Origin of the sequence: Halorubrum sp. CGM5_25_10-8B (assembly GCF_005435095.1) — an archaeon.
GTDB lineage: Archaea > Halobacteriota > Halobacteria > Halobacteriales > Haloferacaceae > Halorubrum > Halorubrum ezzemoulense.
Genome location: NZ_SGTY01000009.1, coordinates 101,187 through 155,346 on the forward strand (window position 1 = coordinate 101,187; position 54,160 = coordinate 155,346).

At 71.5% G+C, this 54,160-nt stretch carries 56 protein-coding genes, 3 tRNA genes and 2 pseudogenes (1 of these 61 running past the window's edge); 32 read left to right on the plus strand and 29 right to left on the minus strand.

Features of this window, described 5'->3' with window-relative positions; all coding sequences use genetic code 11:
- From EXE51_RS10200 to EXE51_RS10215, 4 genes and pseudogenes are all read right to left on the minus strand, one after another.
- Window positions 1-653, minus strand: a pseudogene (locus EXE51_RS10200) (adenosylcobinamide-GDP ribazoletransferase); the annotation flags it as partial.
- Window positions 644-1,765 (minus strand): CobD/CbiB family cobalamin biosynthesis protein, encoded by a 1,122-nt coding sequence (locus tag EXE51_RS10205; protein ID WP_094553290.1) that lies wholly within the window; start codon window positions 1,763-1,765, stop codon window positions 644-646. The gene EXE51_RS10205 and the pseudogene EXE51_RS10200, both read right to left, overlap by 10 nt.
- Window positions 1,762-3,105 carry a cobyrinic acid a,c-diamide synthase gene (locus tag EXE51_RS10210; RefSeq protein WP_099288924.1) on the minus strand — a complete coding sequence of 448 codons (1,344 nt, stop codon included), beginning with the start codon at window positions 3,103-3,105 and terminating at the stop codon, window positions 1,762-1,764. Before EXE51_RS10210 ends, EXE51_RS10205 begins: the two co-directional genes overlap by 4 nt.
- Window positions 3,102-4,208, minus strand: coding sequence for a nicotinate-nucleotide--dimethylbenzimidazole phosphoribosyltransferase (locus EXE51_RS10215; RefSeq protein WP_137692633.1), 1,107 nt, complete (start codon window positions 4,206-4,208; stop codon window positions 3,102-3,104). The genes EXE51_RS10210 and EXE51_RS10215 overlap by 4 nt, the downstream gene beginning before the upstream one ends.
- 385 nt (window positions 4,209-4,593) lie before the next feature.
- Between EXE51_RS10215 and EXE51_RS10220 the strand changes: the two genes are divergently transcribed.
- The 3 genes from EXE51_RS10220 (at window position 4,594) to EXE51_RS10230 (ending at window position 7,682) form a co-directional block, all read left to right on the plus strand.
- Window positions 4,594-5,184, plus strand: a complete 591-nt coding sequence (locus EXE51_RS10220; protein ID WP_049931415.1) for a 50S ribosomal protein L15e — start codon at window positions 4,594-4,596, stop codon at window positions 5,182-5,184.
- A 193-nt stretch (window positions 5,185-5,377) separates the two neighbouring features.
- Complete coding sequence (locus tag EXE51_RS10225) at window positions 5,378-6,760, plus strand: hypothetical protein (protein ID WP_094579615.1); 1,383 nt, start codon at window positions 5,378-5,380, stop codon at window positions 6,758-6,760.
- A 109-nt stretch (window positions 6,761-6,869) separates the two neighbouring features.
- Window positions 6,870-7,682 carry a molybdopterin-synthase adenylyltransferase MoeB gene (locus tag EXE51_RS10230; RefSeq protein ID WP_086216838.1) on the plus strand — a complete coding sequence of 271 codons (813 nt, stop codon included), beginning with the start codon at window positions 6,870-6,872 and terminating at the stop codon, window positions 7,680-7,682.
- 75 nt (window positions 7,683-7,757) lie between these two features.
- Here the strand turns inward: EXE51_RS10230 and EXE51_RS10235 are convergent, their stop codons facing one another.
- Window positions 7,758-8,153, minus strand: coding sequence for a zinc ribbon domain-containing protein (locus EXE51_RS10235; RefSeq protein ID WP_086219669.1), 396 nt, complete (start codon window positions 8,151-8,153; stop codon window positions 7,758-7,760).
- 123 nt (window positions 8,154-8,276) lie between these two features.
- Here EXE51_RS10235 and EXE51_RS10240 point away from each other — a divergent pair, with 123 nt between their 5' ends.
- The 6 genes from EXE51_RS10240 to EXE51_RS10260 all read left to right on the plus strand — a co-directional run bounded on the left by EXE51_RS10240 (window position 8,277) and on the right by EXE51_RS10260 (window position 14,109).
- Window positions 8,277-8,657, plus strand: coding sequence for a Rid family detoxifying hydrolase (locus EXE51_RS10240; RefSeq protein ID WP_086216840.1), 381 nt, complete (start codon window positions 8,277-8,279; stop codon window positions 8,655-8,657).
- Complete coding sequence (locus EXE51_RS10245) at window positions 8,658-8,963, plus strand: hypothetical protein (RefSeq protein ID WP_086216841.1); 306 nt, start codon at window positions 8,658-8,660, stop codon at window positions 8,961-8,963.
- Window positions 8,964-8,990: 27 nt separating this feature from the next.
- Window positions 8,991-9,072 (plus strand) — tRNA-Ser (locus EXE51_RS10250).
- Window positions 9,073-9,633: 561 nt separating this feature from the next.
- A complete protein-coding gene (locus EXE51_RS17760; protein WP_167373069.1) occupies window positions 9,634-9,801 on the plus strand; it encodes a hypothetical protein in 168 nt (55 codons plus the stop codon).
- Window positions 9,802-9,904: 103 nt separating this feature from the next.
- A complete protein-coding gene (locus EXE51_RS10255) occupies window positions 9,905-12,502 on the plus strand; it encodes a DNA topoisomerase (protein WP_089308035.1) in 2,598 nt (865 codons plus the stop codon).
- 86 nt (window positions 12,503-12,588) lie between these two features.
- Window positions 12,589-14,109, plus strand: coding sequence for a PAS domain S-box protein (locus EXE51_RS10260; RefSeq protein ID WP_049931422.1), 1,521 nt, complete (start codon window positions 12,589-12,591; stop codon window positions 14,107-14,109).
- A 79-nt stretch (window positions 14,110-14,188) separates the two neighbouring features.
- Here EXE51_RS10260 and EXE51_RS10265 read toward each other — a convergent pair whose 3' ends face one another.
- From EXE51_RS10265 to EXE51_RS10285, 5 genes and pseudogenes are all read right to left on the minus strand, one after another.
- A complete protein-coding gene (locus EXE51_RS10265) occupies window positions 14,189-14,557 on the minus strand; it encodes a DUF192 domain-containing protein (RefSeq protein ID WP_049931423.1) in 369 nt (122 codons plus the stop codon).
- 62 nt (window positions 14,558-14,619) lie between these two features.
- Entirely contained in the window at window positions 14,620-14,874 is a 255-nt protein-coding gene (locus tag EXE51_RS10270) for a glutathione S-transferase N-terminal domain-containing protein (RefSeq protein ID WP_049931424.1), read from the minus strand.
- 207 nt (window positions 14,875-15,081) lie between these two features.
- Window positions 15,082-16,728, minus strand: coding sequence for a thermosome subunit beta (gene thsB, locus EXE51_RS10275; protein WP_137692655.1), 1,647 nt, complete (start codon window positions 16,726-16,728; stop codon window positions 15,082-15,084).
- A gap of 242 nt (window positions 16,729-16,970) precedes the next feature.
- A pseudogene (locus EXE51_RS10280) lies at window positions 16,971-17,108 on the minus strand (copper resistance protein CopD); the annotation flags it as partial.
- 63 nt (window positions 17,109-17,171) lie between these two features.
- Window positions 17,172-17,507: a hypothetical protein gene (locus EXE51_RS10285; protein WP_137692634.1), complete on the minus strand. Its 336-nt coding sequence runs from the start codon at window positions 17,505-17,507 to the stop codon at window positions 17,172-17,174.
- Window positions 17,508-17,691: 184 nt separating this feature from the next.
- Here EXE51_RS10285 and EXE51_RS10290 point away from each other — a divergent pair, with 184 nt between their 5' ends.
- The 5 genes from EXE51_RS10290 to pheA all read left to right on the plus strand — a co-directional run bounded on the left by EXE51_RS10290 (window position 17,692) and on the right by pheA (window position 23,125).
- The gene (locus tag EXE51_RS10290; RefSeq protein WP_137692635.1) at window positions 17,692-19,308 is read left to right on the plus strand and encodes a BCCT family transporter; all 1,617 of its coding nucleotides are present in this window, start codon (window positions 17,692-17,694) and stop codon (window positions 19,306-19,308) included.
- A 96-nt stretch (window positions 19,309-19,404) separates the two neighbouring features.
- Entirely contained in the window at window positions 19,405-19,932 is a 528-nt protein-coding gene (locus EXE51_RS10295; RefSeq protein ID WP_094519983.1) for a hypothetical protein, read from the plus strand.
- A gap of 195 nt (window positions 19,933-20,127) precedes the next feature.
- Complete coding sequence (locus EXE51_RS10300) at window positions 20,128-20,997, plus strand: CbiX/SirB N-terminal domain-containing protein (protein ID WP_049931428.1); 870 nt, start codon at window positions 20,128-20,130, stop codon at window positions 20,995-20,997.
- A gap of 2 nt (window positions 20,998-20,999) precedes the next feature.
- The gene (locus EXE51_RS10305) at window positions 21,000-22,229 is read left to right on the plus strand and encodes a DR2241 family protein (protein WP_094494771.1); all 1,230 of its coding nucleotides are present in this window, start codon (window positions 21,000-21,002) and stop codon (window positions 22,227-22,229) included.
- Window positions 22,230-22,318: 89 nt separating this feature from the next.
- On the plus strand, window positions 22,319-23,125 hold the full coding sequence (pheA, locus tag EXE51_RS10310; RefSeq protein ID WP_089308031.1) for a prephenate dehydratase: 807 nt from the start codon (window positions 22,319-22,321) through the stop codon (window positions 23,123-23,125).
- 553 nt (window positions 23,126-23,678) lie between these two features.
- Here the strand turns inward: pheA and cysS are convergent.
- The 3 genes from cysS to EXE51_RS10325 all read right to left on the minus strand — a co-directional run bounded on the left by cysS (window position 23,679) and on the right by EXE51_RS10325 (window position 28,335).
- Window positions 23,679-25,196 carry a cysteine--tRNA ligase gene (cysS, locus tag EXE51_RS10315; protein WP_137692636.1) on the minus strand — a complete coding sequence of 506 codons (1,518 nt, stop codon included), beginning with the start codon at window positions 25,194-25,196 and terminating at the stop codon, window positions 23,679-23,681.
- A gap of 395 nt (window positions 25,197-25,591) precedes the next feature.
- Window positions 25,592-26,854: a threonine ammonia-lyase gene (gene ilvA / locus EXE51_RS10320; protein WP_049931432.1), complete on the minus strand. Its 1,263-nt coding sequence runs from the start codon at window positions 26,852-26,854 to the stop codon at window positions 25,592-25,594.
- Between the two features lie 95 nt (window positions 26,855-26,949).
- Complete coding sequence (locus EXE51_RS10325) at window positions 26,950-28,335, minus strand: deoxyribodipyrimidine photo-lyase (protein ID WP_094553281.1); 1,386 nt, start codon at window positions 28,333-28,335, stop codon at window positions 26,950-26,952.
- Between the two features lie 110 nt (window positions 28,336-28,445).
- Between EXE51_RS10325 and EXE51_RS10330 the strand changes: the two genes are divergently transcribed.
- From EXE51_RS10330 to EXE51_RS10345, 4 genes are all read left to right on the plus strand, one after another.
- The gene (locus EXE51_RS10330) at window positions 28,446-28,949 is read left to right on the plus strand and encodes an Hsp20 family protein (protein ID WP_137692637.1); all 504 of its coding nucleotides are present in this window, start codon (window positions 28,446-28,448) and stop codon (window positions 28,947-28,949) included.
- 123 nt (window positions 28,950-29,072) lie between these two features.
- On the plus strand, window positions 29,073-29,486 hold the full coding sequence (locus EXE51_RS10335) for an Hsp20/alpha crystallin family protein (protein ID WP_137692638.1): 414 nt from the start codon (window positions 29,073-29,075) through the stop codon (window positions 29,484-29,486).
- 66 nt (window positions 29,487-29,552) lie between these two features.
- Window positions 29,553-30,185, plus strand: coding sequence for a protein-L-isoaspartate(D-aspartate) O-methyltransferase (locus EXE51_RS10340; RefSeq protein ID WP_049931436.1), 633 nt, complete (start codon window positions 29,553-29,555; stop codon window positions 30,183-30,185).
- Between the two features lie 49 nt (window positions 30,186-30,234).
- A complete protein-coding gene (locus EXE51_RS10345; RefSeq protein WP_094519976.1) occupies window positions 30,235-31,035 on the plus strand; it encodes a protein-L-isoaspartate O-methyltransferase in 801 nt (266 codons plus the stop codon).
- Between the two features lie 26 nt (window positions 31,036-31,061).
- Here the strand turns inward: EXE51_RS10345 and EXE51_RS10350 are convergent, their stop codons facing one another.
- Window positions 31,062-31,538 (minus strand): hypothetical protein, encoded by a 477-nt coding sequence (locus EXE51_RS10350; protein WP_049931438.1) that lies wholly within the window; start codon window positions 31,536-31,538, stop codon window positions 31,062-31,064.
- A gap of 143 nt (window positions 31,539-31,681) precedes the next feature.
- Between EXE51_RS10350 and EXE51_RS10355 the strand changes: the two genes are divergently transcribed.
- The 4 genes from EXE51_RS10355 (at window position 31,682) to EXE51_RS10370 (ending at window position 34,045) form a co-directional block, all read left to right on the plus strand.
- Entirely contained in the window at window positions 31,682-32,851 is a 1,170-nt protein-coding gene (locus tag EXE51_RS10355; protein ID WP_394296312.1) for an ATP-binding protein, read from the plus strand.
- Between the two features lie 42 nt (window positions 32,852-32,893).
- Window positions 32,894-33,295, plus strand: coding sequence for a CrcB family protein (locus EXE51_RS10360; RefSeq protein ID WP_089308024.1), 402 nt, complete (start codon window positions 32,894-32,896; stop codon window positions 33,293-33,295).
- Window positions 33,292-33,654, plus strand: coding sequence for a CrcB family protein (locus EXE51_RS10365; protein ID WP_049931441.1), 363 nt, complete (start codon window positions 33,292-33,294; stop codon window positions 33,652-33,654). The genes EXE51_RS10360 and EXE51_RS10365 overlap by 4 nt, the downstream gene beginning before the upstream one ends.
- Window positions 33,655-33,730: 76 nt before the next feature.
- Window positions 33,731-34,045 carry a hypothetical protein gene (locus tag EXE51_RS10370; protein ID WP_049931442.1) on the plus strand — a complete coding sequence of 105 codons (315 nt, stop codon included), beginning with the start codon at window positions 33,731-33,733 and terminating at the stop codon, window positions 34,043-34,045.
- A gap of 61 nt (window positions 34,046-34,106) precedes the next feature.
- On the opposite strand, the gene cca is transcribed toward EXE51_RS10370, so the two are convergent.
- The gene (gene cca / locus EXE51_RS10375; protein WP_086216291.1) at window positions 34,107-35,555 is read right to left on the minus strand and encodes a CCA tRNA nucleotidyltransferase; all 1,449 of its coding nucleotides are present in this window, start codon (window positions 35,553-35,555) and stop codon (window positions 34,107-34,109) included.
- Between the two features lie 160 nt (window positions 35,556-35,715).
- Here cca and EXE51_RS10380 point away from each other — a divergent pair.
- Both EXE51_RS10380 and EXE51_RS10385 read left to right on the plus strand, forming a co-directional pair.
- A tRNA-Asn gene (locus tag EXE51_RS10380) sits at window positions 35,716-35,788 on the plus strand.
- A 328-nt stretch (window positions 35,789-36,116) separates the two neighbouring features.
- Window positions 36,117-36,191: transfer RNA gene (locus EXE51_RS10385), tRNA-Ile, on the plus strand.
- A gap of 205 nt (window positions 36,192-36,396) precedes the next feature.
- Here the strand turns inward: EXE51_RS10385 and EXE51_RS10390 are convergent.
- Window positions 36,397-37,260 (minus strand): TIGR01548 family HAD-type hydrolase, encoded by an 864-nt coding sequence (locus EXE51_RS10390; protein ID WP_089308022.1) that lies wholly within the window; start codon window positions 37,258-37,260, stop codon window positions 36,397-36,399.
- 96 nt (window positions 37,261-37,356) lie between these two features.
- Complete coding sequence (locus EXE51_RS10395; RefSeq protein WP_137692639.1) at window positions 37,357-37,857, minus strand: UPF0146 family protein; 501 nt, start codon at window positions 37,855-37,857, stop codon at window positions 37,357-37,359.
- A 39-nt stretch (window positions 37,858-37,896) separates the two neighbouring features.
- Between EXE51_RS10395 and EXE51_RS10400 the strand changes: the two genes are divergently transcribed.
- From EXE51_RS10400 to EXE51_RS10410, 3 genes are all read left to right on the plus strand, one after another.
- Window positions 37,897-38,418 carry an archaemetzincin family Zn-dependent metalloprotease gene (locus tag EXE51_RS10400; protein ID WP_049931446.1) on the plus strand — a complete coding sequence of 174 codons (522 nt, stop codon included), beginning with the start codon at window positions 37,897-37,899 and terminating at the stop codon, window positions 38,416-38,418.
- 112 nt (window positions 38,419-38,530) lie between these two features.
- Window positions 38,531-38,830, plus strand: coding sequence for a DUF6432 family protein (locus tag EXE51_RS10405; RefSeq protein ID WP_049931447.1), 300 nt, complete (start codon window positions 38,531-38,533; stop codon window positions 38,828-38,830).
- 47 nt (window positions 38,831-38,877) lie between these two features.
- Window positions 38,878-40,035, plus strand: coding sequence for an aminomethyltransferase family protein (locus tag EXE51_RS10410; protein WP_049931448.1), 1,158 nt, complete (start codon window positions 38,878-38,880; stop codon window positions 40,033-40,035).
- A gap of 25 nt (window positions 40,036-40,060) precedes the next feature.
- Here the strand turns inward: EXE51_RS10410 and EXE51_RS10415 are convergent, their stop codons facing one another.
- The 9 genes from EXE51_RS10415 to EXE51_RS10450 all read right to left on the minus strand — a co-directional run bounded on the left by EXE51_RS10415 (window position 40,061) and on the right by EXE51_RS10450 (window position 48,119).
- Window positions 40,061-41,236 carry an inorganic phosphate transporter gene (locus EXE51_RS10415; RefSeq protein ID WP_049931449.1) on the minus strand — a complete coding sequence of 392 codons (1,176 nt, stop codon included), beginning with the start codon at window positions 41,234-41,236 and terminating at the stop codon, window positions 40,061-40,063.
- On the minus strand, window positions 41,236-41,364 hold the full coding sequence (locus EXE51_RS18135) for a hypothetical protein (protein ID WP_254921732.1): 129 nt from the start codon (window positions 41,362-41,364) through the stop codon (window positions 41,236-41,238). The genes EXE51_RS10415 and EXE51_RS18135 overlap by 1 nt, the downstream gene beginning before the upstream one ends.
- A 411-nt stretch (window positions 41,365-41,775) precedes the next feature.
- Entirely contained in the window at window positions 41,776-42,309 is a 534-nt protein-coding gene (locus EXE51_RS10420) for a metallophosphoesterase (RefSeq protein WP_049931450.1), read from the minus strand.
- Between the two features lie 312 nt (window positions 42,310-42,621).
- Window positions 42,622-43,605 (minus strand): replication factor C small subunit, encoded by a 984-nt coding sequence (locus tag EXE51_RS10425; RefSeq protein WP_086219969.1) that lies wholly within the window; start codon window positions 43,603-43,605, stop codon window positions 42,622-42,624.
- 49 nt (window positions 43,606-43,654) lie between these two features.
- The gene (locus EXE51_RS10430; protein ID WP_176450635.1) at window positions 43,655-43,909 is read right to left on the minus strand and encodes a hypothetical protein; all 255 of its coding nucleotides are present in this window, start codon (window positions 43,907-43,909) and stop codon (window positions 43,655-43,657) included.
- Between the two features lie 44 nt (window positions 43,910-43,953).
- A complete protein-coding gene (locus tag EXE51_RS10435) occupies window positions 43,954-44,877 on the minus strand; it encodes a DUF5995 family protein (RefSeq protein ID WP_094579600.1) in 924 nt (307 codons plus the stop codon).
- 81 nt (window positions 44,878-44,958) lie between these two features.
- Window positions 44,959-45,903 (minus strand): electron transfer flavoprotein subunit alpha/FixB family protein, encoded by a 945-nt coding sequence (locus EXE51_RS10440; RefSeq protein ID WP_086215921.1) that lies wholly within the window; start codon window positions 45,901-45,903, stop codon window positions 44,959-44,961.
- On the minus strand, window positions 45,903-46,691 hold the full coding sequence (locus EXE51_RS10445; RefSeq protein WP_049931454.1) for an electron transfer flavoprotein subunit beta/FixA family protein: 789 nt from the start codon (window positions 46,689-46,691) through the stop codon (window positions 45,903-45,905). The genes EXE51_RS10440 and EXE51_RS10445 overlap by 1 nt, the downstream gene beginning before the upstream one ends.
- 147 nt (window positions 46,692-46,838) lie before the next feature.
- Window positions 46,839-48,119, minus strand: a complete 1,281-nt coding sequence (locus EXE51_RS10450; protein WP_137692640.1) for a hypothetical protein — start codon at window positions 48,117-48,119, stop codon at window positions 46,839-46,841.
- 186 nt (window positions 48,120-48,305) lie between these two features.
- On the opposite strand from EXE51_RS10450, the gene EXE51_RS10455 reads away from it, so the two are divergent.
- Both EXE51_RS10455 and EXE51_RS10460 read left to right on the plus strand, forming a co-directional pair.
- Complete coding sequence (locus tag EXE51_RS10455) at window positions 48,306-49,682, plus strand: hypothetical protein (RefSeq protein WP_137692641.1); 1,377 nt, start codon at window positions 48,306-48,308, stop codon at window positions 49,680-49,682.
- A 144-nt stretch (window positions 49,683-49,826) separates the two neighbouring features.
- Window positions 49,827-50,273, plus strand: a complete 447-nt coding sequence (locus tag EXE51_RS10460) for a type IV pilin (RefSeq protein WP_137692656.1) — start codon at window positions 49,827-49,829, stop codon at window positions 50,271-50,273.
- A gap of 27 nt (window positions 50,274-50,300) precedes the next feature.
- On the opposite strand, the gene EXE51_RS10465 is transcribed toward EXE51_RS10460, so the two are convergent.
- Window positions 50,301-50,990, minus strand: a complete 690-nt coding sequence (locus EXE51_RS10465; protein ID WP_049931458.1) for a methyltransferase domain-containing protein — start codon at window positions 50,988-50,990, stop codon at window positions 50,301-50,303.
- Window positions 50,991-51,104: 114 nt separating this feature from the next.
- On the opposite strand from EXE51_RS10465, the gene EXE51_RS10470 reads away from it, so the two are divergent.
- The gene (locus EXE51_RS10470; protein ID WP_086215918.1) at window positions 51,105-51,902 is read left to right on the plus strand and encodes a DUF6663 family protein; all 798 of its coding nucleotides are present in this window, start codon (window positions 51,105-51,107) and stop codon (window positions 51,900-51,902) included.
- Between the two features lie 31 nt (window positions 51,903-51,933).
- Here the strand turns inward: EXE51_RS10470 and EXE51_RS10475 are convergent, their stop codons facing one another.
- Window positions 51,934-52,908 (minus strand): C-terminal binding protein, encoded by a 975-nt coding sequence (locus EXE51_RS10475; protein WP_137692642.1) that lies wholly within the window; start codon window positions 52,906-52,908, stop codon window positions 51,934-51,936.
- A gap of 243 nt (window positions 52,909-53,151) precedes the next feature.
- Between EXE51_RS10475 and EXE51_RS10480 the strand changes: the two genes are divergently transcribed.
- Window positions 53,152-53,427 (plus strand): hypothetical protein, encoded by a 276-nt coding sequence (locus tag EXE51_RS10480; protein WP_049931522.1) that lies wholly within the window; start codon window positions 53,152-53,154, stop codon window positions 53,425-53,427.
- 65 nt (window positions 53,428-53,492) lie between these two features.
- Here the strand turns inward: EXE51_RS10480 and EXE51_RS10485 are convergent, their stop codons facing one another.
- On the minus strand, window positions 53,493-53,774 hold the full coding sequence (locus EXE51_RS10485) for a helix-turn-helix domain-containing protein (protein WP_004598013.1): 282 nt from the start codon (window positions 53,772-53,774) through the stop codon (window positions 53,493-53,495).
- A gap of 284 nt (window positions 53,775-54,058) precedes the next feature.
- On the opposite strand from EXE51_RS10485, the gene EXE51_RS10490 reads away from it, so the two are divergent.
- Window positions 54,059-54,160, plus strand: the beginning of a protein-coding gene (locus tag EXE51_RS10490) for a hypothetical protein (RefSeq protein ID WP_086215915.1). Its footprint extends 207 nt past the window's final position; only the first 102 of its 309 coding nucleotides appear in the window; the start codon lies at window positions 54,059-54,061; its stop codon lies beyond the right edge, outside the window.

A 54,160-nucleotide genomic window follows, 5' to 3' on the forward strand; every position in this document is an offset into this window, starting at 1 on the left:
GCGGCCGCGACGACGCCGGCGCCCCCGGAGCTGAGGCCCGCCCGCGCGCCCAGCGCCGCGGGCGTCGTCACGAGTGCGACGCCGGCGAGCGCCCGCGGGCCGGAAGCCGCCGTCAGCGCCGACCCGAGCCCTTCGTGCGGGGCGTCGCCGACGCAGACGAGCGCCGCCGTCGCGGCCTTCGCGCCCACCTCCGCGAGGACGACGAGGGCGACCGCGTCGCCGAGCGAGCGGGCCGCGACGCCCGTGACCGCCGCCCCCGCGGCGACGAGCCCGGCGACGACGAGCGCGAGCGCGACCGTCCCGCCCACGCCGAGCGCGGAGTCTTTCAGGACCGCCCGCCGCCGCTTGGCGTCGCCGTGGACGACCGCCGCGTCGCCGAGGTCCGCGACGCCGTCGAGGTGGGTGATCCCGGTGACGAGGGGGAGCCACGCGGCGAACGCGACGCCGACCGTGAGCGGCGGCACCCGAACCGGCACCAGCGCGGCCGCGACGACCGGGAGCGAGACGAGCGCCCCGATCGCGTACCCGACCGCCGGCATCGCCGCTGGCGTCCGCCGGAACGCCTCCCAGGCGCGGTCGGTGCGGCCGACGGGGATCCGGGAGAGGAACCCGAGCGCGCCGCGGAGCGCCGCGACCGGTCTGGTCAGGACCACGCGACCACCCCCGCGAGCGCGAGGACCCACGCCGCCGCGGCCGCGACGGTGACCCCGCCGGCGACGCCGACGAGCCGCACGGCGTCGCGGGCGGCCGCGGGCGACGGCGCCTCCGGACCGCCGTCGAGGACGTACGCCCCCGGCTTCTCTAGGCGGACGCCGAGCGCGGCGGCGGCCGTCGCCATCGGCCAGCCCGAGTTCGGCGACGCCGGCTCGCGGGCCAGCGACCGGGCGCGCCGCAGGCTCCCGGGCGACCGGGCCGCGACGGCGAGACAGCACGCCGCGACCCGCGCCGGCAGGAACATCGCGGCGTCGTCGAGCCGGGCGCTGGCCCAGCCGACCGGCTTCGACCGGTAGCCGAGCATCGAGTCGAGCGTGTTCACCGCCTTCACCCAGGCCGCGGCCGCGACCCCCGCCGCCAGCGCGCTCTCGACGGTCGCGGCGCTCCCGGCGACCGTGGCCGTCACGCCGGTCGTGCCGGCCCCGGGACTCCCACCGACCGCCGCGACCGCGACGGCGCCGGTCGCGCCGGCGGCGAACCAGACGAGCGGTGCGACGAACCCGTCCGCGAGGTTCTCCGCGGCGCTCTCGACCGCAGCGCTACGGAGCGCGGCCGGAGAGAGGTCGGCCGGGTCGCGCCCGACGAGCGCCCGGACCGACTCCCGGGCGGCGTCGGGATCGGTCTCGGTCTCGGCGACGACCTCGCCGGTCACGTCGAGCAGCATGCGGAGGCTCGCGACCGAGAAGCAGACGCCCGCCGCAGCGGCGACGGCGGCGACCGGGACGCCGCCGGGTCGCGGGCCGTGCGCGGCGGCCAGCCAGACGACCCCGCCGCAGAGTGCGGCCGCGGCGAGAGGGAGGCCGGCCGCGACCGCGACGCCGACGAGCCGAGGGCGGCCCCACTCCCGGTCGAACCGGCCGACGAGGGTCCCGAACAGCGCGACTGGGTGGACGCGGTGCGGCGGCTCCGCGGCCGCGAGATCCAGCGCGAGGGCGAGCACGACCGGCGCGAGGAGCGTGGCAGCCGGAGCAATCAGCGCGGCGGCGGGTTCAGCGACCTGCGCGGCGACGGCCGGCTCGGTGGCCCCGACGGGCGCGGCGGCTCCCGTCATCCCGTCACCTCGTCGAGGAACGCGTCGAACGCCCCGCTCTCGGGGTGGACGTGACAGTACGTCCCGAGCGTGCGGTGTTCGGTCAGCCCCTCCCGGTCGCCGTCGATGCCGGTCCCGCGCTCCACGTCGAACGCGAACCGGGCGTCGGGGGCGACCTCGGCCGCGGAGTAGTGGAACTCGTGGCCGCGGAGCCGATCCCCGGCGGCCGCCGTGAGCGCGCCGCGGCGGGCGCGGAGTTCGACGTGGTCGAGCGCCTGATACCGCTCCCGGCGCTCGACGCTCGCGGGGAGGACGCCCGCCATCTCGTGGCTGTCGCCGTCGGCCGTCGTCAGCGTCTCCGCGAGGGCCATCAGCCCGCCGCACTCGCCGAGGACGGGCGTCCCCTCGGCCGCGGCGTCCGCGACCGACGCAAGCGCGGGCCCGTCGGCGAGCGCCGCGGCGTGGAGCTCCGGGTAGCCGCCGGGGAGGTAGACGCCGTCGCAGGGCGGGAGGTCGTCGCCGGCCGCGGGCGCGAAGGGGACTACGGTCGCGCGCTCGCCGAGCCGCTCGCGGGTGGCCGGGTAGACAAACCGGAAGGCGGCGTCGTCCGCGACCGCGACCCGCGGGCGGTCGTCGCCGTCTCCGGGGTTCGCTCGGCTGCCGCCGCCCGCCAGTCTCGCCTCCGGGCCCGTCGCGGGGAGCGTCGGTTCGCCCGCGACATCGAGCAGCCGGTCGGTCCGGAGCGTCTCGGCGGCGGCGTCGAGCGCCGCCGAGTCGAGCGGTGCCTCCTCGCCCATCTGTAGTCCGAGGTGGCGGTCGGGGATCTCCAGATCCTCGCGGGGTGGGATCCGGCCGCAGTAGGCGAGCGAGTTTGGGAGCGCCTCGCGGATCCCCGACTCGTGACGGCCGCCGTGCGCGCGCTGTGCGACGACGCCCGCCACGTCGAGGTCGTGGTCGGTCCGGTCGGCGTACGTCGCGAAGCCGAGCGCGGTCGCCGCGACGCTCTCCATCCCGGCGCTCGCGTCGACGACGAGGACGACCGGGAGGTCGAGTGCGGCGGCCACCTCGGCCGTGCTCGCGGCGCTGCCGTCGTACAGCCCCATCATTCCCTCGACGACGCAGACGTCACCGTCGCCGCGGGCGTAGTTCCGTCGGAGGCCGTCGTTCCCCTGAAGCCACGGGTCGAGGGTGCGCGACGGCCGCCCGGCGACCCGGGCGTGGTGGCTCGGGTCGATGAAGTCCGGCCCCGCTTTCGCGGGCCGGACGGTCCGGCCGGCGTTCTCGAACGCGCGGATCGTCGCGAGGGTCGCCACCGTCTTGCCGACGCCCGACGCCGTGCCGGCGAGGACGAGTCCCCTCACCGTCGGTCGCCTCCGTTCGCGGGGGTAGTCCCGTCTCCCCCGTCGGACTCCGTCCGATCCGCGAGCAGGCGGTCGGCCACGGCGGCGACCCGCTCGCGGACGGCGTCGTCGCCGACCCCGGCGCGCTCCGCGAGCGCGAGCGCCCCGCCCATGCCGACGCCCTCCTTCGCCTCGCCGCGGGCGTACGCCGCCATCGCCGGGTGGTCGCTCTCGCCGAACCCGGGGTCGGCCGCCGCGAGCGTCAGGTCCAGGTCGCCGGCGAGCGCCGGGAGATCCGCGGTGGGGTCGTCCGCGACGAGCGACGTGGTCGCCAACGGGAGTGGTCGCTCCACGCCCGCGTGCCGGGCGAGCGCCGCCGCGGCCGCGAGCTGTGTGCCGCCCGCAAGGGTCACGTCGATCCCGGCGTCGGCCGCGCCGACGATCAGCCCCGAAACGGCGGCGAGGACGGGGTCGCCGGCCAGCCGGACCGCCTCGATCGGGTCGTCCGCCGCGCCGCCCGGGTCGAGGCCGCTCGCGTCCAGCCCCTCGGCGACGACGCGCCGCTTGCGCTCGATCGGATTCGCCGGTAGCGACGAGGAGACGGCGGCGCGCTCGCCGAGCGCGGTCAGGACTCCGAGCGCGGTGGTCGTCCCGCCGGGAATCGTCTCGGCGACGAGCAGCTCGGCGGGTCCGTCGCCGTCGCGTTCGGGGCCGGCTCCCTCACCGGACACGGCGAGGTCGGGCGCCAGCGAGCGCGCGCGCTCGAAGACGGTTGCCGCCTTCGGGACCGGCTCGGGGTCGCGGACGTCGCCGCCCGGAGACGCGCCGACCTCGCGGACGCTCGCCGCGGTCGGCGCGCCGAGTCCGGCGTCGACGAACTCGACGGGAAGGGTCTCCGGGCCGAGCAGCTCGCGGACCGCGCGGGTGACGACCGCGGGCGTCGCGCAGCCCGTCGGACTCATCGGCACGGGCGAGTCGGGCGCGGGGCGCCCCGCCTCGACGATTTCGAGGTCGGCGCTCGGCGTGTGAACGCGTAGCTCCGGGTCGGCGCCCGCAGCGCTGATTCCGTCGACGGCGGCGGTCGCGGTCGTTCCCGCGACGACGAGGAGTCTCATACCTCCCACCGGTACCTCCCTCCGTCGCGCCCGCGTGCCGCCGGCGCGGCGTCGATGTGTACCACTAGCGGTTCATCGATACAATTGAACTTTAATCGATCGACGAGCGGCGGCCGGTTCGAGCGTTCCGACCGCGCCCGTCGACTGTGCGTCCCGATCGAATATCTCGCCCGTCAGTTCGGACCGAACGTCTCGCCGAACCCGTGCGACCGCAACCCACGCGACCCGCGGAGCGAAGCGGTTAAGAGTGAACCGCGGGTATCTCCGTCAACTCGCTGGTGCGGACACAGCGGGCACTCGCCGCCGGGGCCGCGGTCGGACCGACCGCCGCGCGCCCCGGGACGAGACGACATGTGGCCCCTCGCGGCTGAATCGCAACCGTCCGCGGACAACAATGGCACGAAGCTTCTACTCGCACATCAAGGAGGCGTGGCGGTCCCCCAAGGAGGGGAAACTAGCTGAGCTACAGTGGCAGCGCAAACAGGAGTGGCGCGACCAGGGCGCCATCGAGCGCATCGAGCGCCCCACCCGGCTGGACAAGGCCCGCGAGCTGGGCTACAAGGCCAAGCAGGGCGTCATCGTCGCCCGCGTGAGCGTCCGCAAGGGCGGTTCGCGCAAGCAGCGCTTCAAGGCCGGCCGCCGCTCGAAGCGCCAGGGCGTCAACCGCGTCTCGCGGCGCAAGTCGATCCAGCGCATCGCCGAGGAGCGCGCCTCGCGGAAGTACCGCAACCTTCGCGTGCTCAACTCCTACTGGGTCGGTGAGGACGGCTCGCAGAAGTGGCACGAGGTCATCCTCGTGGACCCCGCCCACCCCGCAATCGAGAACGACGACGACCTGAACTGGATCTGCTCGGACGACCACAAGGGTCGCGCGTACCGCGGGCTCACCTCCGCCGGCACCAAGGGCCGCGGCCAGCGCAAGCGCGGCAAGGGCACCGAGAAGACGCGCCCGAGCGTCACCTCGAACGACCGGCAGGGCAAGTAACGCCGCCGTCGACGTTCGGTTCTCGTTTTTCACCGACCGCGTCGCCGAGCGGACGCGCCGCTCGTCGCCCCCGTCCCCCGACGAACTCGTCGTCTAACGCTCCCGACGCTCTCCGCCGTCGCGCCCCGGACGCCGGCGGCGCAAGAGCAAAGATACCGCGTCACATACCAACTGTAGTCATGGCGATCGCCACGTGACCGGGACCACCCCGATTCCGCCCGACGCGTTCGCGACCGCGCTCAGGTCGCTCGACACGGACGCGCTCGCGACGCTCGTCGCCGACGCGTACGCGGCGACCGCCGACGCGGCCGACGCCGATCCGCCCCGAGTGACCGTGCGAAACGGGGACCAGCGGACCGAACTGCTCGTCGCCTCGGCCGCCGACGGCCGCGTCCCCGACGGCCCGGCCGACGCCGTCGTCGTCGCGAGCGACTCACTGCTTGACGACGGGACGCTCGACGACTCGACGGTCGTCTCTCCGGCGGACCTCCGACGGCGGCTCCTGTACGCCGTCCCGCCGGCGGCGGCGGACGAGATCGCGGACCGGATTCTCGGTGTCCCCGTTCGGTCCGCATCGTACGACGCGGTCGCTCCCGAGCCCGGCGCTGCGACCGATTCCGGCGACGGATCGCTAGCCACCGACGACGAGGCGACCGACGATGTCCGGACCGTCGACAGCGCGAGCGGCGACGACGCCTCGGGCGATGGCGACGCGAGTGATCCCGCCGGCGGGGCGACGGCCGCCGGCGCGTCGGGACCGGTAGGCCGCAGCGACGCCGATCGCACCGATCGGAACGTCGCCGACTCGCCCGGCGCGTCGCGAGCTGACGACCGGCCGAGCGACTCCGACCCCGATCCACCCCAGAGCGGTGAGCCGGGCGACGGTTCGACCGCCGACGCCGCGAGCGATCGACCGTCCCGCCGGACCGTCGTCGCCGCGATCGCGGTCGTCGCGCTCCTCGTCGCGGCGGCCGGGGCCGGGTTCGCCGCCGGCGCCGCCGGGATCGGCGGGCCGGGCGGGATCGCCGGCGACGACGGGGCGATCGACTCGCCGTCCGACGCGGGAGGGTCGACGGACGACGGCGGCGACGCGAGCGGCACGGACTCGGACGGCGGGAACACCGTGTCGGCCGCCGACGGCGACCCGACCGGTGAGGCCGCGCGGAACACGGCGTTGTCCCCGACCTGCGAGCGGTCCGCGCTTCAGGTCGTCCAGATCCAGATGAACGCGCTCCGGTACAACGACAACGCGACGAACGACGGCATCCGGACCCTCCGGGCGTTCGCGTCGCCGGAGAACAGGCAGGTCGTCGGACCCGTCGGCGAGTACGTCGAGCTGTTCGAGACCGCCCGGTACGGCCCGATGCTCACGTACGATACCGCGGAGTACTCGGTGCCGGAGACCGCCGACGGGACCGCCGCGGTCGAAGTCGTCACGCGCGAGGACGGCACCGTGACCGGGCGCTACGAGTTCCGCCTCGTCCGGGTCGGCGGCGGGAGCGCGACCACGAACAGTTCGCTGGGCAGCGTCGACGACTGTTGGATGACCGACGCCGTGACCGCGTCGGGGGAGTAAGCGTCGGCGTCGGGTCCAGAGCCGTCGCCGACGGAGCGAGTGTCGGCCGCGCCGCGTCTTTGTCGCCGCCGGGAACACGATTATATTCGCGCCAGCACTGGTCGAAGTCATGAGCCTCTCGCTCGACGCGACCCAACTCGACCGCTACTCCAGACACGTCATCTTGGACGGCGTCGGTCCGGAGGGGCAGAAGCGACTGCTCGACGCCCGTGTCCTCGTCGTCGGCGCGGGCGGGCTCGGCGCGCCCGTCGTCCAGTACCTCGCGGCGGCGGGCGTCGGCGCGATCGGGATCGCCGACGACGACGCCGTCGAGCGCTCGAACCTCCAGCGACAGGTCATCCACGGCGACGGCGACGTGGGACGCCAGAAGGTCGACTCGGCCGCCGACTTCGTCGCCGACCTCAACCCCGACGTGGATGTCGAGCGCCACCACCTGCGACTCGACGCGGGCAACGCCCGCGAACTGATCTCGGACTACGATGTCGTCGTCGACTGCTCGGACAACTTCGCAACCCGGTACGTGGTGAACGACGCCGCCCGAATCGAGGGCGTCCCCGTCTCGCACGGCGCCATCTACAAGTTCGAGGGGCAGGTGACGACGCTCTCGCCCGACGGCCCCTGCTACCGCTGTCTGTTCCCGGAGCCGCCGGAGCCGGGAACGGTACCGGACTGCGCCAGCACCGGCGTCCTCGGCGTCCTCCCCGGGACGGTCGGGTGTCTCCAGGCGACGGAGGCGGTGAAACTGATCATAGACGTCGGCGACCCGCTCGTCGGTCGCATGCTGTTTTACGACGCCATGGACCTCTCGTTCGAGACGGTCCCGTACGCGCGTAACCCGGACTGCCCGGTGTGCGGCGACGACGGAATCGACACGCTTGACGGGATCGACTACGCCGCTGGCTGTCGGATCGACGCGGCCTGAGCGGTCCACTCCGGATCGACGCCGTCTACGTGGCCCGTTCCTCGTCGTCGCGGTCGGGGCGCCCGTCGCGACAGCTTATAGCGACCGGTCGGTCATCGCTGTTCCCGCGGTGACGCCGGCGCCGTCGTCGACGAATCCCGACCGCACGCACCACCGGCAGTACCGGTAGCCGGCGCGGTTCTCGGCGCCGCAGTGCCGGCAGACGACCGTCTCCCCGTCGGCGTCGAGCGGCGGCGGGTCACCGGCGTCGGCTGACTCGACCGTCGGACCCCCGGCCGCGCCGCGGTCGCGTGCGACCGCCGAACCGGCCGCTTCCCCGTCGCCGTCGGGCTCCGACGAACGGGCCGCGACCGAGCCGAAGAGCTCCGCGGGGTCGCGGTTCCGGCGGACGAGCAGCCACGTCACCGCGAGGTTGAGCGCCGCCACGCCGACGAATATCGCGGCGAGGGGCACGAGCTGATCACCCGTCATACGTGTCATGTTACCATCCCGGAGTCTTGTGTCTGACGGTGGGTCCACCGGCCGCGCTCCGACGGGCCCGTCGGCGGGCCGCTCCAGAGTACTCTTGAGGCCGCCGGTCGAAGGCGCACCCGCATGAAGGAGACGATCCACACGGACGACGCCCCGGCGGCGGTGGGCGCGTACAGCCAGGCGACGACTGACGGCGACCTCGTGTTCACGGCCGGGCAGATCCCCCTGACGCCCGACGGCGAACTCCTCGCCGACGCGTCGATCGCGGACCAGACGGAGCAGGCGCTGGACAACCTCCTCGCGGTGCTCGACGAGGCGGGGGCCGGGCCCGAGGACGTGCTCAAGACGACGGTGTTCCTCGCCGACATCGACGACTTCGACGAGATGAACGAGACGTACGCCGACTACTTTGACGAGGCGCCTCCCGCCCGCTCGGCGGTCCAAGCGGGCGCGCTCCCCAAGGGGGCCGGCGTCGAGATCGAGGCTGTCGCCGTCGTCGAGTAGATGTCCGACGGCGAGGGCGGACGCGGGGCCGAGACGGACCGGGACGACCCCTCCGGTTCCGGCGGCGGCGGCCGCGCGCCCGGCGCCCCGGCCACGCCGCGCGCTCGCCTGCGGTCCGCGGCGCTGTGGGGCGCCGTCGGCGGGTTCGCCTTCCTCGTGCTCGCGCAGGGGTACCGGCTCGTCGGCCCCGGGTCGCTGCCGGTCGGGATCGGCGGACTGGCGCTCGTCGCGCTCGGGGTCGCGGCCGCGTCGGCCGGTCTCTCCTACCTCGCCGAGGCCCGACTGCGAGCGAAAAGAAGGACTTAACAGTCGCACCGGAGTAGCACGGAGTGAGCCAGGATGGCCGAGTGGTAAGGCGCACGCCTGGAAAGCGTGTTCCCATCCGGGATCGGGGGTTCAAATCCCTCTCCTGGCGTTTTCGACGAACGACACGGCGAGCGAAGCGACCCGTTCGTCGAAAAGCCTGACGGAGAGATTTGAACCAGGGAGTGAAGCGAGCGCAGCGAGCGGAACGACTGAGGTTCAAATCCCTCTCCTGGCGCTCCACTGTCGCAATAACGAGCGAGGAGCGACAGCGACGGGCGGGTCTGGCCGCGACGATCACCTCCAAAGCCCCAGCCGCTCGGCTCTACGCAGACACCTATTGCTCGCCGACAATTACCTCCACAGGGGCGGCCGCGACCACACAGCACCGCACCTCACACCGCCCCAGCCTCGCGGTTCACCCCGGGCTCCCTTCGGTCGCCCGTCGCTCACCGCGTCCCTCGCGCGTGCGACATCGCGCCCTCCGGGCGCTCGTCGGCACGCGCCACCGCAACTAACTCGTGAGTGCCTCTGGCAGACATAGTGGGTGTTTGATTATCACACCGCTGCTGTCGGCCGAATCTGCTTCGAAAGCGTCCGGTTCGGCCCGCCTCGACACGTCAGCACACCGACACAAGATTCATATGTGTGGGTATTGTTGACACGGGTGACGATGCCAGACACGAAATCGGGTCGCGAGCGGAAAGGGAGGAACAAGCGCCGCCAACTCGAGAACCACCTCGCACGGCGCGAACTCGACGCGGACGACGAACCGCCGGAACCGTACGGGGAGGCGACAGACGCGGAGTTCCTCGCCGAGTCCGACGACGCGGCCCGGTGACCGGTCGCGTCCCGATCCCTTCTCACCGGTCGTTCGACCCCTCGCCTGCCGCTGATTTCGCGTCGCGAAAGCTTTAGACCCGGGAGCGGCGTATCTCGCCGCAATGAGTCGCGGCCCCGAACTAATCATCACGGAGAAAGACAACGCGGCGCGGCGTATCGCCGACATCCTGAGCGGCGAGTCCGCGACCGCGGAGCGGATGAACGACGTCAACGTCTACGAGTGGGGCGGCAAGCGGTGTATCGGGCTCTCCGGCCACGTCGTCGGCGTCGACTTCCCCGCCGAGTACAACGACTGGCGCGACGTGGAGCCGGTCGAACTCATCGACGCGCCCGTCACAAAGACGCCGACGCAGGAGGGGATCGTCGCCGCGCTCCGCCGGCTCGCCCGCAACGCCTCGCGGGTCGTCATCGCGACCGACTACGACCGCGAGGGCGAACTGATCGGCAAGGAGGCGTACGAGCTCGTCCGCGAGGTGAACGAGGACGTGCCCGTCGACCGCGTCCGCTTCTCCTCGATCACGGAGAACGAGGTGCAGGAGGCGTTCGCGAACCCCGACGACCTCGACTTTGAGCTGGCGGCCGCGGGCGAGGCGCGACAGACAATCGACCTCACCTGGGGCGCGGCGCTCACCCGGTTCCTCTCGCTGTCCGCGCGCCAGCTTGGAGACGACTTCATCTCCGTCGGTCGGGTCCAGGGGCCGACCCTCAAGCTGATCGTCGACCGCGAGCGGGAGATCCAGGCGTTCGACCCCGAGTCGTACTGGGAGCTGACGGGCGAGCTGGCGAAGTCGAGCGGCGACCCGTTCGAGGCGCGCTACTTCTACCTGAACGACGAGGGCAACGAGCGCGAGCGCGTCTGGGACGAGGCGGTCGCGGAGACGCTCACCGAGGCGCTCGACGCGGCCGATGGGGCGACCGTCGACGACGTCACCCGGCGGACACAGACCGACGACCCGCCGACGCCGTTCAACACCACCGCGTTCATCCGCGCCGCGGGGTCGCTCGGCTACTCCGCGCAGCGCGCCATGTCGCTCGCGGAGGACCTCTACACGGCCGGCTACGTCACCTACCCGCGGACCGACAACACGGTGTACCCGGAGGACTTGGAGCCCGAGGAGCTGATCGCGGACCTCGGCGACTCGCCGACATTCGGCGAGGACGCCGCGAGTCTGCTCGACGAGGACCGCGAGATCGAACCGACCGAGGGCGACGAGGAGACGACGGACCACCCGCCGATCCACCCCACGGGTGAGCTGCCCGCCGCCGCCGACCTCTCGGACGACGAGTGGGAGGTGTACGAGCTGATCGTCCGCCGGTTCCTGGCGACCTGCGCCGACCCCGCGACGTGGGAGCGGTTGCGCGTGGTCGCGCTCGCGAACGGCGAGGCGACGCCGATCGCCGCGGGCGCCGACGGGCTCGCCGCGCTCCGCGACACCGACGACGCGGCGAAGCCGGCCGACCTCGCCGCCGACGGCGGGCTGCGGCTGAAGGCCAACGGGAAGCGGCTGCTGGAGGCGGGCTACCACGAGGTGTATCCGTACCGCTCCAGCGACGAGCGGATCGTCCCGGACGTCGAGGTCGGCGAGACGCTGTCGCTGTCGGACCGTTCCACCGAGGGGAAGGAGACCCAACCCCCGCGCCGCTACGGGCAGTCCCGGCTCATCGAGGAGATGGAGAAGCGGCAGCTCGGCACGAAGGCGACCCGGCACCGCACGATCGAGAAGCTGTACGACCGCAACTACGTCGAGAGCGACCCGCCCCGCCCGACGCGGCTCGCCGAGGCGGTCGTCGAGGCCGCGGAGGAGTTCGCCGACCGGATCGTGAGCGAGGAGATGACCGCCCAGCTCGAACAGGACATGGCGGCCATCGCGGCCGGCGAGAAGGAGTACGACGAGGTGACCGCGGAGTCCCGCGAGCTGCTCTCGCGCGTGTTCGACGACCTCACCGACTCCCGCGAGGCGGTCGGCGACCACCTCCAGACCTCGCTGAAGGCGGACAAGACCCTCGGCCCGTGTCCGGAGTGCGGGTCCGATCTCCTCGTCCGCAAGTCGCGGCAGGGGTCGTACTTCGTCGGCTGCGACGGCTATCCCGACTGCGAGTACACCCTCCCGCTCCCGTCGACCGGAAAGCCGCTCCTCTTGGACGAGACCTGCGACGAACACGACCTCCGTCACGTGAAGATGCTCGCCGGCCGGAAGACGTTCGTCCACGGCTGCCCGCAGTGTAAGGCGGACGAGGCCGACGAGCAGGAGGACGAGGTGATCGGGACGTGTCCCGACTGCGGGGCGGAACACGGGGGCGAGCTCGCGGTCAAGCGGCTCCGCTCCGGCTCGCGACTCGTGGGCTGTACGCGCTACCCCGACTGCGACTACTCGCTGCCGCTCCCCCGGCGCGGCGAGATCGAGGTCACCGACGAGACCTGCGAGGAACACGACCTCCCGCACCTCCGCGTCCACTCCGGCGACGAGCCGTGGGAGTTGGGCTGTCCGATCTGTAACTACCGCGAGTTCACGGCCCGGCAGGAGGGGTCGGAGCTCCAAGCCGTCGAGGGGATCGGCGAGAAGACCGCCGCGAAGCTGAAAGACGCCGGCGTCGACGGCGTCGACGAGCTCAAGTCCGCCGATCCCGACAGTCTGGCGGCCGACGTCGACGGCGTTGGGCCCGACACCGTTCGCGACTGGCAGGCCAGAGCGGACTGACCGCCGGCGCGCCGCGCCCGGTTCGATTCCGCCGCAATTCATAAATCCACAAACACATATGCGCGGAGTGTCTCGATTACCGACAGATGGGTGACCGCGACCCGGACTCGTCGGCCGAGGACCGATCGCCGTCGAGCGGCGACGCCGCTCCGTCGGGGATCCTCCGAGCCTTCGTCGAGGCGGTTCCGACCCCGACGCTCGCCTGCGATCCGGACACGCTGGCCGTCCGCGCCGCGAACGCGCCGGCGGCCGACCTCGTCGGCCACGACCGCGGCACGCTGACGCTGATGGGCCTCCCAGACCTCGGCGAGACCGATGTCACCGTCTCCGGCGAGCCGATCGCTGACGTCGCCGCCGCGGCGGCCTCCCAGACGCCCGGCTCCGACGGCGCGACCGACGCGGCCGAGCGGTTCGAGTGGGACCTCCGTCTCGGCGATCCGAGGCTCCGGGTCGACGCGGCGCTCCACACGGCGACGATCGCCGGGTCCGAGTGGCTGGTCGTCGGACTCTCCGACGCCACCGCCCGCGTCGCCGCCGAGTCCGAGCGGGACACCGAGCGCCGACTGGTCGACGCGCTCGCCGACACCGTCCCGCTCGCGCTGTTCCGCTGTACCGAGGAGGGAACGCTCTCGCGGTGGAACGACGAGCTCGCGGCCGACACGGGGTACGCACCCGACGCGCTCTCTGGACGGGCGCTCACGTCGCTGTTCGACGAGGCGACGCGCGACGCGATCAGCGAGGCCCTCACTCGGGTGTATCGCGACGGCGAGGCGGTCTCCCGCGAGGCGCGCCTCCTCACCCGCTCCGGCGAACGCGTCCCCTATCGGCTCTCCGTCGGTCCGGTGACCGACGGCGACCGCGTCGTGGGGGCCGTCGGCGTCGGCGAGGACGTCACCGAGGCGTCCCTCAGGGAGGAGCGGCTCGCCGTGTTGACGCGCGTGCTGCGGCACAACTTCCGGAACGACCTCAACGTGGTCACGGGGTTCACCGGACAGGCCATCGAGGCCGTCGACGACCCCGAGCTCACCGAGCAGCTCGAACGGGTCGTCGCCACCGCCGAGCGGCTGTTGCGCCTCGGCGAGACCTCTCGCAAGGTCGAGCGGCTGCTCTCCCAGCGCCCGTCGGCGCGACCGATCGCGCTCGCGCCCGCGGTCGACGCCGCCCTCGAATCGGTCGACCCGGCGGTCCTCGACGGGGCCACCGTCGATGTCGACATCCCGGACGACATCGTCGTCTCGGCGGTCGCGTTCCTCCCGGAGGCGATCACCGAGCTCGTCGACAACGCGATCCGCCACAACGACGCCGACGAGCCGCGGGTTCGGGTCTCGGCCGCGGAGCTCCCGAGCGAGTCGTGGGCCTCCCTCGTCGTCGCGGACGACGGGCCGGGGATCCCCCCGGCCGAGCGCGCCGTCCTCACCGGCGAAGAGACGCCGCTCGAACACGCGAGCGGGCTCGGGCTCTGGTACGTGAACTGGATCGCCACCGCCGGCGGCGGGAGCCTCGACATCGCCGAGAGCAAGGCCGGCGGAAGCCGGATCGAGCTGTCCCTGCGCGTCGCCGATGCGCCGCCGATCGACGACACCGAACTGTTCAGCCCGGACGACTGAGCCGGACGGGGGTGACGCGGTCGCCCCGTCGACGCCGAGGTCGCTCCGGCGCTCACGACTCCGCGAGACGGCGCGCGCCTCACTCCGCGAGCCGGAGCTCGTCGCCCACCGTCACCGACTCCGCCGCGCCGGCCGGCAGCTCGACGACGGTGTCGGCGCGGCCGCGGCCCAGTCCCACGAACGGCGCGAGCCGCTTCTTCGCCGTCACCTCGCCGTCGACGAGCCACACCGCGTCGATCGCGAATGGCACGAACAGCATATGGAGCCACTGCGTCTCGGGCTCGTCGAAGGGGAAGACGAGGGCGTAGTCGTCGGGGACCGACCGCCGGAACATCAGCCCGCGGGCCTGTTCGAGCGTCGAGCGGGCGACGTCGACGTCGCTCGCGAGGACGGTCTCGGTCCGGTCGCCCGACGCGTCGGGACGGTGTACGAGTCGCACGCGGGTCACCTCGCCGCGGGCGAATAAATAGGCTCTCGTTCGACGGTGGCTCGCGTCCCCGCGTCCGAGCGTTAGCTCGCGCCGCCGTACGTCTCTTCGAGGTACTCGACGATGTCGTCGCTCTCGGGCATCCCCTCGATCCCGTGCTCCTCGTCGACGAGGACGGGCACGCCGGTCTGTCCGGAGACCTCCTCGACCTCGGTGCGGTCGCTGTGCGAGCGCGGGACCATGATCGAGTCGTACTCCAAGCCGAGGTCGGACAGCTTCGTCTTCACCTTCGCGCAGTACGGACAGCCTTCGAGCTCGTAGAGCGTGAGATCTGCCATCGTCCCCCCGTAGGGCGCGGATCCGTAAAGAGGTGCGGCCGCCGATGTGCGCGGCGCGCACGGGCGGGCAAAAGGCGAGCGGGCGGGGATCGGTCCCTCGCCAGCCGACTTCGGCGGCCGTTCGGCTGGTCTCGGTTGAAACGGGGGAAAACGGAGCGTTCGTCGGACGAAACGGTGGGAACGGTGGAAGTCAGTTCTCGGCCGACTTCACATCGCGCCGCCCATGCCGCCCATGCCGCCCATGCCGCCGCCGGGGGCGCCGCCCTCGTCGTCGCCGCCCGCCGTCGAGAGGTCGCCCGCCGAAATGATGTCGTCGATTTTCAGGACCAGGTTCGCCGCCTCGGCCGCGGAGGCGATCGCCTGCTCCTTCGCGTGGGCCGTCTCGACGACGCCCGCCTCGGCCGTGTCGACGACCTCGCCGGCGAACACGTCGAGCCCGGCGTTCTGGTCGCCCGCCTCGTGGGCCGCGCGGAGGTCGACCAGCAGGTCGATCGCGTCGAGGCCCGCGTTCTCGGCGAGCACGCGCGGGATCAGTTCGAGGGAGTCGGCGAACGCCTCGACCGCGAGCTGCTCGCGCCCCTCGACGGAGTCGGCGTAGTCGCGCAGGCGGCGCGCGATCTCGACCTCGACCGCGCCGCCGCCGGGCAGCGTGCGCCCGTCGGAGACGGTCGTCGAGACCACGTCGAGCGCGTCCTGGATGCCGCGTTCGAGCTCGTCGACAACGTGGTCGGTCGTGCCGTACAGGAGGAGCGTGACGCCGTGGGCGTCCTCGCCCTCGACGTAGAACAGCTCCTCGTCGCCGTCGCGCTCGACCGAGCCGACCGCGAGGTCGTCCGCGGTGAGGGAGTCGAGGTCGGTGACGATCGGCGCGCCGAGGACGTTCTTCAGGAACGTCAGGTCGGACTTCTTCGTGCGGCGGACCGCCAGCACGCCCTCCTTGGCGAGGTAGTGCTGCGCGAGGTCGTCGATGCCCTTCTGACAGAAGACGACGTCGGCGCCGGAGTCGACGATCTGGTCGACCTTCTCGCGGAGCTGCTCCTCCTCCTGATCGAGGAACTTCTGGAGCTGGTCCGGCGAGTCGACGTTGACGGAGGTGTCCACGTCGGCCTCCTCGACCTCGATCGGGTCGTTGAGGAGCAGGACGTTCGCCGACTCGAAGTCGGTCGGCATGTCGTCGTGGACCGGGTCCTTGTCGATCGCCGCACCGGTGAGCAGGCGGGACTCGCCCGCCGCGCGACCGGTGCGCGTCTCGATGTTCAGGTTCGCCAGGTCGACCACGTGGGAGCCGTCGTCGGCCTCGACCGTGACGCCCTGTACGGCGCGGACGACGAGGTCGGCGAGCACGTCCTTGTCGAGCTCGGCGCCCTTGCCGGTCATGGACGTCTCGGCGACGTTCTGGAGCGTCTCAGTGTCGTCGGGGTCGACCGCGGTCGCGACCTCGTCGACCTGCTCGCGGGCGTACTCGCTCGCGAGGTTGAACCCCTTGATCACCGCTGTCGGGTGGATGTCCTGTTCAAGCAGGTCCTCGGCGTTCTTCAGCAGCTCGCCCGCGATGGCGACCGCGCTGGTCGTCCCGTCGCCGGCCTCGTCCTCCTGGGTCTCGGCGACCTCGACGACCATCTCGGCGGTCGGGTTGTCGATGTCCATCTCCTGGAGGATGGTGACGCCGTCGTTGGTGATGGTGACGTCGCCCATCGAGTTGACGAGCATCTTGTCCATCCCCTTCGGTCCGAGCGTCGACCGGACGGACTCGGCGACGCCGCGCGCCGCGGAGATGTTGTACTCCTGTGCGTCCTTGTCCTGGACGCGCTGGGCGTCATCGCCCATGATGATCATCGGCTGACCCTGCTGCATTCGCTGACTCATACAGCGTTTGATTGATTGTGATTCTATATAAATGTCTCGTTGACGGCCGGACGGACACGGACGGACGCCGTCGGGAGCCGCCGTCGAAAACCGCACGACACCGGACCGTTTCTTCCCGGATCGTGCGGAGAGTTAGCATTGATCTCTGGTGGGACGAATTCGGCTATCCGACGCCGTTTATATATCTCGCTCTCGCCGCCGCGTCACCCCGGAACCCCGCCGGCGAGCAACGCGGCGTCGACGAACGCCTCGCGGCCGAGCGTCCCGTCGGTCGCCCGCGGCAGGGTCGCGTAGACGACGTACAGCGTCGCGCCGGTCCACAGCGCGCCGGAGACCACGTGGAAGACGAAGGCGGTCGTGAGCAGCACACCGTTCCGTCCGGCTAACGACGGCATAATCAGGCCGCGCCGTCGCGTTCCGAGAGCTCCGCGTCACGGCAGCGTCAGCGTCCCCTCGTACCGGTGCGTGCCGTCGACAGTCTCGCGGTACTCGTACGCGGGCGGGGGCTCGATCCCCCACTCGCGGAGGCGCTCGTTGACGCCGTCCACATACGTGACGAGGAACGAATCCCGGTCGCGGAGCGTCGGCGGCGTCCGGGTGTACTCCGTCTCGAACCGACACCGCGCCGTTCGCCCGTCGTCGTTGACCTCGATCCGGACCCGGAGGTCCGAGCGCAGCCGCTCGCGGACCGGCGGCGGGTCGCCGCGGAGGTGCCCCTCGCCGAACGCGTCGATCGCGGCCAGCGCCTCGTTCGGGACGTGGTTCACGGCCGCGGATACGGGCTGGCAACACGAATCTCTGCCGCCCGCGCGCCGCCGGATCGGCGCGGCCGACGACGGTGACGGTCCGCCGTCGATTTCCGACCACGGTGCGCGGACGAAAACGGACGTACACGCACTCAGAAACAGGTTTAACCCGGTTGAGGCCCTGCTGATCGATACCCACTCGTTTATGAATGGACGCTCCGTCGTCGAGTCGATACGCTCGTTCAGATCCGAGGTCGATCCCGTGCCCTTCGCCGCCGGCGCGCTGGCAACGTTCGCGTTCCTCGCGTACACGGCGGCCGACACGGAAGGCGCCGCCGCCGCGATCGACGCGGCGTTCGTCACGTTCGGCCAGGGGCTCGCGTGGCTCTACCTCGGCACGGTGCTCGCGCTGGTCGGGGCCGCCGGCTACCTCCTCGTCAGTCGCTACGGACGCGTCCGCCTCGGCGAGGGCGACCCCGAGTACGGGACGGCGTCGTACGTGGCGATGTTCTTCTCGGCCGGGCTGTCGGCCGGCATCGTCTTCTTCGGTCCCGTGGAGGCGCTGTTACACTACCAGACCGTCCCGCCGCTGTTCGCGGGCGAGGTGGCCGCGGAGTCGAGCGCGGCGGCGGTGCCCGCGGTCGCGTACACGGTCTTCCACTACGGCGTCAGCGCCTGGGGCGGGTACCTCGCGATCGGCATTCCGGTCGCGTACTTCGCCTACCGACACGACGCTCCGTTCCGCGTCTCCACCGCGCTGTATCCCGTCCTCGGCCCCGACCGGCTCGACGGCCTCGTCGCCCGGATGGTCGACACCCTCGCTGTCGTCGCCACCATCGGCGGGATCGCGACCGGGCTCGGCTTCATCGCCACCCAGCTGCTCACCGGCGTCACGTTCCGGACCGGAGTCGCGTTCGGCGACGCCGAGACGGTCGCCGTCATCGTCGGCATCACCGTCCTCTTCACGCTCTCGCTCGTCGCGGGCGTGAGCCGCGGCATCCGACGGCTGTCCGTGTTCAACATCGCGGTCATGGCCCTGCTCCTCGGCGTGGCGCTCCTCGCCGGGCCGACGGTCGACGTGTTGAACATCGGCGTGGCGGCGCTCGGTACGTACGCGACCTCCTTCTTCGAGATGAGCCTGTTCACGGGGAGCGGCGTGGAGGGCGGCGCGAGCTGGACGGCGGCGTGGACCGTCTTCTACTGGTCGTGGTGGATCGCGTGGGCGCCGTTCGTCGGGCTGTTCCTCGCGCGGATCTCCCGCGGCCGGACGATCCGGTCGGTGGTCGGCACCGCCTTCGGGACGATGACCGCGGTCTCGGCGCTGTGGTTCACCGTCGTCGGGGGGACGTCGATCCGGATCCAGCAGTCCGGCGCGGCCGACGTGCTCGGCGCGGTCGGCGAGTTCGGCGACGGCGTCTCCGGCTACGTCATCTTCGGGGCGTTCCCCGGCGGCGAGCTGTGGCAGCTGCTGTTCTTAGTGCTGGTGACGACGTTCTTCCTCACCTCCGCCGACTCCTCGACGCTCGCGGTCGGCATGCTCACGACCGGCGGCAGCCGGAAGCCGTCGGGCGCGAACCGGGTCTTCTGGGGGATCCTCCAGGGTGCGATCGCCTCCGTGCTCGTGGTCGTCGGCGGCGCGACCGCGCTCCGGTCGTCGGTGATCGTCACGGGCGCCCCGTTCGCGCTCGTCTGTCTCGTCGCCATGGGCGGGTTCCTGCGCTGGCTGTCGCGGTCCGACGAGCCGGTCGCCGCGGACGATCCCCGGCCGGAGTCCGACCCGGTGCCGCCCGCGTCGGCGAGCCTCGCCGAGGACGACGACTGACCGCGCGGGACCGCCGGCCCCCGCGGACGACGCCGGACCGGCCCTGACGACGCGGCGATCGAAACCGGCTTGATCGACGCGCGCGCAAGTCGATCCATGTCGCTGGCAGCCGACACCCGCGAGGCCGTCCGCTCGCGGCCGTTCGTCTTCGACGCGCTCCGTGCCGGCCTCCTGAACTACAGCGCCGCGGCCGCGTGGCTCGCCGAGGCCGCCGCCCTCGACGGCGAGCCGGACGCGGTCGCGGCCGCTCTCCGGCGCTTCCGCGAGGACCTGCCCGCGTACGCGACGGAATCGCGAGGGACGACCGTCTCGATGCGCAGCGGGGTCGGGCTCTCGGCGGCCGACGGCGCGGCCGAGGGCGACGCCGGCGAGCCGCTCCTCCGCGTCGGCGACGCGGCCGTCGCTCCGGAGGGCGACCGCACGGCGATCGTCGCGACCGGCGATGTCGACGCCGCGGCGCTCGGGGCGTCACTCCGCCGGTTGGCCGTTCGGGACATCGAGGTCCCGGCCGCCGGCGTCGCGGAGAATACGCTCGTCTGCGTCGTCGGGCGGCGCGACGGTCCGGACGCGGTCCGGATCGTCGAGGCCGCGCTCGACGCGGTGCCGACGACCGACTCGACCTGACGCGCGGTCGATGGCCGGCTCCGCCTTGACGCGCGGTCGATGGCCGGCTCCGCCTTGACGCGCGTTCAACGACAGCTCCGGCCTGTCGCGCGGTCGACGCCGCTTTGCGGGTCGACCCCGAACCCCGGCGTCGCACCGTTTTCGCACTCCCGCAGCCTCCGAAGTCCCTAAGAGCGGCGCGGCCCCAGTACGGGTATGCAGTCGCTCGTCATCGTCGCGCACGGCTCGCACCTCAACCCCGAGTCGAGCGCGCCGACGTACGACCACGCCGACACGATCCGCGCCACCGGTGCCTTCGACGAGGTCCGCACCGGCTTCTGGAAGGAGGAGCCGCACTTCCGAGAGGTGCTCCGCACCGTCGAGGGCGACGAGGTGTACGTCGTCCCGCTGTTCATTTCGGAGGGCTACTTCACCGAGCAGGTGATCCCCCGCGAGCTCCGCCTCGCCGGCTGGGACGTCTCGGAGTGGGACTCCGACGGCCTCTCGGCGGACCAGGCGACGCTCGTCGCCGAGGACATCGACAAGGAGGTCCACTACTGCGGGCCGGTGGGGACCCACCGCGCGATGACCGACGTGATCGTCCGCCGCGCGGAGTCCGTGACGAACGACGCCGACGTGGGCGACGGGTTCGGCCTCGCGGTCGTCGGCCACGGCACCGAGCGCAACGAGAACTCGGCGAAGGCGATCGAGTACCACGCCGACCGGATCGCCGAGCGCGACCGATTCGACGAGGTGAAGCCGCTGTACATGGACGAGGACCCGGAGGTCGACGACCTCCCCGAGCACTTCGAGAGCGACGACGTCGTCTTAGTTCCCCTCTTCATCGCCGACGGCTACCACACGCAGGAGGACATCCCGGAGGACGTGGGCCTCTGTGAGGACCACACCGAGGGATACGACGTGCCCGAGACGGTCGACGGCACGCGGATCTGGTACGCGGGCGCGGTGGGAACGGAGCCACTCATGGCCGACGTGGTCTTAGAGCGCGCCGACGACGCCGGCGCCGACCTCGGGACGGCGCTCGACGACGTGCGAGAGACTACCCGCGTCGCCACGGGGGACTGAGCGTGAGCGACCCGACCTCCGCGGAGGCTGACGCGGCCGACGACGGATCCGAAGACGCCGGTAGCGAGCCCGACGCGCCAGAGATCGACCTCCCGAGCGAGGCGTTCGACGCGGTCCTCGACGCGCTCGCCGACCGCGAGCCGGGGGAGCCCGTCCGGTTCGAGGGGTTCAGCGTGGCGCGCGGCGCCGACGAAGACGACGAGGACGCTCCCGTCGAGGACGCCCCCGGCGAGTACGTCCTCGCCGACGGCGACCGCCCGGTCGGGCTGAGCGAGCGCGAGCTCCACGAGGCGCTCTCCGAGCGCGCCGCGGCCGTCACCGACTGGTACACCTTCGAGCGCGTCGTCGGCGAGTTCGGGCCGCGTCGCGCGTTCCTCCGCTGGATCGAGGACGCGGACGGCGATACCGTCGCGACCCGGTACGCCGCGCTCGCCGAGGGCATCGAACGCGCGTGGGGCGAACTGAAGATCACGGCGACGGTCACCGACCGCGGGGAGCGCCGCTACGACGTGCGCCACGCCGACGACGCCGGCGTCCCGGTCGACGATCTGGACGCGTACGACGACCCGCTCAACGCCCGCGATCTGGTGACGTTCGACGAACAGGGGCGGTACCGCCCGCTCAAGACGGCCCCGTCGCTCGCTGGCGGCTGGGTGTTCCCCGACCTCGGCCCGCGCGACCTCTACGAGGCGGTCGAGACGATCTACCCCGCGACCGTCGCCAACTGGCACCGCGAGCGCGAGGGGGAGCTCGACGTGACTCACTGGCGCGAGACGATGGAGCGCCAGTCGGGCATCTACGGCGTCGTGAAGACGTGGGACCGCGGCGAGGGGTACGAGCACGTCAACTGGGTGGCGGAGGCCTGTTGCGACGACTCGCAGTGTCTCAAGCGCCGCGAGTGGCAGTACGACGACGAGACGGACCTCGACGTCGACGGCGGCGACGGCGCGTTCCCCTGCCGCGAGCCGTGTTCAGTCGTGGTGTCGGCCGCGCGGAAGTGGACGCGACTGGAGAGCGAGCAGCCGCGGACGTACGAGTTCGACCTGACCCCGAGCGAGAAGGAGCAGGTCGAGGACATCATCGACGCGGTCGCGGACGGCCGGACCGACGAGATCCGCGAGGCGGACACGAAGGAGGGGGCGAACCGGTACCGGGCGCGCTTCCTCCGCGCCAAGCTGTTCGACGACGAGGGGAACCTCGGCGGCGTGCCGACCGAATCGGCCGAGGAGTGACCGGCTCCGTAGCCCGACCCCGATCGGACGCACCGGAAACATCGCCGCGCCCCGCAGGCTTTTCTCGGCTCCCCTGAAACGGTGGGGCAATGAACGCCGTCACGTTGGGTCCCGCCGGCACGTACTCGCACCGCGCCGCGCGCGCCGTCGCCGCCGAGGTGTCGTTCCGCGAATCGGTCACCGCCATCGTCGACGCCGTCGCGGACGGCGAGTTCGAGCGCGGCGTCGTCCCCATCGAGAACAGCATCGAGGGGTCGGTCACGGAGAGCCTCGACGCGCTCGCCGACTATGACGTGTCCGTCACCCGCGAGGTCGTCACGCCGATCCGCCACGCCCTCCTCTCGCAGGACGACTCGTTCGAGGTCGTCGCGAGCCACTCGCAGGCGCTCGCGCAGTGTCGCAACTGGCTGGAGTCGAACTACCCGGACGCCGGCCTCGAAGCGGTCGCTTCCACGGCCCGCGGCGTCGAGCGTGCCCGCGAGGACGCCCGCGTCGCCGGGATCGGGCACCCGGACAACGCCGGCGCCGACCTCTCTATCCTCGCGGAAGACATCCAGGACCGGACGTCGAACGCGACGCGGTTCCTCGTCGTCGCGCCCGAGTCCGCGAGGGCCGACGCCGGCGGGAAGACCACGCTGATCGTCTACCCGAACGCGAACTACCCCGGCCTCCTGCTGGAGCTGCTGGAGGCGTTCGCCGACCGCAACCTCAACCTCTCGCGGATCGAGTCGCGCCCGAGCGGCGAGCGCCTCGGCGACTACCTGTTCCACTTCGACGTGGACGCCGGGCTCTACGAGGACCACATGGCGAAGGCGGTCGACGATGTCGAGGGCATCGCGGACAAGGGGTGGGTGAAGGTGCTCGGATCGTACGACACCGAGCACGTGCTCGACTGAGACCTGAACTTCGGAAGACTGCGGCCCGCTACTCCGTTATTTAAACGACCAGATCTGACGGCGACGACTATTTATCGATGAACGCGGCGGTGCGGTGGCGCGCGCCTCCGAGCGGCCGCCTGCGGCGGCCGTGAGGAGCGCGTGCGAGGTCGCCGGCGCCACGCGCCGGCTGCCAGAGGGACCTTCGGTCCCTCGTTGGAGTCGCTGGCTCCCGGAGCGAAGCGGAGGGCGCCAGCGACGAGGCTGGGGAGGCGCGAGGTGCGGTGCTGTGCGGTGCGGGACTCAAAGGGGCAGCCCTGAGTGCGAAGCACGGAGACGCAAGTATCGGGGCGCTACGCGCCGCGGGAAGCCGGCGGCGAAGCCACCGGCGACACCGCAGCGAAGGGGCGGTAGCGACCGACCGAGGAACACAGCGAGCCGCGCGAGCCCTCACGACTGGGGCTTTGGAGATGTTATCCGCGGTTCCGTCGGCAGCTGTTTATATACGAGCGACCGAGCCACCCACCGCTATCGCCACATTGACTATCCCCCCGGTGAAACGCGCGGTTCCGTATTACTCGAACCGGTACGTCGCGCCGTCCGGGCCGTCCTCGATCTCGACGCCGACTTCGCCGAGCGCGTCGCGGAGCTCGTCCGCGCGCTCGTAGTTGCCCGCCTCGCGCTCGGCCTCGCGGACGTCCAACACGAGTTCGACCAGCTCGCCGGCGAGGTCGACGTCGCCGTCGCTCGGCGACTCGAACTGGAGGCCCAACACGTCGCCGCCGAGCTCTTCGAACGCTTCGACCGCCTCGCGGAGGCCCCGGTAGTCGTAGGCGGCGTCTACGTCACGGGTCCCGTTCCCGTCATCGTCCCCCTCGTCGACCGCGTCCACGTGCCGGTTCACCGCGTCGGTGAGATCGAGGAGCGCCGCGGTCGCCTCCCGGAGGTTGAGGTCGTCGTTCATCGCGGCCGCGAAGTCGTCGCGGGCGGTCGCAACCGCCTCGCGGAGGTCGGCGTCCTCGGCTTTCGCTCGGGCCTCGGTCGAGTCGAGCGCCTCGACGGCGCGGTCGTACGTGCGGGAGAGCCGCTCCCAGCGCTCCTCGGCCTCCGCGATCGTCTCCTCGGTGAGCGCCTGCTCGGAGCGGTAGGCGGCGCCGGCGTAGAACGTGCGGACGACGTTGACGCCGAGTTCGTCGAGGGCGTCCGGAACGGTCCAGAAGTTGCCGATCGACGAGGACATCTTCTCGCCGTCCATCTCCAGCAGGCCGACGTGGAGCCAGTGGCGCGCGAACGCCTCGCCGGTCGCCGCCTCGGACTGCGCGATCTCGTTCTCGTGGTGCGGGAAGACGAGGTCGCGCCCGCCCATGTGGATGTCGAGGGTGTCCCCGAGGTGCGTCGTCGACATCGCCGAGCACTCCACGTGCCACCCGGGCCGCCCCTCGCTCCACGGCGACGCCCACGTCTCGCCCTCGGGCGTCTCCGCGCCGTGGTCGTGTTTCGCGTGTTCGCGCGCCGCGGTCTCGCTCACGCCGTCGGCCTTCCACAGCGCGAAGTCGGCCGGATTCCGCTTCTCCGAGCGCTCGTCCGGCTCGCCCTGCGCTTCGAGCGCGTCTAACTCCTGATTCGAGAGCTTCCCGTACTCGTCGAAGCGGGTCACGTCGAAGTAGACGGAGCCGTTCGACTCGTAGGCGTACCCCTCCTCGATCAGGGTCTCGACGAGGTCGACGATCTCCGGCACGTGCTCGGTGACGCGGGGGTACACCTCCGCCCGCCTGAGGTTGAGTCCGCGCATCGCGTCGAACGTCGTGGCGGTGAACGCCTCGGCCACGTCGCGTTCCTCGGTCCAGTCGTCGCGCTCGCCGACGCGGGCCGTGATCTTCTCGTTGACGTCGGTGACGTTCTCGACGTGGCGTACGTCGTAGCCGAGGTGTTCGAGCCACCGGTGGAGCACGTCCGCGTGGAACCACAGGCGGGCGTGCCCGAGGTGCGGGTCGTCCGACACCGTCAGGCCGCAGACGTACAGCGTGACGTCGCCGTCGGCCGTGAACTCGACGCGCTCGTCTTCCAAGGTGTCGGTAACGACGAGACTCATTACGAGACGGTTGCCGAGGTGAGCGTTTCAAATCGTCGGATCGCGCGAGACGACGACCACCCGCCCGACGCGGTCGGCGGGTCGATCGTGGACGCCTTCGGTGACTTGGCGGTGAACACCTCCAAAGCCCCAGTCGCGAGGCCGCAGTACGCTCGCTGTGCTCCTCACTCGGTCGCTCCGCTCCCTCGCTCCGGTGCTTGCGTCGCCTACGGCGGCCTCGCGACTGCCCCTTTGAGTCCCGCCCCACACCGCAACCGCACCTCACGCCTCCCCAGCCTCGTCGGCCTCCCTGCGGTCGGCCGACTCCCTCGCACGCGCTCCTCACGGCCGCCGCAGGCGGCCGCTCGGAGGCGCGCGCCACCGTAGTTCAATTTATACATCGACGACATTCTCCCTCACGCCTCCCGCGTCGTCCACTCCACCTCGTACCCCGCCTCGCGTACCGCCTTGAGGACGCGGTCGACGTGGGCAGGGCCGTTCGTCTCCACCTCGAAGACGAGGTCGGCGTCGCCGACCGGCAGGTCAGGTCGGCTGCGCTCGTGGCGCACGGTCCGGATGTTCGCGCGCTCCGCGCCGATCAGGGTGCTGATCTCCCCCATCGTCCCGGGCGTGTCGTCGATCCGGACGGAGAGCTCGATCAGCTGGTGGCGGTCGACGAGGGCGTGCGTCACCACCTCCTTCAGCGTCGTCACGTCGATGTTGCCGCCGCAGAGAAGCGGGACGACGGTCTCGCCGCCGAGGTCGAGATCGTCGACCGCCTCGTCGTTCAACAGGGCGGCCGCGGCGGTCGCGCCCGCGCCCTCGACCATCTGCTTCGCGCGCTCCAAGAGCAGGAGGATCGCGTTCGCCACGTCGTCGTCGCTCACGACGACCGCCTCGTCGAGGTGTTCGTCGAGGAGTTCGAAGGTGAGGTCGCTCAGCCCGCCGGTCGCGATCCCGTCCGCGATCGTGTCGGGTTCGTCGCGCGTCACGAGTTCGCCGGCCGCGAGGCTCTCCGAGAGCGTCGACGCGCCCTCGGTCTGAACGCCGACGACCCGCGTCTCGGGCGACCGGGCCTTGACCGCGGTTGCGACCCCGCCCGCGAGCCCGCCGCCCCCTACGGGGACGAGGACGGTGTCGACGTCGGGCACCTGGTCGAGCACTTCCAGGCCGAGCGTCCCCTGTCCCGCGACCACGTCGGGGTCGTCGAACGCGTGGACGAACCGCGTCCCGGGGTCGTCGGTCAGCGTCCGAGCGTGCGCCATCGCCTCGGGGAACGCGCTGCCCCGGAGGACGACCTCGGCGCCGTAGGCGCGGGTCGCCTCGATCTTCGCCGCGGGCGCTGCCTCCGGCATCACGATCGTCGCTTCGATCCCGGCGTCGGCCGCCGCGAGCGCGACCCCCTGTGCGTGGTTGCCCGCGCTCGCGGCCACGACGCGCTCGATCGGGACCTCCGCGGCGCGCTCTCCGGACCCGTCTATCGCCAGCGAGATCGCGTTGTACGCGCCGCGCGTCTTGAACGAGCCGGTGCGCTGGAGGTGTTCCATCTTGAGACGCACGTCGGCGCCGCACCGATCGCTCAGCGAGCGACTCCGCTCGACGGGCGTCCGCTGGACGATGTCGGTGCCGGCGAGCCGCTCGGCGGCGGCCTCGACGTCGTCGATCGCGACTGGGGACATAGCGGAGCCGTTCTCGGGGCCCCACGAAAAGGACTCGGTTACGGAACGCCGGTACCACCCACGGGTCCGCACCGCTCCGCGCCGACCCGCGCCCGCTATCGCTTCCCGAGCGCCTCCTCGAAGACGCGCTGCGCGCGCTCGTACCCTTCGTTCCGGTCGACGATCGGGTGCGCGTAGTCGGGCGCGAGCTCCTCGCGCTCCGCCCGCGAGAGGGTCGGCCAGTCGACCACCTTCCCGGACGGCACGTCCGAGAGCTCCGGGACGTACGCCTTCACGAATCGGGCGCCGTCGTCGTACTTCGACATTTGGCTCACCGGGTCGAAGATGCGCACGTCGACGGAGTCGGTGCCGGTGGAGGCGGTCCACTGCCACGCGCCGTGGTTCGAGGCGTAGTCGTGGTCGATCAGCTGCTTCGTGAAGTAGCGCGCGCCGCGCCGCCAGTCGATCAGGAGGTGCTTCGTGAGGAAGCTCGCGACCACCTGCCGCGGCCGGTTGTGGATGTACCCCTCCTCGTTCAGCTGTCGCATTCCGGCGTCGACGAGCGGGTAGCCGGTCTCGCCGCGCGTCCACGCCTCGAAGGCGTCGTCGTCGTCGCGCCACGCGATCTCGTTCGGGAACGACTTGTAGTTCGACACGGCGAGGTCCGGGTTGTAATACAGCAGGTGGTACATCTGCTCGCGCCACGACAGCTCGTACCGGTACTTGTCGACGTTGCGGCGCTCCCCGCCGGTCACGGCGTCGTACACGTCGCTCGCGCCCGCCCACAGCTCGCGGACCCCGATCGCGCCGGTCGCGAGGTACGGAGACATCCGCGAGACCGCGTGCGTCGGGGCCTCGACGGCCCGCGCGAGGTCGTCGCGGGTGTCGTTGTACGAGGTGATCCCGTAGTCGAGGAACTCGTCGAACCGCTCGCGGGCGGCCTCGTACCCCGCGTCGGGGAGGTCGATGTCGGCGTCGGGCTCGGGGACGGTCTTCCCGTCGCGCACGTCGGCCAGCGCGGCCGCGTCCGGCTCCGCGTACGGCCCGCGCTTCGGCACGGTCTCCCAGTCGCCGTGGAACTGGCTGTGGTTCGGATAGCGCGCCTCTAGCCGACCGGGGTCGACCAGCACGATGTCGGTCCGCGAGTCGGTGTCGACGCCTTCGCCGGCGAGCGCGTCCTCGACCGCCCGCTGTCGGTTCCGACGGGCCGCTCGGTACTGCTCGTTGTAGAACACCGCCTCCGCGTCGTATTCCGCGGCGAGGTCGACGAGGACCGCTTCCGGGTCGCCGGCGCGGACGATCAGGTCGCTCCCGAGTTCGCGGTACCGCTCCTCCAGTCGCTTCACGTGGCGGAGGAAGAACGCGCGCTGCCGCGCGCCGACCGTTCCGAGCAGGTCGGCGTCGTACACGAACACCGGCACGACTTCACCGTCCCGAGCCGCGGCGGCGAGCCCGGCGTTGTCCCGCGTTCGAGCGTCTCCTCGGTGCCAGAACAGGCGCATACGAACTCCAAGGGCGCCAGCGGATAGTGTCTGTCGCCGGCATCTCGGCGCGCCGCCGTCCCCGCCGCCGCCAGTACGTTCAAGACGCTCCGTCACGAATCCTGACCTGTATGACCCGACGCGATCCCTTCGACGAGATAGAGGAACTGTTCGAGCGGATGGGCCGCGAGTTCGAGGAACTCGGCGGCACGCTGGAGGGCACCGGCCCCGAGGTCCCGCGGTTCCCGGGCGCCCGCGACGTCGACGTCGACGTGGTCGAAGACGACGAGGCGATCACCGTCGTCGCCGACCTCCCCGGATTCGACGCCGACGACGTCGACGTCGAACTGCGCGACGACGCGCTCGTTATCAGCGGCTCCCGCAAGGAGTCGAGCGAGTTCGATATCGCCGAAGAGGACGGTGCCGACGATCCGGACGACGGCGAGAGCGGTCCGGCCGACGTCCGCTACCACCGGCGCGAGCGCCGGCGAAGCTCCGTCTCCCGTCGGGTTCCGATCCCCGAACCCGTCGAGGCCGACGCGGCGGCGGCCTCCTTCGACGCCGGCGTCCTCACCGTCACGCTCCCCAAGCGCTCGCCCGACGACGACCGCGGGCACACGATCGACGTCAGCTGAGCCGCGCTCGCGTCGTCGGGTGTGACACGGGGTGCGCCGCGGCCGGGATACCGGAATCCGCCGCCGCCGCGAGATAGCACGCGTCAGTCGCTATTTAACACCTCACGGGTCCTCTCTGTCGGTATGAACACGACGAATCCCTTCGACGAGATCGAGCAGTTCCTCGGCCGCACCCCCCTCGGGGGCGAGCGGGCTCGGGGCCGCGACCTCCGGACCGCCGACATCGACGTCGCCGAGTACGCCGACGAGTTCGTCGTGATGGCCGACCTCCCGGGGTTCGATCGCGACGAGATCGACGTCCGAGCCCGCGACGACCGGCTCGCCATCGCCGCCGAGCGCGACGCGGAACGCGAGGACGCAGACCGGCGATACATCCGACGCGAGCGGCGCCACGAGTCCGTCACTCGGACCGTCGGCCTGCCGACGAACGCCCGTCTCGACGACGCCACCGCGACGTACCGGCACGGTGTCCTCACTGTAACGGTCCCGCTCGATGTCCTCGACGCGGACGAGGGACGCCGGATCGACGTGAACTGATCCGCCCGGCTCGACCCCTGCCTCTCCGCCGATGCTTTCTCCACGCACACTGTGCTATCGACTCACATGAACGACGGCGACCGCACGGCCGAACGACGCGACCTCGTGAGCGCGCTCCGACGGCGTCTCGACGTGAGCGAGCAGACGCTCTCGGCGATCGGAGCCGTCCCCCGCCACGAGTTCGTTCCCGAGGCGCATCGCGAGTCGGCGTACGCCGACCGGCCGCTCCCGATCGGCCACGACCAGACGATCAGCGCGCCGCACATGGTCGCACTGATGACGGATCTCCTCGACGTCGAGCGCGGCGACCGCGTCTTCGAGGTGGGGACTGGCTGCGGCTACCACGCCGCGGTCGTCGCCGAGGTCGTCGGCCCGGGGAACGTCCTCTCCGCCGAGCGGGTCCCGGAACTGGCCGCCGCCGCCCGCGAGCGCCTTGCCCGTCTCGGCTACGACGTGGCCGTCGCGGCCGCCGACGGCCGAGAGGCGTTCCTCGACGAGGCTCCGTTCGACGCCGCTTACCTCACCTGCGCGGCGCCCGAGGCGGTTCCGGACGCGGTCGTCGACCGTGTCCGGGCGGGCGGCCGCGTGGTCGCCCCCGTTCGCGAGGGTGGTCGCCAGCGGCTCGTCCGACTGACGCTCCGCGAAGGCGGGATCGACCGCGAGGACCACGGCGGCGTGCGGTTCGTCCCGATGCGATAGTCGGCCCGCCGAACGCACGGTTTTAGAGGACCGAGTCCCGAGACTGCGCATGGACGACGCGTCGCTCAGGGCGGACATGATCGAGGGGCTCGAACACCAGATCGGCGAGCCGATCGAGCCGCCCGTGCTGACCGCGCTTCAGCGCGTCCCGCGCGATCCCTTCGTCGACGACTCGCCTCGCGGCGGCGCCGTCGACGGCGACGACCCGCACTCGCTCTCGCTCCCGACGCTGGTCCGTCTCGTCACCGCGCTCGACGCCGCCGAGGGCGACTCGCTCCTCGTCGTCGGTGCGGGGATCGGCTACTCGGTCGCGATGCTCGCCGAGATCGCCGGCGCGCGGCGCGTCCACGCGGTCGACATCGACCGCGCCGCCGTCGCCGCCGCGCGGTCGAACCTCGACGCGGCCGGTTACGGGGCGGTCCTCGTCGACCGCGCGGACGGCGCCGACGGACTCCCCGCGTACGCACCGTACGACCGGATCCTCCTCGAAGCCGCCGTCGTCGAGCCGCCGCGTTCCCTCAGGGACCAGCTCGCGCCCGACGGGCGAATCGCCTACCCGCGCGGCGCCGGCGTCCAGACGGTCGCCGCGATCGAGCCGTCCGCCGGGGGTCCCGACGCGGGCGACGCCATCGCGTCCGGCGCCGGTACGGACGACGATCCGGCGCCTGACGGCTTCGAAACGGTCGAGACGCACGGGCCGGCGCGGCTCCAACCGATGCTCGTCGACGGCGAACAGCCCGGAACGGAACGGAACCGAACTCGGCGGGAGGACGCGGAGCGCGCCGAGCGCAGCCGGCAGCGACGGCACGGCTGGGAACAGGACTGGATCGACTGGGACAGCCGGCTTTAACCGACTCTCCTCCGCCGCTCGCGGCGTCACTCCTCGACGACGAGCACCTCGGTGTTCCCCCGCTCGTCGACGTAGTCGCCCTCCGCCGGCGGCTTGATGTCGATCGCGAGCGTCCCGTCGGCCTGATTCGGCCCGAGTTCCGGCTCGACGTCGACGGTCGCGACCCCGTCCTCGTTCGTCTTCGCGGTGACGACGCCGTCGATCTGCGCAGAGCCGCCCCGGACGATGACCGTCGCGTCCGCGACCCGAGAGCCGTCGGGGTCGACGACGGCGACGTCGACCGACTGCTCGCCGGGCGTGGTCACCTCCGGCTGGGGCTGCGCGTCGAGTTCCGTCGCGGCCAGCCCGTCGATGTCGCCGATCATCCCCATCATCACGCTGAGGCTGGCGACGCCGACGACGAGCGCGATGACGAGGCGGACCGGGAGCCCCTCGATCGCGCGGGTGTCGGTGCTGAACGTCCGGCGGTTCGCGGTGCGCGAGTCGTGTGTTCGATCGGACATACGCCGCGCTGGCCGCGGTATCTGATATAAACGATCGGACGATCCGGGCGGCGCCGCGGCGGACGCCCGAGAGACGCGCCCGACGACCGGGAGCCGATCCGGCTCCCGGTGCTTTTTGTCTGATGCCGAGGCAACCCGGCCGCGTGTACGTACTCGGCCGCGACGACGGGACCGACCGTACTGAGGGGGCTGACCGCGGCGACTGCGCCGACCTCCGTGACAGTGCTCACCGCGACGGTGACCGTCTGCCTCACACCGCTCGGATCGGCTCTTTCCTCGCCCGCGACGGCAGCGCCGGCGCTCCGGTCGGCGTCGACCTCGACCGCCCACACGCGGGCGTCGTGTTCGGGAAGCGCGGCACCGGGAAGTCGTACACCCTCGGCGTCCTCGCCGAGGAGCTGGCGGACGCAGGCGGTGTCGCCCCGGTCGTCGTCGACCCGATGGGCGTCTTCGCCGGCCTCGAAGCGGCCGGCGGACGGACCGTCGACCCCGCGGTCCGTCCCGCCTCGATACCGCCGTCGGCTTGGCCGAACCTCCTCGGCCTCGCCCCGGCGAGCGGCCCCGGAACCCTCGTCTGGCAAGTCGTCGCGGACGCGGTCGACGACGGATCTGGAGAGGCGACGGACCGTAACGCCGCGAGCGGAACGACCCCCTCGCCGTCGCTCGCGGCGCTCCGCGAGGCGGTCGACGCGGCCGACGCCCCGGCGGAGACGCGTCGCGCCGCCGCGAACCACCTCCGGCTGGCGGCCTCGTGGGGAGTCTTCGACGCCGATGCGCCGCCGGTCGCGTCGCTGGCGGCCGACGGCAACCCCGCGGTCCTCGACCTCGCCGGCGTGCCCGACGCCGCCGCGGCGGCCGTGGTCCGCGCTGTCGCTCGCGGGCTCTACGACGCGCGGATCGCGGGCGATCTCTCCCGGCTCCCGTGGCTGCTCGTCGACGAGGCGCACGCCTTCTTCGACGGGGTGGCCGACCCCGCGCTCCGGACGCTCCTCACGCGGGGCCGCGCGCCGGGCGTCTCGCTGGTCTGTGCGACCCAGCGTCCGGCCGCGCTCCCGAGCGTCGCCGTCTCGCAGTCCGACCTGCTCGTCTCCCACCGGCTCACGGCGGCGCGCGACGTCGAGCGACTGGCGGCGGCGGAGGCGACGTACCTCGCCGGCGACCTCGCATCGCGGCTTCCCGAGGGCGTCGGCGAGGCGCTCGTCGTCGACGACGCCACAGAGACGGCCCACACGGTCCGGATACGGGAACGCCGGACGCCGCACGAAGGCGAGAGTCCGCGCGCGAGTCGGCTATCGGACCCCGAACCGCACTGACGGGTCCAGAACGCACAAGCCGCGCCGGAAATACGCTAGCGCATGGACCGAACGCCGTACGGATTTCTCCTCGTCGCGGCCGGGGGCTTCCTCGGTGCGGTCGCCAGACACGCCGTCGACGCGGGGGTCGCCGGCGTCCTCACCGCGGCCTCGTCCGGCGACCGCCTCATCGCTCTCGGCGGCGTCCCGCCCGGCGCGGGGACGCTGGTCGCGAACGTCGTCGGCTCGTTCGCCCTCGGTCTCCTCCTGACTCGCGCGTCGAGCGACCGGGTCCGGCTGCTCGTCGGGACGGGCGCGCTATCCTCGTTCACGACGTACAGCACGTTCGTCGCCGACGCCGTCGCGCTCGGAACGACCGCCGGCGCGGGATACGTCGCCGGTAGCTACGCGGCCGGATTCGCCGCGGCCGCACTGGGGCTCGCCGTCGGGAGGCGCCGGCGATGAGCGTCTCGCCGCTCCTCGCGACGGCGCTCGTCGGCGTCGGCGGTGCGCTCGGCGCGGCCGGCCGTCACGCCGTCGGGCTCCGTATCGAGGGGCGCCGGTCGGTCCTCCTCGTCAACGCCCTCGGGAGCCTCGCCCTCGGAGCCGTCTCCGCCGCGCCGATCGGATCGGCGGCGACGCTGCTGTTCGGCGTCGGCTTCTGTGGCGCGTTCACGACGTTCTCCTCGTTCGCGGTCGGGGCCGTCCGGACGGCGAGCGAGACCGGTGTTCGCGCCGCCGCGACGCTCGCGGCCTCGAACCTCGCGGCCGCGCTGGCCGCGTTTGTCCTCGGTTCGTCTCTCGCCGTCGCGGTCGCCGGCTGACGGAGGCTCACGGCGGCCGGGCCGTTCCTCCCCGACAAGCGACAAGTACAGGCTCCCCCGGTTCCTATGCGAGTGCGTGACCGACACCGACCGCTCCGTCGACGGCGAGTCGACCGCTCCGGCCGACTCGGGTGGTCCCGCTGACGACGTTACCCCCGAGGACGTCCCCGACTTCGGCGACCTCTCGATCCTCCAGCGCGGGTTCGTCGCCGCCGCGCAGAACCCCTCGCGCGGGCTGCTGGTCGTCGGCCTCTTCGTGTTCGCGCTCGCCTTTTACGCCGCGTTCTGGCTGTCGTTCCCCGGCGCCGCCGGACTCCTCACCGCGATCGCGCTGATCGTCGTCGTCGTCGCCGCGGCCGTCTACTGGCTCCTCGACCGCCTCTCCCGCTGAGCGGCCCCCTCGCCCGGATCGCTTTCGCCCGTTTCATTGGGAACGGCTCCCCTCGACGGTCTCACGGCCGCGGCTCGTAGAACCCGCGGAGCGGTCGACCGAACGCGGGGGCGAGCGTCGCCACCGCCTCGCCGACCAACACGTCGCGGTCGGCGAACGCCGGTTCCACCTGCGCGCCGAGCGCCACGTCGCCCGCGGCGTCGCTCTCTAGGTACCCGCGGACGGTGACGAACTCCCGCTCGCGCTCGACGACGTACCGGTCGCCGTCGATGAACGGCCCGTAGGTGTCCGGGTCGACGTCGTCGACGTACGACTCGTAGAAGTTCGCGGCGTGCTTCCGCACCGCGACCGGCGGCCCGTCGTGGCGCGCGACCGCCGGTCGCTCGGTCACCTCCAGTTCCGCGTACAGCGCGGCCCGCGTCGACTCGACGGCTGCGGCGCGCTCGGGCACCTCCCGGTCGCCGCTCCCCCCGTCGGCGTCGCTCCCCCCGCCGCCGTTCCTCGTTCCCGCTGCGTCGGTCATGGCGCGCGCTCGGAGCACGTCGAACCCGTGATCGTTGAGCCCGCCGACGATCCCGTCCAGCGATCGGCGGAGCTGCGGCCACAGCTGGTCGTCGACCACGTCCGGCGCGTCGAACACGACCGCGACCGGCGTCGTTCCCCGTCGGTCGAGATGCGCTCGCACTTCCTCGGGGTCGAGCGGTTCCGGTTCGTCAGGCTCGAAGAGCGCCTCGCTCGGGGCCGCGAGCAGCTCCCGCGCGTAGTGCTGGAAGCGTGCGAGGTTCGTCGCCGACAGGACCGCCGCGACGTTCCGCGTCGGGTCCGTCGGATCGACGACGACGAGGGGGTCCTCGAACGTGCGCTCGGCGTGCCCCTCTGGGTCGAACTCCACCGGGGGGTGCCAGCTCCGCGCCGACTCGACGAGCGGGACGAACCCGCCGAGCTCCAAGACGAGCAACTCCGTGAGGTACCCCGAGAACCCCTCGGTGCGGAGGTCGCTGCCGTACGCGCCGATCCCCTTCAGGAACGCCTTCGCGAGCACCACGTCCGCGGCGAGGTCGTCGTCGAGCCGCGCAGAGAGGTACGCGTCGTGGAACGGGGTGCGGTCGACCGCGGAGACCAGATCCCCCGCCGTCTCCACGTCGTGACAGGGGACGAGGTCCACGTCGAACCCCTCGTAGTTCCCCTTCACGTACGGGTGTTCGGCGTACTCCTCGTGGCCGTCGGGGAGGACCGCGTGCCCGACCGCCAGCCCGTACTCCTCCAGCTCGGCGCGGTCGAGATCTGCGTCGAACCGGACGAACAGGTCGATGTCGCGGTCGCCCGCGACCCACGTGCCCCGCGCCGTCGACCCGACTTGGACCACGTCGGCGCCGACGGGGAGGTCGGCGATCGCCTCGTGGGTCCGGTCGGTCAGTGCCGTGGCCGCCGCTCGCAGTCGCTCCCGCTCTTCCGGCTCGGGAAGGACGCGCTCGCGGACCCGTGACAGCACCGCCTCCAGATCGTCCATACCGAACGGTCTCGCGGTCCGGCCGAAAACGTGTCGGTCGGATCGGCGGCGCGGCGGGCCGACGGAGCGCCGCCGCCGTCCCGCGGTCCGGCCCGTCGGCTTCCGCGCCGTCGGGCGGAAACGAAAGCCATATCAAAAGGACGCGAGTACCCGAAAACAGGCCGAAGTAGCTCAGTTGGTAGAGCGCCTCGCTGTTAACGAGGCGGTCCCAGGTTCGAGTCCTGGCTTCGGCGCCTCCCTTCGTACGTTTCTCGTCTATGCTCTCACCAGACCGTAGTCCTATTTTGCTCGTTTCCGCTCTGACTGAGTATGCCGAATCGAAGCGAGCAATTTGCTTCACTCGAGGAGCCACAGAAGCGCGGCCAAGCGGCCGAAGCGATCGTAACTGATACTTATCGAAGATGCTGGTGACACACAGATGACTATCCGGTACGAGCGGTCAAACATAACATATCAAAAACATCAATTGGCACGAGGATTACCATCTCAACGAAACATTAGCTTCGCTTGGTTCCAACCCGATAGGATAAAGAGGAACCGAGAGACAAATCGATCCGTGGCGGGCCTTTAGCTTAGTCCGGTTAAAGCGACTCGCTCATAACGAGTTGATCGCCGGTTCGAATCCGGCAAGGCCCATTCCGGTTTTTCACCGATTCCCCGCTGTATCTGGCCGTCTACTCCTGCTGGAGCGTCACGTCGGTCGCGGTCTCGTTCGCGGGGTCGTCGCTCACCGGACCCGACGTGTCCCGGATACCGGCGGTATCCGCGATCGCCGGCGAGATCCGTCACGGAGCGGTTAACGCGGGAGGGGCGCACGGTGCCCGAGCCGACGCGACGACGACTACTCCAGTAGCCCGACCAGTTCGTTCACGTCTTCGACCACGGCGTCCGCGCCGTTACCGGCGAACTTCTCGCGCCCCGCCTCGCCGGTGAGCCCGCCGGTGAGGACGCCAACCCCGTAGTAGACGCGCGTCTCGTCAGACTCGTCGGCGTTGCGTGCGGTCCGCACGTCGTCGAGGGTGTCGCCCGCGAACGCGACCCGCCCGGCGCCGAACCGCTCGGCGAGCTCGACGAGCGCCCGCGGGTGCGGCTTCCCCTCTTCCCAGTCGTCCATCGTGAACCGCCGGTCCTCGGGCACGTCGAGGCCGACGCGGTCCAAGGCGATGTCGGCCTCGGCCGCCGGCCGCCCGGTGAGGACGCCCACGTCGAACCGCCCGGTGAGGTCGGCGATCGTCTCGGGGTCGACGAGCGTCGGCTCGTCGTGGATGTACCCGTCGGCCTCGAACGGCGGCTCGCCCCCCTCTAACTCGCGGTACAGCTCGCTGCCGAGGTACAGCGCCTGAAACGTCTCGCGGAGCGCGTCCCGGTCCCACTGGTCGCGGACGCGGGCCTGTGCGACTCGCGGGAGGTCGCCGACGACCTCCTTGGCGGCGTCGAGCCCGCCCCCGAGCTCGCGGACGCGCTCGGTGAACTCGTCGACGTCCATCCGGAGCCCCTCGCGGCGGGCCAACACGAACAACGCCGCCGCGTCGGTCAGCTCCCAGTCGTTGTTGAACCCGCCGGCGTCCTTGAACGCCTGGACCGCGTCCGGGTCGATCGGCTTGCCGCAGACCCGGTCGACCGATTCGAGGATCGCCCGACGGTAGGAGTCCGCCACGTCGACCAACACCCCGTCGATGTCGAGGACGACTGCGTCGACCTGCATACGGGTACCCCCGACTGGCGCCCGAATGAACGTTCGGGTTCGCGGTCGGCGTCGCCGGTTCGAGCCGTGCGGCGTCCCGGCCGCCGGTCCGTTCCGTCACCGCGCGACGAACACGACAGTTCCCGACTCCGTCGACTTCCGAGAGACGTCCACGACCGGCTCCTCGAACCCGAGCGTGGTGAACAGGCAGGCGGCGCCGAGTCGCTCCGCGAGCGCGACGGTCGCCCGCTGTAGCTCCGCCGGGAGGTTCCGAGCGTACACGGCGTCGACGCCGCCGGGCGCGTCCGGAGCCTCGCCGGCGATCTCGTCGCTCGCGCCGATCCCGAGCGCGCTCTGCGCCGCCCGCTCGTCGTCGGCCGCGAGCGCCGTCACGTCCGCGGCGACGACGCGGAGCGTTCCCCCGCTCGGCGCCTGCCTCCCCGCCGCCGCGTCCTGCGCCGCCTCGCTCACTTCGATGTCGATCGCGACGACCTCGTGGCCCCGATCGGCGAGCGCACGGGCGACGCCCGGCCGGCGGCCGACTCCGACCTCGATCAATCGTTCGTACCGCCCGAGTGCGGCGACGAGCGCCCGCTCCGACGGGGGTGGTCGTACCACGGCGCGGCCTTTATGACCGCGGCGTTCAAAAGCGGTTCCATGCTCGTGGACATCGTCCCGGTCGGGGAGGTCACCCCCCGAGTGAAACGGGAGGCCTCCGGTGCGCTGCGTTCCGTATACGACTGCGACGTGACGGTCCACGACGATCAGCCGATCCCCGACTCCGCCTTCGAGGCAGATAGGGACCAGTACCGCGCCGAGGACCTCATCGAGACGGTCACTCGGGTCGGCGGCGGCGAGAAGAACATCGGCATCACGCCCGAGGACCTCTACTACCGCCGCCGGAACTACGTGTTCGGCCTCGCGTACCTCAACGGCAGCGGCTCCGTCATCTCCACGCACCGCCTCCGCACCTCCTCCGACGGCGGCGTCTCCACCAAGCCCGCGGTCGACGTGTTTGGCGACCGCGTCCGCAAGGAGGTCGTCCACGAGATCGGTCACACTCTCGGCCTGGAGCACTGCGACAACAGCAAGTGCGTGATGTCGTTTTCCCCGACCGTCCGCGAGGTCGACGTGAAAGAGGAGAACCTCTGTGGCACCTGTTCGCGGATCGTCCGCTGACGCGGCGCGACCGGCGTACCTTCCCCACGATCTGTCGCCCGATACCTCTCCGGTCGCCAATCCCTCTCCGATCGCCGGTAGACGTAAAGTCCGGCCCGCACAAGGGACGGGTATGGCCGCAAAGCCGGAATACCGCGACCGGCCGGATGTCGAGGTCGCGCTGCTCGACGCGCTCGTCGACCGCGGCGACGAGGGAATGACCGTCCTCGAACTGCGCGCGGCCGTCGACGCAGACATCGACGCCGTCGAGGAGGCCCTCTCGACGCTGAAGGAGGACTCGCTGATCACCGTCGAGTCCGAGGAGCACGTTCGGGTGTACGCCCACGAGAAGGTCGTTCCGGACCCGGAGGCGCCCGACGACGACCCCTCCGAGAGCCTCGTCGACGCGATCCGGGACCGACTCGGACTGTAGCCGTCGGAGACGGCGGCCTTTTGCCCCTCGATCGCCACCGTTCGACCATGACGCTCGTCTCCGGTACCCACGACGCGCACGGCGCCGCGTACCGCGACCGCGGCGGTCGCGAGGTCGTCGACCACTACGGGAAGCCCGTCCGCGTCGGCAAGGCGGTCCGAAACGTCGCGGGCGTGATCGAGATGGGGTACGGCGTCCTCGCCGTCAGGGGGAGCGACCGCGTCGAGTTCGTGGACAACGCCGTCTCGAACCGCGTCCCCGCCGAGGACGGCGAGGGAACGTACGCCCTCCTGCTCGATCCTCAAGGCGGGATCGAGACGGACATGTACGTGTACAACGCCGACGAGCGGCTGCTCGTCTTCCTCCCCCCGGAACGGGTCGAGTCGGTCGCCGCCGACTGGGCGGAGAACGTGTTCATTCAGGACGTCGCGATCGACGACGTGTCCGACGAGTTCGGCGTGTTCGGGGTTCACGGCCCGAAGTCGACCGAGAAGGTCGCCTCCGTCCTCGGCGGACCGGGCGCGCCGGAGGGGCCCCTCTCGTTCGTCCGCGGGTCGATGGTCGACGCCGGCGTCACCGTGATCGCGACGGACGCGCCGCTCGGCGAGGAGGGGTACGAGATCGTCTGCGCCGCCGCCGACGCGGGCGACGTGTTCGACACCCTGATCAACCGCGGGCTCAACGCCGCGCCGTTCGGGTACCGAACGTGGGACGCGCTCGCGACCGAGGCCGGAACGCCCCTCTTCGAGTACGAACTGGCGGGCACGGTCCCGAACGTCCTCGGCCTCCGGAACGCGCTCGACTTCGAGAAGGGGTGTTACGTCGGGCAGGAGGTCGTCTCGCGCGTGGAGAATCAGGGGCGGCCGAGCCGACGGCTCGTCGGCCTCGAACTCGACGGCGTCGCCGAGGCGGTCGACGGCGTCGACCCGAACGCGGACCCGCAGGGGATCGACGCCGCGCTCCCCGCGTCCGGTGCGGCCGTCTTCGACGGTGACGAGGCGATCGGCGAGGTGACGCGGGCGGCCGTCGGCCCCGCGACGGACGTGCCAGTCGCGCTGGCGCTCGTCGGGTTCGACGCCGCCCTCGGCGAGGTCGCCGTCCGCGTCGACGGCGAGGAGAGTCCGGCCACCGCCGTCGACCTCCCGTTCGTCGACGGGAGCGCGCGGTCCGCGCGGCTGCCGACGTACCCCGAGGGACGCGCCTGAGGGTGAAGCGGAGCGGCGCCGCCCGTCACGCGACGAAGTCGACCGCCGAGTAGAGGCCGAACCCGAGCACGAACGCGCCGACGAGCGACCCGATCCACGCGAGGACCGTGTACCCCATCTTCTTCCGGCTCACGCCGGCGTCGCCCGCGGCGTAGCCCGCGCCGACGATCGCCGAGACGATGATCTCGTTGAACGACACGGGGATCCCGAACGCGACGGCGGTCTGCGCGATCGCGAACGACGGGATGAGCGCCGATATCGACCGTCGCGGCCCCATCGAGGCGTAGTCCTGCGCGAGCGCCTTGATCATCCGCGGCGCGCCGGTCCACGACCCGGCCAACAGCCCGACGCCGCCGCCGACGAGTAGCGCCCACAGCGGGACGCCGACCTCGCTGAAGATCGGGACGAGCGGGCCGATCGCGAGGCCGACCTGCGACCCGCCGGCCGAGAACGCGACGAGCCCGCCCATCGCGAGCAGGAACCGCCGCTGTGCCCCCTCGCGGTCGCGGCCGAGGTCCGCGTACACGGCGACCGAAACGAGCGCGGCGATCGCGACGCTCACCGCGGCGGGACCCGCGCCGCTGCCGCCCAGCCCCGCCCCGAGGACGCTCGCCACCGACGCCTGCTGGCCGGCGGGACCGAGCAGCGCGAACCCGACGTTCGCGAGGATCGCGCCGACGACGCCGGCGAGCGCGGCCGTGAGCGGTCGCTCGGGCAGCGACTCGCCGATGAGCATGCGCGCGACGCCGTAGGCGACGCCGCCGCCGACGAACGGCGTGAGCACCCACAGCGTCGCGATCTCGGCGTACTTCGGCCACGCCGGGTCGCCGCCGAGCGCGAGGCCGACGCCGACGACTGCGCCGGTGACGGTGAACGCCGTCGCGATCGGGTAGCCGGCGAACACGCCGACCGCGACCAGCGCGGCGGCCGTGACGAGCGCGACGATGGCCGCCACGGCGGTGAGCGTCACCCCGCCGATCAGTTCGGTGCCGACCGCCTCGGTCACGTTCGCGCCCTGGAGGATCGCGCCGAGGAGCCCGAGGACGCCGACGACGAGCCCGGCCCGCATCACGGAGATTGCGTTCGCCCCGACCGCGGGCGCGAACGGGGTCGAGCCCGACGACCCCGCGCCGATCGACCACGCCATGAAGAGGCTGGCGGCGGCGGCGACGAGGAGGGTCGCGGCGGTGGCGACGACCATCAGCGTCGCCCGTCGTTGTACCCCTCGTTCAGCCCCGCCACCGTGCGCCGGACGAGGAGGAACCCGAAGAAGAACAGCCCGAGAAGACCCACCAACAGGAGTACGAACAGCGGTTGGACCGGGAGCATACGCCTGAATCCGTCGGCACGCGGTTATAAGTTTCGAGCTGAACGGTCGCGTGACCCGGACGATTCCGACGCGTTCGGGCGATCGGATCCCGGTAACTAAAACGCGTTTTTGTCCCTCAGCCACGTATATGTCGATACCCCGACTACGTGTAATCGCGACCCCCCGCTTCGGCCCTCACGCTCGAACCCGCCGGCCGACCGCCGGCTGGTCGGACTCGCACCCGCTCCCTACCCAGTCCGGTATCCCCCTCCCCGGCCGACCAGCGACCGACAGCCGGCGCCCACATCCGCGTCGATCCGGGTCCTCCACCGCTGACACGACCGTCGGCCGGCCCGGCCGTCGGCGGGGCGTCGCGATCGGTCTCTGCCGACGCGACGGCGAGCCCGATCCGCTTCTCGTGATCCGCTCCCTTACTCGCGGCTCTCGGCCCCGATCCGGAACGTCTCGAACTCCTCCCCGTCCGGCGTCACCAGTCGCCCGTCCAGACCGTCTCCGGCCCCGTCGTCCACCGGACGCAATTCCGCGTGCGCCGGCCGGTTCCCGCGCGGTTGGGCGTGGCTGCCCGGATTCAGTATCGGGAGCCCGCCTGAGTCGTCGAACCGCGGCCGGTGGCTGTGGCCGCAGATCACGGCGTCGGCGTCGCGGCCGCGACCGAGCATGACGAGCCCCGTGTCGCCGCTGCGGTGTCGGTGCGTGACCGCGAACCTGACCCCCGCGTATTCGACGGTCCGAACCTCCGGGACGCGGTCGCGGATCGCGGCGTCGTCGTTGTTGCCGTAGACCGCCCGGAGGGCGGCGGTGGTCGACTGAAAAGCGTCTAAGACCGGCTCGCGGTAGAAGTCGCCCGCGTGGATCACCAGATCCGCCTCGCGGACCGCCTCCGCGGTCCGCCCCTGAAGCCTCGACTCCTCGCGTGCGTGCGTGTCGGAGACGACGACGAGCATACCGGGAGTCCGCGCCGGCGTGAGTTAAAAAGCGCGCTCGCCACGGCGGTGCGTGCCTCCGAGTGGCAGCCGAAGGCGGCCGCGAGGAGCACGCGCGAGGGAGCCGGTCGCCCGGAGCAGCGCGGAGGGCGACCGACGAGGCTGGGGAGGCGTGAGGCGCGGTTGCCGTGCGGGGCGGGGCTTCGGGGGTGTCCGTCGTCGCCCCGGACTCAACGACATGTAACCGAGCGGCTGGGCTTTGGAAGTGTTCGCCGTCGCTGGGTCGTCAGTACCGGATAAACAAGCGCCCGGAGACTCGAAACCGGTCTATCGCTACTCGTCCAGCGAGAGCGCCGCGAGCAGCGACTCCAACTGGACCTGTTCGTTGGCGCCCTCGGCGATCCGGTAGTCGGCCTCGCCGATGCGCTCCATGAGCCGCACCGCCTCGCGTTCGTTCAGGTCGAACTCCCAGACTGAGCGGTGGAGCTGGTCGATCACGTCGCCGCCGGCCATCCCCGTCTCCGTGAGCAGCGTGTCGAGCGTCGAGCGCGCGCGAGCGAAGTCGCCCTCCAGCGCGTCGGTCACCATCGACTCGATCTCCTCCGGGCGGGCGGTCGCCGTGATCGCGTACACCGCCTCCTCGTCGACCACGTCGCCCGTCGTCGCCGCCGCCTGAAGCGAGTTGATCGCGCGGCGCATGTCGCCGTCGGCCGCGTACACCAAGGCGTCGACTCCGGCGTCGGTCACCTCGATCGACTCCGCGGACGCGATCTCGCGGACCATCCCGCCGACCGCCTCGTCCGACAGCGGCGAGAACCGGAAGACGGCGCAGCGCGACTGGATCGGGTCGATGATCTTCGACGAGTAGTTACACGAGAGGATGAACCGGGTGTTGTCGGAGAACTGCTCCATCGTGCGGCGGAGCGCCGCCTGTGCATCATCTGTAAGGCTGTCGGACTCGTCGAGGAACACGATCCGGAAGTCGCCGCCGAACGACGAGCGCGCGAACCCCTTGATCCGGTCGCGGACGACATCGATGCCGCGTTGGTCGGAGGCGTTCAGTTCGAGGAAGTTGCCGCGCCAGTTGTCCTCGCCGTAGATCTCGCGGGCGATGGCGGTGGCCGCGGTCGTCTTCCCGACGCCCGCGGGCCCCGAGAAGAGCAGGTGCGGCACGTCGTCCTGCGCGATGTAGCTCTGGAGCCGCTCGACGATCTCCGATTGCCCGTGGATGTCGTCGAGCGTCTGCGGCCGGTACTTCTCGATCCAGATCTCCCGGCCCGTCGCGGTCGCAGCCGGCTGCTCGTCGGCCTCGCTCATTGCCCGATCCGAGGGTCGGCGGGGTGATAAACGAACCGAGACCGGGCTCTCACTCCGCCCGCAGCAGCCGCTGGAGCTCGTACGCGAACACCCAGACTCCCATCAGCACGCCGACGGGGACGACCACCGCCGCGATCTCTCGCGACACCGGCAGTTCCGCGACGTCGATGAGCAGGTGCGTCGTCGTCGCCGCGATCTGCGCGAACAGCTCGTACTCCTCGCGGATCGCGTCCGTCAGCATCGACCCGACGACGAGGGTCACCATCGCGGCGACGCCGTGGACCGTCCCCCGGATATGTGGCATAGTCGTCATATCCGCGAGGACCGTCATCAGTGTTTCTCTCGTCGCTACATCCGCCGTCGGACCGCCTCGCGGAACGCGCTCGCCGCGTCGCCGCCGTCCTCCGCCTCTCGCAGGCGCCCCGTCGCGTCGGCGTCTACATCCGGCGCGAGGACGGCCGCCGCGGCGCCAGTCGCGACGGTCTCGGCGCGCCAGTCGACGTATCGCTCCCCGAGCCACGCCGGGAGGTCGGCGCGTAACACGGCGTTCCGCCAGGCGAACTCCCGAGCGCCCTTCAGGCCGAGCAGGGCCAACCGGTCGTCGAGGGGATCGAGCAGCCGGTCGACCCCGGCGATCCCGACCGCAGCGTACGCCTCGACGAGGACGTCCTGTACGGTCTGGACGAGCCGGGCGAGGATCGCGTTTATGCGGTCGTGGTCCTCGCGCTTGACATCGCGGTCCGGGTCGATTTCGACCTCACCGAGCGTGTACGTGAGGTCGTAGGTGATGTGCGCGTTGATCGCGAGCAGGGCGTCCTGCGCGACGAGCGACTCGCCGCGGACCGCTGCGGTGAAGGCGATCAGCCACGGTCGCGGGAGCGACTCGAACGCGCGGCGCTCGAACGCCGCCAGCGCCCGGCGGTAGCGCTCCGCGAAGGCGACGAGGTACGACGCGGCCCACTCCGGGTCGACGAACGCGCCGTCGTCGATCGCGGTCCGGACGGTCGCCGTCATCCGGCTGTACACCGTGAGAAACACCGCGCGCCGGTCGCCGCGCTCGCGGAGGTACGACTCGGTCCGCGCCAGCCGCTCGTCGACATCGGCGACGGACGCGAACGGGCCCGAGACGATCTCGAGGAGGCCCAGATCCGGCTCCTCATCGGCTAGGGCCGCGGCCGCGCCGTCCGCCTCGATGTCGACTGTCCGTCGGACTCCGGCGAGTAGCGCCTCCGCTTCGTCGACGGTCGGAACGCTGGTGCGGATCGGGATCATCGTGACGAGACGGCGAACGCCGTCAGAACGTTCGGTACTCCGCCGCGATACAAGAGCGTTGCCGCCGGCTCCGGGGTCCGCCTACGCGAACTCGTCGATGAGTTCGGGCACCACGTCGAAGAGGTCGCCGACGATCCCGTAGTCGGCGATGTCGAATATCGGCGCGTTCGGGTCGGTGTTGATCGCGACGATCGTGTCCGACCCCTTCATGCCGGCGACGTGCTGGACCGCGCCGGAGATGCCGACCGCGATGTACACGTCCGGCGTGACGACCTTCCCGCTCTGTCCGACCTGCCGGTTCTTCGGCAGCCAACCGTTGTCGACGATCGGTCGAGAGGCGGACAGCGTCGCGCCGAGCGCGTCCGCAAGGTCCTCGATGAGCTCGATGTTCTCCTCCTCCTCGATGCCGCGGCCGACCGAGACGAGCACGTCGGCGTCCGCGATGTCGACGTCGCCGCCGCCGACCTCCTCGAAGCCGGTGACGCGGGCTCCCGACTCGGGGAGGTCGATGTCGGCCGTCTCGACCGTCGCGTCTCCGACGCCCTCCGCGGGCGGCCACTCACCGCCCCGGACCGTGAGGACGAACCGGTCGCCCTCGACGTCGACCGTCGTCTCGACCTTCGAGCCGTACATCTCGCGGGTGACGGTGAGCCCGTCGTCGTACTCGATCCCGACCGCGTCGGTCACCAGCGGGACGCCGAGGCTCTCGGCGAGGGCGGGCGCGTAGTCGAGCCCGTTGACGGAGTTCGGCAGCACCACCGCCCCGGCGTCGACGCGGTCGGCCAGCGTCGAGGCCGCCGCTCGGTAGGCGTTGTGGTCGAACTCCTCGCCGTCGGCGACGGCGTGGATCGCGTCGACCCCCTCGCGGTTCAGCTCCTCCGCGAAGGCGTCGACGTCGCCCGCGACGACCGCCACGTGGAGGTCGACTCCCCGCGCGTCGGCGAGCTCTCGGCCGGCGGTGATCGCCTCGTACGAGACGTCGCGGAGCTCTCCCCGGCGGTGTTCGGCGGCGACGAGCACGCTCATTACGCGCTCACCCCCTTGTCACGGAGGACCTCGGCAAGGCGACCCGCGGACTCCCCGGCGTCCCCCTCGATGATCTCCGCGTCCGACTCGCTCTCCGGCTCGTACATCGAGGTGAGCGTCAGCGCGCTCTCGACGTCCTCGGCCGTCAGCCCGAGGTCGGACAGCGCCTTCACCGCTATCTCCTTCCGCTGTGCCTGCCGGATCCCGCGGAGGCTCGCGTACCGCGGCTCGTTGAGCCCGGTCTGGACGGTCAACACCGCCGGGAGGTCGACGTCGGTCAGCTCCTCGACCCCGCCCTCCAGCTCGCGGTGGACGTGGGCCACCCCCGCGTCCGCGTCGACATCGAGGTCGTTGACGACCGCGGCGTGCTCGAAGCCGATCCGCTCCGCGAGCGCGACGCCGGTCGCGCCGAACCCGGTGTCGGCCGCCTGGACCCCCCCGAGGATCAGGTCCGGCTCCTCCTCCGCGACGACCGCCTCGAACAGCTCGACCTTCGAGGCGACGTCGGCGAACCCGCCGTCCAGCGCGTCGTCCCAGACGCGGACCGCGCGGTCGGCGCCCTTCGCGAGCGCCATCCGGATCGTCTCCTCCGAGCGCTCCGGCCCGACGGTGACGGTCACGACCTCGTCCGCGATCCCGGCCTCGGCCAGCTGGACCGCCGCCTCGACGGCGTAGTCGTCCCACTCGTTGAGATCGTACTCGAGATCGGACTCGGCGATGTCGGTCCCCTCGATCGCGAAGTCGTCGTCCGCCTCCGCGACCTCCTTGACGGTCACCAGAACCTTCATGATCGTTACTCGGTCGCTCGCCCTGTAATGGTTTTCGGAACTGGCGAGGACGGACCGGCGGTTTCCGCTTCCGCGGGTCAGCGCTCGGCGCTCGAACGGGCGCTGTCGCCGCCGTCGCTGTCTCCTCGCTGTCGCCGCCGCTTCCGCCTACTCCTCGCCGTCGCCGCCCGTCTCGTCCTCGCCGTCGGGCAGCGAAATGAGGTTCTCGCGGCCGAGTCGGAGCTTCTCGACGCGCCCCTCGTCGGCCATCGCCGAGAGCAGCTGCGAGACCTTCGCGTCCGACCACCCGGTCTCGGCGACGATGTCTGCCTGCCGCATCCGGCCGCCGTTCTCGTCGAGGAGCCGCTCGACGCGTTCCTCGTCCGAGAGCAGCGAGAGGTCCGGCCCGTCGTCGCCGTCCTCCCCCTTTCCGACGGAATCGCCGGGGTCGTCCCCCGAACCGTCGTCTTCCGGACCGCCGTCGCCGGCACCGATCGGCTTCCGGTCGGCGCCGCCGGGGTCCGCGGTCTCGGAGGTCGCGGCTGACTCGTCCGAGACGTCCTCCTCTGCGGTGATCCGGCGGTACCCGACGACGCTGCCGGCGATGAGCGTGGCCCCGAGCAGTATCGCGGCCGCCAGCATTCCCCACGGAGCGCCCGCCCCGGCGGGCTCGTACACGATCCGTACCGGGTCGCCGCTCTCGAACGTCTGGGGGCCCTCGATTATCACGTCGCCGTCGGAGAGCTGCGTCACGGCGGTGCTCGGCGTTCCGGTGACGGCGTACCCCTCCGGCGTCGCCACCTCCAGGGTCTGGCTCGCCTCGAGGCTACGCAGCCACGTCTCGTTGCCCGGCGTCGTCAGCGCGTCCCCGAGGATCAGGCTCTCGCCGTCCTGTGCGAGGAACTCGGTCCAGGTGAACCGCAGGCGGAACTCACCGACGGCGACGGCGTCTTCGGTGGCGACGTCGAACTCGCTCGGGTCCTCGTACACCTCGACCTCCCGCTCGACGCCCTCGATAGACATCGACCGGTCGACGGTGCGGCTCGCCTCCCGACGGAATCCCTCGAACAGCGCGGCGTTCGGCCCGATCTCGCCGCCGCGGAAGCGCTCGCCGGCCGTGCGGAACACGTCGGTCTCGTTCTCGTCGGCCAGCGAGTACCGCACCGCGACGGTCCAGTCGGCGCTCCGGTCCGGGTTCAACGCGAGTCGGATACGGGTCGTCGACGGCGAGGTGATCGCGTCGTCGGTCTGTTGGCGAACCGCTGATTCCCCGCCGAGAGACCCCCGAACGTCGGTCGAGCCGTCGAGCGGCCCGGCGTGGTTCGGGGCGACCTCCGCGTCGAGGGGAGAGGGGGCCGTCGTCGCGCCGGTGACCGCGCCGCCGACGCTCGCGAGCAACGCGAGCGCGACGATCGCGACCAAGAACGCGCGCAAGGCGGGGTTCCGCATACGTCTCCGGCCACTCGCGCGCCGGGCAAAACGCTTTCCATACGCTGTTTTTCGACGGGAAACGCGGTCGAACTCCCACTCACGTCCGCGGCCGGACGCGCCGTCGACCGCGACACCGACCCGCACGGCGCCGGTGACCGACCGCAGTGGGTGGATTTTTTGTATCGCGGGGCGAACCAGCAGACGATGAGAGCCCTCCCGATCGCCGCGGTCGCGGTCCTGCTGCTCGTGGCGCCGGTCGCCGGCGTCGCCGGCCCCGGCGTCGCCGCCTCCGACGGCGCTTCGCCCGCCTCAGAGCCGGCGCGGCCCGCCGCCTCCGTCCTGCCTTCCGGCCCGGCGCAGTCCGTTGATCCCGTCTCGCCCTCCACGTCCCCGTCACGGTCCGTCGATCTCGCCTCCTCGGTGGATTCCCCGTCGACCCCCAGCCAACTCGCGCCGCAGATCGAAACGGCGAACCTCACGCTCCGGACGCTCTCGACGCCGTCGGGCGCGGCGACGCGCGTCAGCACGTCCACCCGGGGCCCCGACCTCGGATCGTCGCTCGGGTTCGCGACCGCCGACGCCGACGCCGCCTTCGAGACGGCGGCCGTCGTCGACCGGATCGAGCGCACCGAGACGAACGTCGAGCGCCAACAGCAGATCCTCGCGGAGATCAACCGCGTCGAGCGCGCCGAGGTGGCGCTGTACAGCCGCCAGTCGGAGGCCTTCAGCTCGCACGCCGACGGCGAGATCACCGACCGCGAACTGCTCGACGAACTCGTCCGTGTGGCGGCGACCGCTAAGGAGTACGACGAGCGGCTCGACGCGATCGACGCGCTCGCCGACGCGACGGAGGACTTCAGCTCTCCCGGTCGGCTCGACGAGCTTCAGGTGGCGCTACAGGTGTACGAGGGGCCGGTCCGCGACCGCGCCCTCGCCATCGCCCGCGGGCAGTCCGCCCCGAGCGACATCTACGTCGCGTCGAGCCAGGGCGCCGTCGTGCTCGCGACCGTCGTCGAGGACGAGTACGTCCGCGAGGTCTTCCGCACGGGCCGCTGGGACCGCGGCGGCAGCGACATCTCGAACGACGCGGCCATCGAGATGACCGAGGCGGCCTACCCTGAGACGGCCGCGCTCCGCCAGCCCGACGCGTTCGGCGCGGGCTCGGTCCAGCGTATCACGATCCCGCACGAGTTCGGCACCCTCCAGACGTTCGTCAGCGGCGGGACGGAACAGGTGTTCGTCGAACACCAGCGGGTCGGCCTGACGGCGTTCCCCGACAGCGAACCGGTCACCGCCTCCGGCGACGGGTTCAACGTCACCGTCGAGCGGACCTACCCCGGCGGCCCGGTGACCGTCACCGTCCTCGACGACGAGACGGGCGAACCGGTTCCCGATGTCACCGTCACGAAGTCCGTCGGCGGGGGAGACAGTCGGGCGATCGGCACCACCGACGGGGCCGGCGTCGTTCGGACGCTCTCGCCCGCCGAGCCGTACCGGATCACGGTCGTCGACGAGCCGTACGTCGTCGTTCTCGACGACATCGAACCCCTGACGACCCCGAGGCCGGTCGGCGACGAGTGACCGGTCGGCCGGGTCGTCTCCGCCGGTCCGGACCGCCCGTTCCGGCCCGCGTTTCCGCCCCCGCTCGCCGCCGCCCGGGCCGACCCTTTTGTACGGAACCGCCGCAGGACCGCCGTGCCACCAGCCGCTCGTCGCCGCCGGGGAATGGCGCCCGTCGCGGGCGTGCTGCTCATCGCGATCACGGTCGTGCTGGCCGGCGGCGTCGCGGCCGCCGCGCTCGACGGTCCCAGCGCGACGGTGCCGCCGTCGGCGGTGCTGTCGCTGTCGGCGACCGACGATCGGATCGCGATCGATCACCGCGGCGGCGACCCGATCGACGTCTCGGCCGTGACGATCCGCGTCAGCATCGACGGCGAACCGCTCGACGAACAGCCGCCGCTCCCGTTCTTTTCGGCCGTCGGGTTTCACCCCGGGCCGACCGGTCCGTTCAACGCCGCCGGCGACGACACGCTGCGCGTCGGGGAGACGGCGACGTTCCGCGTCGCGGACACCAACGATCCGACGCTCGAACCCGGCCGGACGGTCACCGTCGACATCACGGCCGACGGGCAGCCGGTCGCGTCGCTGGAGGCGTCCGTCGAAGCGGGCTGAAGCGAGCGCGACGCGGGAACCGCGCTCTCACTCGGCGTCGGGCGCCGAGGGTTCCGCGTTGGCGGCGGTCGAACCCGACCCGTCGTCCGTTCCGTCGCCGCCGGGAACGCGAGCGACGGTCGTGATCGCTCGCGGACTCTGTGGCGTCGCCTGCTGGATGTGGTGTTCGTACTCCTCGTAGCCGGCGGCCTCGAACATCCGGTCGGCCTCGTCGGCGTCGTAGAACAGCATGATCGCGTCGGCCACTCGCTGGAGGATCGGGTTGTTCGGGTAGTCCGGACCGACGACGAGCACCTGTCCGCCGGGCTTCGCGACGCGGCGGAGCTCGCGGAGCCCCTCGACGGGATTCGGCCAGTACTCGATCGAGCCGGACGACCAGACCACGTCGAACGCGTCGTCGCGGAACGGGAGCCGCTCGGCGTCGCCGCGATAGAAGTCGACGCGGTCGTGTTTCCCGAACTTCTCGAACGCCTTCTCCATCTGGTGGACGCTCTGGTCGAGGCCGTGGACGTCGTCGGCGTGCTCTAACAGTCCCTCGGTGCCGAACCCGGTGCCGCAGCCGACGTCGAGCACCGTCGGGTCGTCGCCGAACTCCAGCCACGAGAGCGCCTCGGCGCGCATCTCCTCGTTCCAGTTGAAGCGGTTGATCTGGTCGTACACCTTCGAGAGGTACTTGTAGAAGAGCCGGGCGTTCGACTTGTCCTCGAGGATCCCCATTTACCGGTTCATTGGGCCGCCCGCCCCATAACGACACGGATCCGCGGTCGGCCGACGCCGGTTTCGGCGCCCGCTTCCGACCGTCTTTTCCGCCCGCCACCCGTTCTCTCGGGCATGAACCCGACGACGAGCGGCCGGTTCCGCGTCCACGACCGGCGCCAGCGGCCGGACATCGACGACGACGCGGCTCGGAGCGGCGTCGACGACGCCGAGGAGTTCGTCCTCGTCGAACTCGCCGACGAGCCGGTCGATCCGACGGACCCCGACGCCGCGGACCGGTACGACCCGCTGTACGCCACGGCCGAGGGATACGACGGCGACCTCGCGGACGCCGTCGACGCGCTCCGTCCCGGCTTCGTCGTCGACGCGACGCTGGCGTGGACCGACGGCTCCGCGCGATTCCGCGAGGTCGAGGTCGTCCGCGAGACCCGGTTCCGCTTCGCCGACGACGTGGAGGGGATGTTCGAGGCGGCCGTCGAGACGTGGCGACAGATCCGCGCGGACGGCGAGCCCGTCGGCTCGATCACGACCCGGTCGAACGACGGCGATCCGAACGGCGCGCTCTACCTCTTCGCCGACGCGCCCGGCAGCGACACCTTCGAGGAGGTCCGAACCGGGCGGCTCCCGATCGAACCGCTCGTCGCGCGGGTGAACGACTCGCGGGACGACGACGACCCGCGGGAGGTGTTCGTGCTGCGCCCCGCGGAGTACGAGTTCGTCGCCGTCTACGTCGTCTTCGACCGCGACGGCGTCCTCGCGCAGACGGTCCGCGACACCTACGACCTCGGGGTCGGCTTGGCTGCGGGGCTCGACGCGAACTACCCCGACGGTGACGGCGGGAGCGACTCGCCGGTTCTCGACGACGCGGGCGACTCGGACGACGACGACTTTGACGCCCTCGACCGCCTGTAGACGGAGCACCTGCGCCGTCGACGGCGCCGAACTACAGCCAGTCCGCGTCGGGGTCGACCCGGCCGGCCGGCGTCTCGCCGTTGAGGACGGCCGCCACGTCCGCCGCGCCGCTCCGGTTGAGGTCGTCCTTCGCCTCCTCGCTGTACCACGCCGCGTGCGGCGTGACGACCGTGTCGTCGCGCCCGACGAGTGGGTCGTCCTCCGGCGGTTCCTCGGCGAGCACGTCGAGGCCGGCGGCCTTGATCTCGTCCGCCTCCAGGGCGTCGAGCAGCGCGTCGGCGTCGACGACCGGACCGCGACTCACGTTGACGACGACCGAGTCCTCGTCGAGGCGCGCCAGCGCGTCAGCGTCGACGATTCCCCGGGTCGCGTCCGTCAGGGGGGCGTAGACGCCGACGTGGTCGGCCCGGCCGAACAGCGCCTCGAAATCGACCTCCTCGACGCCGTACTCGGCCATCTCGTCGGCGCCGACGAACGGGTCGTACGCGACGAGGTCCGCGTCGAACCCGGAGAGCTGCTCGGCGGCGCGCTGCGCGATCGGCCCGAACGAGAGCAGCCCGATTGTCGACGCGCTCACGCGCCGGATCGGCGCGCCGGCCTCCCAGCTCCACCCGCCGCCCGCGACGGCGTCGTCGTACGGCTTCAGCGACCGTAGGCACGCGAGGAGCAGCGTCACCGAGTGCGTCGCGACCTCGTCGGTACAGTAGTCCGGGACGCGGGTGACGGTGACGCCGCGCTCCGCGGCCGCCTCCACGTCGATGTTGTCGACGCCGACCGCCGACCGGACCACGACGTCGAGGTCCGTGGCGTCGAGCGCCGCCTCCGTGACGGGCGTGTTGATGTCGGTGACGACAGCGTCGGCCCCCGAGGCCGCGTCGATCAGCCGCTCGGTCGAGCCCAGCTCCGCGACTTCGATCTCGACCGGCTCGTCGACGGCGTCCGCGAGCACCTCGCGGTACGTCTCCGGGTCTATCATCGGGAACGCGGACAGCACCAGTTTGGCCATACGCCTCCTCTCCCGCCGATCCACTTTACGACTGTCACTGACGCTGTCAGGCCTTCATACGTCCGTTTCGATCGTGTAGGATATCCTCTCCCCGTGTCGTCGAGGCTCGGTCAACGGGCCGCCCGTCCGCTTCGAATCGGCCTCGTCGCCCCCCGCTTCCGGGGGCCTCGGTCGCGTTCCGATGACTCTTTGCGGCCGCCGACCGTACGGCTACCCGTGAGCGAGGACAGTTCGAAGCCCCCGATGCTGGTTCTCCTTGAGTCGCTGTCGTTCTACCGCAACGTCCGAGTGGGGGCGGCGGCTGGCGCGCTGCTCGCGGTCCTGCTGTACCTCGTCAGGACCCTCGAACTGCTCGGACCCGTGATCGACACGCGCGAGTACCCGCTTTTCGGACCGGACGTCTGGTTCCTCCTGCTGGCGTTCGTGCTGGCGGCGACCTCGGCGCTGTCGGTCGCGGTCGTCCTCACGATCGCGACCGCCGTCAGCGGCGCACGCGGCGCGGAGCGTCCGGAGTCATAGGGACCGCATCGGGCCGCCGCGAGAAGGGGGGCGATCGGAACCGCACCGACGATCGGAAGATCCCGTCAGTCGGCCGTACAGGAGGCCTCGCTCTCGTCGGCGGTGAACTCCTGAGCCGGCTCCGTGAGCTTGTAGAGGTTCTGCCTGGCGTCCGCGAAGTAGACGTCCTCGTCGACGACGCCGATCCCCTCGAGCCGTTCGAGCGCGTACCGGACGGTGCGGGCCGACAGCATCGACTCTTGGACGATCCCCTTCTGGGTCAACGGTCCGTTGTACTCGAGCACCTTGAAGACGAGTTTGGCGCTCGGCGGGAGGTCGTCGAGGCCCTCCGTTTGAGTTCCTTCCATCGTTACGATTCGAAACCGCACACGCTCATAAATGTTGATGGAGCATTGCCGCTGAACCGCCGTATACCGGAGATATGCGCCGCTTTTCGCGGTACAAACCGGCAATATGGCCCTATTTCTCCCCGCTGGACTGACCAGTCAGTCAGCGATTCGGCTCGCGCGCGCCTCGGCCGGGGCGACGCGCGCCGGACCGACCCGGCGGATGTCCCCGCGGTACTCCCGTCGCGGTCGCGGCCGGCGGCGGGAACGAACGGCTTTTCACGGGCGCTCGCGGATCCGAAGGCATGAGCGACGACTCGGGCCTCTCCGACCACGCGCGCGGCGTGGTCGTCACGACCATCTGCTGTCTCGCCGGGATCGCCGCCGGCGTCGTTTCGGCCGTCTAC

Excerpts from the sequence above, each read along its gene's own strand:
- EXE51_RS10205 (WP_094553290.1), bottom strand. The coding sequence starts at position 1,765 with ATGACGGGAGCCGCCGCGCCCGTCGGGGCCACCGAGCCGGCCGTCGCC.
- EXE51_RS10220 (WP_049931415.1), top strand. The coding sequence starts at position 4,594 with ATGGCACGAAGCTTCTACTCGCACATCAAGGAGGCGTGGCGGTCCCCC.
- EXE51_RS10230 (WP_086216838.1), top strand. The coding sequence starts at position 6,870 with ATGAGCCTCTCGCTCGACGCGACCCAACTCGACCGCTACTCCAGACAC.
- EXE51_RS10235 (WP_086219669.1), bottom strand. The coding sequence starts at position 8,153 with ATGACGGGTGATCAGCTCGTGCCCCTCGCCGCGATATTCGTCGGCGTG.
- EXE51_RS10240 (WP_086216840.1), top strand. The coding sequence starts at position 8,277 with ATGAAGGAGACGATCCACACGGACGACGCCCCGGCGGCGGTGGGCGCG.
- EXE51_RS10245 (WP_086216841.1), top strand. The coding sequence starts at position 8,658 with ATGTCCGACGGCGAGGGCGGACGCGGGGCCGAGACGGACCGGGACGAC.
- EXE51_RS17760 (WP_167373069.1), top strand. The coding sequence starts at position 9,634 with ATGCCAGACACGAAATCGGGTCGCGAGCGGAAAGGGAGGAACAAGCGC.
- EXE51_RS10255 (WP_089308035.1), top strand. The coding sequence starts at position 9,905 with ATGAGTCGCGGCCCCGAACTAATCATCACGGAGAAAGACAACGCGGCG.
- EXE51_RS10260 (WP_049931422.1), top strand. The coding sequence starts at position 12,589 with ATGGGTGACCGCGACCCGGACTCGTCGGCCGAGGACCGATCGCCGTCG.
- EXE51_RS10270 (WP_049931424.1), bottom strand. The coding sequence starts at position 14,874 with ATGGCAGATCTCACGCTCTACGAGCTCGAAGGCTGTCCGTACTGCGCG.
- thsB (WP_137692655.1), bottom strand. The coding sequence starts at position 16,728 with ATGCAGCAGGGTCAGCCGATGATCATCATGGGCGATGACGCCCAGCGC.
- EXE51_RS10290 (WP_137692635.1), top strand. The coding sequence starts at position 17,692 with ATGAATGGACGCTCCGTCGTCGAGTCGATACGCTCGTTCAGATCCGAG.
- EXE51_RS10295 (WP_094519983.1), top strand. The coding sequence starts at position 19,405 with ATGTCGCTGGCAGCCGACACCCGCGAGGCCGTCCGCTCGCGGCCGTTC.
- EXE51_RS10300 (WP_049931428.1), top strand. The coding sequence starts at position 20,128 with ATGCAGTCGCTCGTCATCGTCGCGCACGGCTCGCACCTCAACCCCGAG.
- pheA (WP_089308031.1), top strand. The coding sequence starts at position 22,319 with ATGAACGCCGTCACGTTGGGTCCCGCCGGCACGTACTCGCACCGCGCC.
- cysS (WP_137692636.1), bottom strand. The coding sequence starts at position 25,196 with ATGAGTCTCGTCGTTACCGACACCTTGGAAGACGAGCGCGTCGAGTTC.
- ilvA (WP_049931432.1), bottom strand. The coding sequence starts at position 26,854 with ATGTCCCCAGTCGCGATCGACGACGTCGAGGCCGCCGCCGAGCGGCTC.
- EXE51_RS10325 (WP_094553281.1), bottom strand. The coding sequence starts at position 28,335 with ATGCGCCTGTTCTGGCACCGAGGAGACGCTCGAACGCGGGACAACGCC.
- EXE51_RS10330 (WP_137692637.1), top strand. The coding sequence starts at position 28,446 with ATGACCCGACGCGATCCCTTCGACGAGATAGAGGAACTGTTCGAGCGG.
- EXE51_RS10335 (WP_137692638.1), top strand. The coding sequence starts at position 29,073 with ATGAACACGACGAATCCCTTCGACGAGATCGAGCAGTTCCTCGGCCGC.
- EXE51_RS10340 (WP_049931436.1), top strand. The coding sequence starts at position 29,553 with ATGAACGACGGCGACCGCACGGCCGAACGACGCGACCTCGTGAGCGCG.
- EXE51_RS10345 (WP_094519976.1), top strand. The coding sequence starts at position 30,235 with ATGGACGACGCGTCGCTCAGGGCGGACATGATCGAGGGGCTCGAACAC.
- EXE51_RS10350 (WP_049931438.1), bottom strand. The coding sequence starts at position 31,538 with ATGTCCGATCGAACACACGACTCGCGCACCGCGAACCGCCGGACGTTC.
- EXE51_RS10360 (WP_089308024.1), top strand. The coding sequence starts at position 32,894 with ATGGACCGAACGCCGTACGGATTTCTCCTCGTCGCGGCCGGGGGCTTC.
- EXE51_RS10365 (WP_049931441.1), top strand. The coding sequence starts at position 33,292 with ATGAGCGTCTCGCCGCTCCTCGCGACGGCGCTCGTCGGCGTCGGCGGT.
- cca (WP_086216291.1), bottom strand. The coding sequence starts at position 35,555 with ATGGACGATCTGGAGGCGGTGCTGTCACGGGTCCGCGAGCGCGTCCTT.
- EXE51_RS10390 (WP_089308022.1), bottom strand. The coding sequence starts at position 37,260 with ATGCAGGTCGACGCAGTCGTCCTCGACATCGACGGGGTGTTGGTCGAC.
- EXE51_RS10400 (WP_049931446.1), top strand. The coding sequence starts at position 37,897 with ATGCTCGTGGACATCGTCCCGGTCGGGGAGGTCACCCCCCGAGTGAAA.
- EXE51_RS10405 (WP_049931447.1), top strand. The coding sequence starts at position 38,531 with ATGGCCGCAAAGCCGGAATACCGCGACCGGCCGGATGTCGAGGTCGCG.
- EXE51_RS10410 (WP_049931448.1), top strand. The coding sequence starts at position 38,878 with ATGACGCTCGTCTCCGGTACCCACGACGCGCACGGCGCCGCGTACCGC.
- EXE51_RS10415 (WP_049931449.1), bottom strand. The coding sequence starts at position 41,236 with ATGGTCGTCGCCACCGCCGCGACCCTCCTCGTCGCCGCCGCCGCCAGC.
- EXE51_RS18135 (WP_254921732.1), bottom strand. The coding sequence starts at position 41,364 with ATGCTCCCGGTCCAACCGCTGTTCGTACTCCTGTTGGTGGGTCTTCTC.
- EXE51_RS10420 (WP_049931450.1), bottom strand. The coding sequence starts at position 42,309 with ATGCTCGTCGTCGTCTCCGACACGCACGCACGCGAGGAGTCGAGGCTT.
- EXE51_RS10425 (WP_086219969.1), bottom strand. The coding sequence starts at position 43,605 with ATGAGCGAGGCCGACGAGCAGCCGGCTGCGACCGCGACGGGCCGGGAG.
- EXE51_RS10430 (WP_176450635.1), bottom strand. The coding sequence starts at position 43,909 with ATGCCACATATCCGGGGGACGGTCCACGGCGTCGCCGCGATGGTGACC.
- EXE51_RS10435 (WP_094579600.1), bottom strand. The coding sequence starts at position 44,877 with ATGATCCCGATCCGCACCAGCGTTCCGACCGTCGACGAAGCGGAGGCG.
- EXE51_RS10440 (WP_086215921.1), bottom strand. The coding sequence starts at position 45,903 with ATGAGCGTGCTCGTCGCCGCCGAACACCGCCGGGGAGAGCTCCGCGAC.
- EXE51_RS10445 (WP_049931454.1), bottom strand. The coding sequence starts at position 46,691 with ATGAAGGTTCTGGTGACCGTCAAGGAGGTCGCGGAGGCGGACGACGAC.
- EXE51_RS10450 (WP_137692640.1), bottom strand. The coding sequence starts at position 48,119 with ATGCGGAACCCCGCCTTGCGCGCGTTCTTGGTCGCGATCGTCGCGCTC.
- EXE51_RS10455 (WP_137692641.1), top strand. The coding sequence starts at position 48,306 with ATGAGAGCCCTCCCGATCGCCGCGGTCGCGGTCCTGCTGCTCGTGGCG.
- EXE51_RS10460 (WP_137692656.1), top strand. The coding sequence starts at position 49,827 with ATGGCGCCCGTCGCGGGCGTGCTGCTCATCGCGATCACGGTCGTGCTG.
- EXE51_RS10465 (WP_049931458.1), bottom strand. The coding sequence starts at position 50,990 with ATGGGGATCCTCGAGGACAAGTCGAACGCCCGGCTCTTCTACAAGTAC.
- EXE51_RS10470 (WP_086215918.1), top strand. The coding sequence starts at position 51,105 with ATGAACCCGACGACGAGCGGCCGGTTCCGCGTCCACGACCGGCGCCAG.
- EXE51_RS10475 (WP_137692642.1), bottom strand. The coding sequence starts at position 52,908 with ATGGCCAAACTGGTGCTGTCCGCGTTCCCGATGATAGACCCGGAGACG.
- EXE51_RS10480 (WP_049931522.1), top strand. The coding sequence starts at position 53,152 with ATGCTGGTTCTCCTTGAGTCGCTGTCGTTCTACCGCAACGTCCGAGTG.
- EXE51_RS10485 (WP_004598013.1), bottom strand. The coding sequence starts at position 53,774 with ATGGAAGGAACTCAAACGGAGGGCCTCGACGACCTCCCGCCGAGCGCC.